This window comes from Plasticicumulans lactativorans, assembly GCF_004341245.1.
Lineage (GTDB): Bacteria > Pseudomonadota > Gammaproteobacteria > Competibacterales > Competibacteraceae > Plasticicumulans_A > Plasticicumulans_A lactativorans.
Map to the genome: position 1 here is coordinate 1 of NZ_SLWY01000016.1, position 54,627 is coordinate 54,627.

Consider the following 54,627-nt stretch of genomic DNA (forward strand, 5'->3'; position numbering starts at 1 on the left):
CAGTAGCTCTCGATGGGGGTGAGGGTGGCCAGCGTCTCGCGCACGCGGGCGTGGCGCTGGGTGTACTCGTCGCTGTCGGGGGCGAGTTCGAGCAGGCGCCCGAGATCGTCGGTGAGGTGGATCCAGCCGTCCGAGCGCATCTCCCAGACGCTGCGATAGCGGTTCAACGAAACGCCTTTCTTTGCCACTGCGCGTTTGGCCATGTCTGCTCCGGATATTCGGCGGTTTATGTCCGACCGCCATGCGGTTTCAATGCCGGCGCGGCATTCCGCGCGGCATGGTTTGTAAGGCTATCGAATCGATCGGTGCGGCCATTGCCCGGCGCGGCAAGGTGCCGTCCGGGCGGTTACCGTGTCGACCGCGTCTTGATCATTGCCGGCGCGGTCTTTAAGCATTTGCCATGCCATTTTCAATGGCGAGTCACGAAATGACTGGCCGGAAACGGCGATGATGTCTTTTGCGGCATAACGGCGGAATCCCGATATGGCCGAAGCGAATGCTCCAGGGTGGAGCCGGTGCAGCCCATTTTTAGTGCGATGGGGTGCTGGAAAGTGCTGCACATATTCAACGGACCCTGCCCTGCACCTGTCGCCATGGAGAAGCTGCACACGGATGAAGAACCAAACGTCGAGGGCATCGGCACGCGGGCGGCCGACGTCGACGAGGTTGGTGTGAAGGTTAATTTATGTGTTAGCGTGGCCTCGGTATGAGAGCCAATGCGGGACTTTTGCGTGGAACCAATCGGCCCGGCGAGGCCGCCGAGTGAGTAAGCCCATGTCGACCGGAGCGCCCCTTGCCTGCCGTCGGGCCGCGGTGCTTTCGGACCTGCTGCAGCAGAAGTTCGACCCCGACACTGCGGAAGCCAACCATCGGCAGCTCTACCGCATCCTGCAGCAGGCGATCCTGAGCGGGGAGCTCCCCGCGGGCACGCAACTGCCGCCGACGCGGCTCCTGGCCTGCGATCTCGGCATCGCGCGCAACACGGTGATCCAGGTCTACGAGCAACTGGGGATCGAAGGCTACGTGCACACCGGCGTCGGCCGCGGCACCTTCGTCGCCGATACCGCGCCGGACCGGATCGCCGGGTTCGACCTCATCACGGCGCCGGCGCGCCGCGGCAACGACGGGGGCTCGCTGTCGTGCCGCGGCAAGGTGCTGCTGGAGAACGCCGGTGCGGGCAAGCGGCAGTGGGGGGGCTTCGTCCCCGGCGTTCCCGATGTCACGCAATTCCCCGCGCGGGTCTGGAGCCGCATCGAAAGCCGCCTGTGGCGTCGCCTGTCCCCGGAGATGATGTCCTACGCCAGCGGCGGGGGGTACGCGCCGCTGCGCGAGGTGCTCGTCGATTACCTGCGCACCGCCCGTGGCGTGCGCTGCGATCCGCGCCAGGTGCTGATCACCACCGGCACCCACCATTCGCTGCACCTGCTGACGCACCTGCTGGCCGATTTCGGCGACGGCGTCTGGCTGGAGGAACCGGGTTACTGGGGCGCGCGCAGCCTGCTGCAGATCGCCGGGCTCGACATCACCGCGGTGCCGGTGGACGAGCAGGGCATGAATCCGGGCGAACTGCCGTTGCGGCGGGTGCCGCGATTCATCTTCGTGTCGCCCTCGCATCAATTCCCGCTGGGGTCGGTGATGAGTCTGGCGCGGCGCCGCGAATTGCTGGAATACGCGAAATCGACCAACGCCTGGATCATCGAGGACGATTACGACAGCGAATTCCGTTACGGCTGCCGGCCCCTGCCTTCGTTGCAGGGCCTGGACGACGGCGGCCGCGTGATCTACCTCGGTACGCTTTCCAAGATCATGTTCCCCGGCCTGCGCCTGGCTTATATGGTGGTGCCGGAAAACCTGGTCGACGGTTTCGCGCTGGGGCTGATGGAACTGTATCGCGAGGGCCATCTGGCGCCGCAGGCGGTACTGGCCGAGTTCATCCGCGAAGGTCATTTCGCCTCGCACATCCGGCGCATGCGCACGATCTACAGTGAGCGCCGCGTCACCCTGATCGAGGCCATCCACGAGCACTTCGGCGATGCGCTGCCGGTGATCGGCAGCGCCGCGGGCCTGCACCTGGTGCTGGGCCTGCCGGGGGACGTCGACGACCAGGCGCTGAGTGCGCGCGCGCTCGCGCACGGCATCGTCGCCCGCCCCCTGTCGCTGTATTACTGCGACAAGCGCCAGGCGCGGCGCGGCCTGGTGCTCGGCTACGGCTGCGTGGCGCGCGACGAGATCCCCCGCGAGTTCGCGCGCCTGGCGACGGTGATCCGCGAGTGCCTGTGACCGGGCGGCGCCCCGGGCGGGCGCCGCGGCGGCTCACGGCTGCTGCGGCTTGACGGCGTAGGGGTTGCCGTCGAGGGCGTTCGAGATGTCGGCGATCGCCTTCTGCGCACGCACGCTGTTGCCGGCGGCGTCGAGCGGCGGCGAGATCACCGCGATGCCGAACTTGCCCGGCGACACCGCGAGGATGCCGCCCCCCACCCCGCTCTTGGCCGGCAGGCCGGTCAGGTACAGCCACTTGCCGGAGTCGTCGTAGAGGCCGGCGGTGGCCATCACCGCGAGCACCTCGGGCACGTAGTCCGGCTTCAGCACCTGCCTGCCGGTCAGCGGGTTGCGGCCGCCGTTGGCGAGCGTGGCGGCCATCGTCGCGAGGTCCCGGGCATTGACGCCGACCGCGCACTGGCGGGTGTAGATGTCGGTGGCGCGGTCCGGGTTGTCCTTGATGCGGCCGTAGGCGTACATCAGGCGACCGATGGCCTGGTTGCGCTGGTTGGTGGCGGCTTCGGACTGGTAGACGTCTTCGAGCACCGCCAGCTTGCGGCCGGCGAACTCGCCGTAGTAATCGAGGATCCTGCCCCAGATCTCGTCGTAGTTCGTGCCGCCGACCATGCTGGTGGCGGTGATCGCGCCCGGGTTGACCATCGCGTTCATCTCGGCGCCCTTGTACTGCTCGATCGCGACGATCGAGTTGAACACCTGGCCGGTGGCGTCGACGCCGGGGTTGTTGAAGATCGCCTGCGGCCCCGACTCCTCGATCACCTTGGCCATTGTGAAGACCTTGGAGATCGACTGGATCGACACCTCCGAGCGGATGTCGCCCGCGGTGTAGACCTTGCCGTCCACCGTTACCAGCGCGATGCCGTAGAGCTCGGGGTCGACCTGCGCCAGCGCCGGGATGTAGTCGGCGTTCTTGCCCTCGTGCAGCGTCCTGTACTTCTCGTAGGCCGCGTTCACCGCGGTTTCGACCGCCTGCGGTTCCGGCGGCGCGGCGCTGACCTGGACGGCGGCGGCGAGGCCGAGCGTCAGCGCGGTCGCGATCACGGCGTGCTTCATTCGCATGACAAGGATCTCTCTCGAAGGGATGGCGCCCCCGCTCGGGCTTGGCGACGCAGGGCGTCGGCGTGCAGCGCGGGGCCTCTGCAGCGCCGCGCAGCCTACGGAAGGCGCGCGGGCGGCCGTGAGAGACAATCGTCGAGACTTCGGGGGAACCAATCCGCGGCGGCGGCGGGACCGCACCGGCCGTCGCCGACGACCGGTGCGGGGAAGATGGGCGCCGACGCGAACGCCGGCGGGGAGCGGGGCGCCGCTCAGGCGCCGGCGGCGTCGACCAGGTCGGCGGTGGCGGCGACGGGGACGATGGCGCCGGGGTGGCGGATCACCCGCCCGGCGACGCGGTGGCCGAGCGCGGCGGCGGCGGCGGGCGGCAGGCCGCGCGCGATGCCGGTGAGGAAGCCGGCGTTGAAGCTGTCGCCGGCGGCGGTGGTGTCGACCGGGGTGACCGCCTCGGTCGGGACCGTCACCGGCGGCGCGCCGGCGTCGGCGGCGAGCAGGCAGCCGGCGGCACCGTGCTTGACCACCACCGTGCCCACGCCGGCGGCGCGCGCGCGCGCCAGCACGGTGGCGGGGTCGGTGTCGCCGTGCAGCGCGGCCTCGTCGTCGAAGGTCAGCAGCGCGATGTCGGTCAGCGCGAGCGCCGCGGCGTTCCAGCGGCGCGCGCTGGCGACGTCCTCCCACAGCCGCGGCCGGTAGTTGCTGTCGAAGGCGACGCGCGCGCCCGCGGCGCGCTTGCGCGCGGCGAGGCCGAGCAGGCGCTCGCGCCGCGCGTCGTCGAGGATCGCCAGGCTCACCCCCGAAAAGTACACGAGCTCGCAGGCCGCGGCATCGAGCGTCGCGCCCTGCGCTGCGCCGAGCATGTGCCGGGCGGCGGCGGCACTGCGCCAGTAATGGAAGCGGCGCTCGCCGGCGGCGTCGGTCTCGATCAGGTACAGGCCGGGCAGGCGCTCCGGGTCGCGCGCGATCAGCGCGGTGTCGACACCCTGCGTGGCGATGAAGGCGAGCAGTTCGGCGCTGAGCGGGTCGGTGCCGACGGCGCTGACGTAGCGCACCTGCGCCTGCGGCAGCAGGCGCGCCAGGTAGACGGCGGTGTTCAGGGTGTCGCCGCCGAAGGTCTGCGCGAGGCTGCCCGGCGCGGCGTGCCGCAGCTCGACCATCGCCTCGCCGATGCTCCAGATCGTGTGCATGGGCACGCGTCCTCCAAAGGGTTGGGCTGCGCCCGGGGGCTCAGGCCTGCGGCCGGCAGGCGATCGCTTCGATCTCGATCTTGGCGTCGACCATCAGCCGCGCCTGCGTGGTCGAGCGCGCCGGCTTGTCGCCGGGGAAGAACTCGGCGTAGACGCGGTTGAAGGTCCAGAAGTCGCGCGGGTCGTCGAGCCACACGGTGACCTTGCAGACGTCGGCCAGCGTGCAGCCGGCGAGCGCCAGCGCCTGCGCGACGTTGTGCAGCGTGCGCCGCGTCTGCGCCTCGATGCTGCCGGGGACGATCTCGCCGTTGTCGCCCATCGCGACCTGGCCGGAGACGAAGACCAGATCGCCGACGCGCACGGCCGGAGAGAAGGGCAGCGGCTGGCCGCCGGCGCCGGTGCGGGTGTTGCCGAGGAATTCGATGCTCATCGGAGGGGCTTCCAGGGTGGTGGTGGCTAGGGCGACGCGAGGCCTTGTTCGCGTCGATGAATGTAATTTTATTTCTTTCGCGGCGTTTGGCAAGCCCTGCCCGATGCGTGCGGCCAAGCCTGCCCATTTGTGCAAAAGCAGCAAAAAAAATGATCGCGCAGGGGAGGTTGACGCGGGTCGGCTTGGTCGATATGGTGAGTGAAATTTAATTACATTACATCGCCACCGAGGAGGTCGATCCATGAAGCACCCCGTACTCACCGCGCTCCGTCGCACCGTGCTCGCCGCTGCCGTCGGCAGCCTGCTGTTCGCCCCGGGTTTCGCCGCCGAGCGCGGTGGTGCCGCCAACCTGGCGATGGTCGGCGAACCGCCGACGCTCGACCCGATGGCCTCGGCCGCCGACCTGGTCGGCACGCTGATGCAGCACGTCTACGAGCCGCTGTACACCTTCGACGCGCAGTGGAACCTGGCGCCGATGCTGGCCGAGCGCCTGCCCGAGGTGTCCGCCGACGGGCTCGTCTACACCATCCCGCTGCGCAAGGGCGTCAAGTTCCACAACGGCCGCGAGATGAACGCCGACGACGTGGTCGCGTCGCTGAAGCGCTGGGCCGATCTGGCGCCGCGCGGCAAGGCCACCGCCAAGGAAGTGAAGAGCATCGAGGCACGCGACCCGGCGACGGTGGTGGTCACGCTGAACCGCCCCTACGCGCCGCTCGTCGCGCAGTTCGCGCTGCCGACCGGCTTCGCCGCGATCATGCCGAAGGAGACGATCGCCAACCCGCTCACCGAGTTCGTCGGCACCGGGCCGTACCGGCTGAAGGAGCGCAAGCCCGACCAGTACGTGCTGATGACGCGCTTCGACGAATACACCCCGCGCACCGATGCCGCCAGCGGCTACGCCGGCAAGCGCGAGGCGCTGCTCGACGAGCTGCGCTTCGTGCCGGTGCCGAACGCCAACACCCGCGTCGAAGGCTCGCTGTCGGGGCAGTACCAGTTCGCCGACCTGCTGCCGGTGGAGAGCAAGAAGCGCCTCGACAACCAGCCGAAGATCAAGCCGCTGCTGACCAAGCCGTTCGGTTTCCCCTACCTGGTGCTGAACACCAGGCAGGGCGTGCTCGCCAACGCCGCGCTGCGCCAGGCGGTGCAGACCGCGGTCAACCCCACCGAGATGCTGCTCGCCGGCTTCGGCGACCCGCAGTTCTTCGAGGCCACGGGGGCGCACTTCCCGGCGGGCTCGGCCTTCCACAGCGATGCCGGCACCGCGCGCTACGGCGTCGCCGATGCGGCCAAGGCCAGGACCGAGGCCGCCGCGGCGAAGTACGACGGCGCGCCGCTGCGCATCCTCGCCAGCCAGCAGTACGAGTTCCATTACCGCATCGCGCTGGTGCTCGCCGAGAACCTGAAGGCCGCCGGCTTCAAGGTCGACCTGCAACTGGTCGACTGGGCGACGCTGGTGCAGCGGCGCAACGACCCGGCGCTGTGGGACGTCTACGTCACCCACTCGGCCTTCCTGCCCGAACCGATGCTGTCGCCGCCGCAACTCGGTGACGACGCCCCCGGCTGGTGGAAGACCCCGGCCAAGGACGCCGCGCTCACCGCCTTCAACGGCGAGACCGACCCGGCCAGGCGCGGCGCGCTGTGGGCGAAGGTGCAGGAGACCGTCTACGCCGAGGTGCCGTACATCCGCGTCGGCAACTTCAACGCCCTGACCGCGGTGTCGCCGCGGCTCGAAGGCTACGACCCGCGCCCCTGGCCGTACTTCTGGAACGTCGGCCTGAAGCAGAAGTGATCCACCACACGCGGGCACGGCGCACGGCGCCGGGCACGCGGCGGGGCGCGGCCGCCAGGCCGCTCCCCTGCACCGCTGCCCGCGCCGCGCGCCCGAGCCCGCCTGCCACCGGAGGCACACCATGTTCCGATATCTGATGTCCCGCTTCGCCGGGATGCTCGCCGTGATGCTGATCGTCGCGGTGCTGGTGTTCCTGCTGACGCGCCTCGCGCCCGGCGACCCGGCCGCGCTGATGCTCGGCGACCAGGCCACCGCCGAGGACGTCGCCCGGCTGCGCGCGCAGTACGGCCTCGACCAGCCGCTGCCGCTGCAGTTCGTGTACTGGCTCGGCGAAGTGCTGCAGGGCAACCTCGGCCAGTCGATCTTCCTGCAGCAGCCGGTCACCGCGGCGCTCGCCGAGCGCGCCGAGCCGACCTTCTTCCTGACGCTCTTCTCGGTGGCCATCGCGAGCCTGATCGGCATCCCCTGCGGGGTGGTGTCGGCGGTGTGGCGCGGGCGGGCGCTCGACCAGGCCTTCACCGGCGTGGCGATGCTCGGCGCGAGCATCCCGAGCTTCTGGTTCGGCCTGATCCTGATCCAGTTCTTCTCGGTCAAGCTCGGCTGGTTCCCGGTGGCCGGCTACGGCGACCCGGACGTGCCGCTGGCCGAGCGCCTGTGGCACCTGGTGCTGCCGGCCTGCGTGCTCGGCATCCTCAACTCGGCGCTGATCATCCGCTTCACCCGCGCCAGCATGCTCGACGTGCTCGGCGAGGACTACGTGCGCACCGCGCGGGCGATGGGCCATGCCGAGCGCGTCGTGGTGCTGCGCCACGCGCTGCGCAACGCGCTGATCCCGATCATCACCGTGATCGGCCTGACCGCGGCGCTGCTGATCGGCGGCGCGGTGGTCACCGAGACCGTGTTCGGCCTGCCCGGCGTCGGCAACCTGGTGGTGTCGGCGGTGCTGCGCCGCGACTACCCGGTGATCCAGGGCGCGCTGCTCGCGATCGCCGCCGTCTACGTGCTGATCAACCTGCTGATCGACCTGCTCTACCGCGTGGCCGATCCGCGCGTGAGGTTCTGACCATGGCCGCTGCCGCTTCCGCTTCCGTTTCGTCCCCCGGCCTGGGCCTGGCCCTGCGCAAGCTGTTCCGCCGCAAGGTGGTGCTGGCGGGCGCCGTGGCGCTGGTCGTGCTGGTGCTGCTCGCGCTGTTCGCGCCGTTCGCCTCGCCCTACGACCCCTCGGCGCTGAAGGTGCTCGAACGCCTCAGGGGCCCGTCGGCGCTGCACTGGTTCGGCACCGACGAGTTCGGCCGCGACATCTTCACCCGCGTCGTCGTCGGCGCGCGCTACTCGCTCACCATCGGCGCGCTGACGGTGCTGATCGCGACCGTCGCCGGCACGCTGCTCGGGCTGTGTGCGGGCTACTTCCGCCGCCTCGACACGCCGATCATGCGCGTGGTCGACGCGATGATGGCCTTCCCCGACATCCTGCTCGCGATCGCGCTGATGGCGATGCTCGGCGCCTCGCTGTTCAACGTGGTGCTGGCGCTGGCGATCGTCTACACGCCGCGCATCGCCCGCATCGTGCGGGCGTCGACGCTGGTGGTGCGCGAGCTGCTGTTCGTCGAGGCCGCGCGGGCGCTCGGCGTGTCGACCGCGCGCATCCTGTTCCGCCACATCCTGCTCAACACCCTGAGTCCGATCCTGGTGCAGGCGACCTTCATCTTCGCCTACGCGATCCTCGCCGAGGCGGGCCTGTCGTTCCTCGGCGTCGGCGTGCCGCCGGAGATCCCGACCTGGGGGACGATGGTCGCCGCCGGCCAGCAGTTCGCCGACCAGGCCTTCTGGGTGGTGCTGTACCCCGGCCTCGCGATCGTGATCGCCGCCCTGTCGCTGCAGATGGTCGGCGACGGCCTGCGCGACATGCTCGATCCGCGCCTGCGCAAATCGCTGTGAGGAGCTGACATCATGACCGTTTCCACTCTCCAGAAGACGGTGGCGCGGCCCGCGCCGCAGGCCGAGGCCGCCACCGCCCTGCTCGACGTGCGCGGGCTGCGCACCGAGTTCCGCACCGACGGCGGCGTGGTCACGCCGCTGCTCGGGGTCGACTTCAGCGTCGCCCCCGGCGAGACGCTCGCCCTGGTCGGCGAGTCGGGCTCCGGCAAGTCGGTGACCAGCCTGTCGATCATGGGGCTGCTGGCGCGCCCGGCCGGGCGCATCGCCGCGGGTTCGGCGCTGTTCCGCACCCGCGACGGCGCCAGCGTCGACCTCGCCCGGGCCGATGACGCCACGCTGCGGCGCCTGCGCGGGCGCGAGCTGGCGATGATCTTCCAGGAGCCGATGACCAGCCTGAACCCGGTGCTGCCGGTCGGCGAGCAGATCGCCGACGCCGTGCGCCTGCACCTCGGGCTCGACCGCCAGGCGGCACTCGCGCACGCGCTCAGGATGCTCGAACTGGTCGAGATCCCGGCCGCCAGGCAGCGCCTGCGCGAGTACCCGCACCAGATGTCGGGCGGCATGCGCCAGCGCGTGATGATCGCGCTCGCGCTGTCCTGCGAGCCGCGCCTGCTGATCGCCGACGAGCCGACCACCGCGCTCGACGTGACCATCCAGGCGCAGATCCTGGTGCTGATGCGCAAGCTGCAGCACGAGCTCGGCATGGGCATCCTGTTCATCACCCACAACCTCGGCGTGGTCGCCGAGACCGCGCAGCGCGTGGCGGTGATGTACGCCGGGCGCATCGTCGAGACCGGCACGGTGCGCGAGGTGTTCAAGGCGCCCAAGCACCCGTACACGCGCGGGCTGATGGAGTGCCTGCCGGCCAACGCCCACCGCGACGAACGCGGCCAGCCGGTGCGCCTGAAGGCGATCCCCGGCCAGGTCGCCGCGCCGGGCCGCCAGCCGCCGGGCTGCGCCTTCGCCCCGCGCTGCGCGTTCGCCGAGCCGCGCTGCGAGAGCGCGGTGCCCGCGCTCGCCGCCGTCGCCCCCGACCACCAGAGCCGCTGCCTGCGCTGGAGTGCCCTGTGATGAATGCCGTCGCCGAGAACATCCCGATGTCCCGAGAAGAAACCGCCGAGGCGCTGATCCGCGTGCGCGGCCTGCACAAGCATTTCGGCACCGGCGAGCGGCCGGTGCGCGCGGTCGAGGACGTCAGCTTCGACATCCGCCCCGGCGAGGTGCTGGGCCTGGTCGGCGAGTCCGGCTCGGGCAAGAGCACCATCGGCCGCTGCGTGCTGCGCCTGCTCGACCCGACCCGCGGCGAGGTGCACTACGGCGGGCAGGACCTGGCCCGCCTGCCGCCGCGCGCGCTGCGGCCGCTGCGCCGCGAGCTGCAGATCGTGTTCCAGGACCCCTACGCGAGCCTCAACCCGCGCCTGCGCATCCGCGACATCATCGGCGAGGCGCTCGACACCCACGGGCTGCACCGCGGCGAGGCGCGCGCGGCGCGCATCGCCGAGCTGCTCAGCCTGGTCGGCCTGCCCGTCGACTACGCCGACCGCTACCCGCACGAGTTCTCCGGCGGCCAGCGCCAGCGCATCGGCATCGCCCGCGCGCTGGCGGTCGAGCCGCGCTTCATCGTCGCCGACGAGCCGGTCGCCGCGCTCGACGTGTCGATCCAGGCGCAGGTGCTCAACCTGCTGCAGGAGCTGCGCGAGCGCCTCGGACTGACGATGCTGTTCATCTCGCACGACCTCGACGTGGTGGAATACCTCTGCGACCGCGTGGTGGTGCTCTACCTCGGCCGCGTGATGGAGATCGCGCCGGCCGAGGCGCTCTACCGCAACCCGCGCCACCCGTACACCGAGGCCCTGCTCGCCGCCTCGCCGCGCCCCGACCCCGACCAGGTCAAGGCGCGCAAGCCGCTGCAGGGCGAGGTGCCGAGCCCGGTCAACCCGCCCTCGGGCTGCGTGTTCCGCACCCGCTGCCCCTACGTGCAGGACGCCTGCGCGAGCACGGTGCCGCGCCTGAAGGAGGTCGCACCCGGCCACTTCAAGGCCTGCCTGCGCGACGACGTACCGCTGGCCGCGCCCTGAGCGCGCCCCTTCACCATGCCGCCGGGTACTGCCCGGCGTGCCAGGAGACCTGACCATGCTCGACCTGAGCGAGATCGAAAACGAAGTGCTCGATGCCCGCACCAAGGGCTACCCCGGCGCCGCGCTGCCGCGCCGGCTCGGCACGCTCGGCACCAGCGGCTGGAACCTGCTCGCCGGCGACCTGCCGTTGCCGGTCGCGGTGCTGAAGCGCGAGGCGCTCGCGCACAACCACGCCTGGATGCGCGACTTCTGCACGCTGACCGGGGTCGGCCTGGCCCCGCACGGCAAGACCACGATGGCGCCGCAGCTCTTCGCGCAGCAGCTCGAAGCCGGCGCCTGGGGCATGACCTTCGCCACCGTGCACCAGATCGGCATCGCGGTGCGCTTCGGCGTGCGCCGCATCATCCTCGCCAACCAGCTGCTCGGGCGGGCCGAGGTGGCCACGGTGTGCGCGCTGCTCGCCGCGCACCCCGAGCTCGAACTGCACGTGCTGATCGACTCCGAGGCCCAGCGCGCGCAGCTCGAGGCGCTCGCCGCGCAGGCCGGCGCGCTGCGCCCGCTGTTCGCGCTGCTCGAGGTCGGCTACGACGGCGGCCGCACCGGCTGCCGCGAGCCCGGTGCGGCACTCGCGCTGGCGCGCGCGATCGCCGCCTCGCCGCACCTGCGCCTGTCCGGCATCGAGTGCTACGAGGGCGGCTTCGCCACCGGCGACGCCGCGGCCGACGCCGTGCGCGCCGCGCCGCTGCTGGCGCAGGTGCGCGAGCTGGCGATCGCCTGCGCCAGCGAGAACCTGTTCGACACCGACGAGGTGATCCTCTCGGCCGGCGGCTCGGCGCTGTTCGACCTGGTGGCGCGCGAACTGCCGACCCGCCTCGGCCGCCCGTCGCGCACGCTGCTGCGCAGCGGCTGCTACCTCACCCACGACTCCGGCCTCTATGCGCGCATGCTGCGGGCGGTGCAGACCCGCGAGCCGACGCTGCCGCGGCCGGGGCTGCTGCCGGCGCTGGAGGTGTGGGCGCAGGTGCAGTCCTGCCCCGAGCCGGGGCTCGCGATCCTCACGCTGGGCCGGCGCGACGCCTCCTACGACCAGGAGCTGCCGATCCCGCAGCACTGGTACCGGCCGGGCGCGACCGAGGCGCCGCAGCCGCTGCCGGCCGGGGCGCACATCAGCGCGCTGAACGACCAGCACGCCTACCTGCGCCTGCCCGAGGGCTGCACGCTCGCGGTCGGCGACCTGGTCGGCTGCGGCATCTCGCACCCGTGCACCACCTTCGACCGTTGGCAGCTGCTGTACCTGGTCGACGACGAGTACACGGTGCGTGGCGGCATCCGCACCTTCTTCTGACGCCACGCGGGGCCGGCGCGCCGGCCCGCCGCGCTCACCCGGGAGCCCACGAAAGCCCATGGACACCCTGACGCCCGACATGGGCGCCCGTATCCGCGCCCGCCTCGAAACGCTCGCGCCGGCGCAGCAGCGCGTCGCGCAGCTGCTGCTCGACGAGCCCGACTGGGCGCTGCGCGCCAACGTCGAGGAGATCGCCGCGCGCGCCGAGGTCAGCGCGCCGACCATCGTGCGCACCTGCCGTGCGCTCGGCTACTCGGGGCTGCGCGAGTTCAAGCTCGAACTGGCGCGCGAGCTCGCGCTCGGCACGCCCTACCTGCACCGCGCCGTCGGCATCGACGACAGCAGCGGCGAGACGCTGCGCAAGATCCTGTTCGGCGCCGCCGCGGCGCTGACCGACCTCGAACGCCAGATCGACCTCGGCGTGCTCGAAGGCGCGCTCGGGCGCCTCGCCCAGGCGCGGCGCGTCGACTGCTACGGCGTCGGCACCACCTCGAACTACCTCGCCACCGATGCGCAGTCGCGCTTCTTCCGCCTCGGCCTGAACGCGCACGTCTACCTCGACGCGCACATGCAGCTGATGGCGGCGACCACGCTCGGGGCGCACGACGCGGTGTTCGTCGCCTCGCACGTCGGGCGCATGCCGACGCTGCTCGAGGCGGTGCGCGTGGCGCGCGAGCAGGGCGCCACGGTGGTCGCGCTGACGCAGCCCGGCACCCCGCTCGCCGCGCTCGCCGATTACCCGCTGACGCTGACCGCGCCCGACGACACCACGCTGCGCGTCGGCACCGAGGCGGTGATCGCGCACCTCGCGCTGCTCGAGATCCTCACCGTCGGCGTCGGCCAGCGCCGCGGCCCGCTGGTCATCGCCCAGTTCAAGCGCTTCCGGGACGTGCTGCGCACGCGCTCGGTCGATCGCCCCAACCAGGACAACCCCCATGAAGACTGAACACTGGCTGCTGCGCGGCGGTGACCTCATCGACGGCAGCGGCAGCGCACGCGTGCGCGCCGACCTGCGCGTGCGCAACGGGCGCATCGACGCGATCGGCACCGACCTGCCGGCCGACGGCGCCGAGGTGATCGACGTCGCCGGGCGCATCGTCAGCCCCGGCTTCATCGACGTGCACACCCACGACGACCGCTACCTGCTCGACCAGCCGGCGGCGCTGCCCAAGCTGAGCCAGGGCGTGACCACCGTGGTCACCGGCAACTGCGGCATCAGCCTCGCGCCGCTGCTGCACGCCGACGCCCCGCCGCCGCTCAACCTGCTCGGCGGCGGCGACAAGTACACGTTCGCGACCATGCGCGACTACGCCCGCGCGCTCGACGCCGCCCGCCCGGCGGTCAACGTCGCCGCGCTGGTCGGGCACTCGACGCTGCGCGTCGCGGCGATGGACGACCCCTACCGCGCCGCCCGCCCCGAGGAGATCACGCGCATGGTCGAGGGGGTGCGCGAGGCGATGGCGGCCGGCGCCTTCGGCCTGTCGAGCGGGGTGTTCTACCCGACCGGCGCTGCCGCCGACATCCCCGAGCTGGTGGAGCTCGCCAGGGTCGTCGCCGCGGCCGGCGGCGTCTACACCACGCACATCCGCACCGAACTCGACGGCATCCTCGAGGCGCTCGACGAGGCCTGCACCACCGCGCGCCTCGCCGGCGTGCGCGTGATCCTGTCGCACCACAAGTGCGCCGGGCCGGCCAACTGGGGCCGCACCGTCGAGACGCTCGCCTACATCGACCGCATGCGCGCGCAGCAGCCGCTCGGCCTCGACGCCTACCCCTACGTGGCCGGCTCGACGGTGCTGCGCGAGGACCTGGTCGACGGCGTCATCGACATCCTCGTCACCTGGTCGGACACCCACCCGGAGATGGCCGGGCGCTGGCTCGCCGACGTCGCCGCCGCCTGGGGCGTCAGCCAGGTCGAGGCCTGCACGCGCCTGCAGCCGGGCGGCGCCTGCTACTTCCAGATGCACGAGGACGACGTGCGCCGCGTGCTCGCGCACCCCGAGACGATGATCGGCTCCGATGGCCTGCCGCACGACAGCCACCCGCACCCGCGCCTGTGGGGCACCTTCCCGCGCGTGCTCGGGCACTACAGCCGCGATCTCGGCCTGTTCCCGCTGGAGCAGGCGGTGCGCAAGATGACCGGGCTGTCCGCCGCGCAGTTCGGCATCCCCGGCCGCGGCCTGCTGCGCCCCGGCTACCACGCCGACGTGGTGGTGTTCGACTCCGCCCGCGTGCTCGACCGCGCCGACTTCGTCGCCCCGGCGACGCCGGCGCAGGGCATCGAGCTGGTGATGGTCGCCGGCCGGGTGAGCTGGCGCGACGGCGGCCCGACCGGCGAGCGCGCCGGGCGCTTCCTGCGCCGCGGCGAGGCCTGAGCGCGCGCGTCGCGCCGCCGCCCGCGGCGTCAGGCCGACGGCGGCGCGACGAGGGTCTCGTAGTGCGCCGAGTGCGCGTCGAAGCGCGTCAGCAGCGCACGCGCCTGCGCCGGCACCACGGCGACCGTGTAGTCCTCGCCGGCGAACGCGCGCACCGCGGCGAGCGAGTCGAACCACATGATCGTCACGAACTCGACCTCGTCCTCGTGATCGCGCCGCAGCAGCGAGAGGCCGCGGTAGCCCGGCACCCGCCGCGCCGCGATGCCCGGGAAGATCTCGGTGCGCAGCAGTTGTTCGTACGCCGCGGCGTAGTCGGGCGTGGTCCAGCCGTGCCAGATGCGGGTGATCATCGTCTGCTGCCTCCCCTCGGGCCGGCGGGCCGGCCTACCGTGATGCGCGTCACGTCGAGCATGGCTGATGCCGCCGGCGCCTGCACGGGGGCCCGTGGCGCTGCGGCCGGCGCGGATCATGCGATGGAAATCGATATGCTGGCCGCCTGACGATCGGCGAACCCCGAGGAATGCCCGCATGCTGAGCCCCGCCACCAACCCCGCGCTGCTGTCGCCGTTCCACCTCGCCTTTCCGGTGCACGACCTCGCCGCGGCGCGCGCGTTCTACGGCGAACTCCTCGGCTGCCCCGAGGGCCGCAGTTCCGAGGACTGGGTCGATTTCAACTTCTACGGCCACCAGATCGTCGCGCACCTGGCACCGGGCGAAACCGGCCCCGCGCAGCGCAACGCCGTCGACGGTCACGGCGTGCCGGTGCGCCACTTCGGCATCGTGCTGCCGATGCCCGAATGGGAGGCGCTCGCCGAGCGGCTGAAGGCCCGGGGCATCGCGTTCGTGATCGAGCCGTACACCCGCTTCAAGGGGCAGCCCGGCGAGCAGGCGACGATGTTCTTCCTCGATCCGTCGGGCAACGCGCTGGAGATCAAGGCCTTCGCCGACATCACGCGGCTCTTCGCCAGGTGAGGGCGCACCGGCGCGCGGTTACCGCAGCCTGAAGCAGCGGGCCGGCCGGCACGGGTGCGCCGCTGCGGGTTCCGGCATCGGTGCGTTCCGCTGCGGGGCCGGGAGCGATGGCCGGACGGACGGGCGCGCTAGAGCAGGCGGGCTTCCTGCTCGTCCCAGAGCCTGAGCAGCGTCTGCAGCCCGGCGCCGGTGTAGGCGCCGACCACGCCGACCTTCTGGTGGACGAGCTGCACGCCGACGATGACGCGGACGAAGGCCTCATCGACGCGCAGCCGTGCCAGCGTGTCGCGCCCGCCCCTGACGAGCACGAAGCCTTCCAGGTCGCCGCCGTGGGGTTCGAGCAGCACGACGTCGACGCTGTCGACGCTGCCGTCGTCCTGCAGTTGCTGCAGGTAGCGCAGCGCCGCATCGAGCACGCCGGCGGCGGCCTTCTCGCGCCCGGCGATGATCGCCCCCCAGCCGACGAACAATGCCCCCTGGTCCATGCCCCGCCCTCCGGATGCCCGTGCCGTGCGCCGTCTCTCACTCCGCCAGGGTCGGGTACAGCCTCACGGCGAGCGCCAGCAGCGCGCAAAATACCGCGGCCAGCACCGCGAAATCGACCGCGTAGCCGTGCACGCTCTCGCCGCCGGGGATCATCAGCCCGCGCAGCGCGTCGACCAGGTAGGTGAGGGGGTTCAGCCGCGCGATCGTGCGCAGCCACTCGGGCATCAGGTCGAGCGGGTAGATCGCGTTGCTGGCGAAGAACATCGGCATCGTCAGCAACTGCCCGATGCCCATGAAGCGCTCGCGCGTCTTCACGATGCAGGCGACGATCAGCGAGAAGGTCGAGAAGATCGCCGAGCCCAGCAGCACGCCGCCCAGCACGCCGAGCATCGCCTGCGGATCGAGGCGGATCGCGATGTGCAGCGCGAAGGCGATCAGGTAGATCACCAGCGCCTGCACCAGCCCGCGGAAGCCGGCCGCGACCGCCTTGCCGAACACCAGCGAACTGCGCAGCGCCGGGCTCACCAGCAGCTTGTGCACGACGCCGAGGTCGCGCTCCCAGATCACCGCGATGCCGTAGAAGATCGCGCTGAACAGCACGCTCTGCGCGAGGATGCCCGGCGTGATGAAGGCGAGGTAGCCGATCTCGCCGGTGTAGATGCCGTGCACGTGCGCCAGCACCTGGCCGAACACCACCAGCCACAGCACCGGCTGGACCGCCCGCGAGACGATCTCGGTGGGGTCGCGGGTGAGCTTGATCAGCTCGATCTGCGCCACGGCGGCGCTTTCGCGGATGAAGCGCAGCATCGCAGCCCTCCCTCAGCCGAGGCGGTTGGCGGTCTTGCGGGTGCGCACCGCGCCGGCGAAATCCCCGCCGTCGGCGATCCCGCCGCCGGCATGGCGCGCGAACACGTCGTCCATCGTCGCCGCCGGGCCGATGTCGCGCTGCAGGTCGCCGGGCGTGCCGACGACGGCGATGCGCCCGGCGTGCAGGATCGCGAGCGCCTCGCAGAGCGTCTCGGCTTCCTCCATGTCGTGCGTGGTGATCAGTACCGTCATGCCGTAGTCGCGCCTGAGGTCGTGCAGGCGGTCCCACACCGAGTGCCGCGCCATCGGGTCCAGGCCGATCGTCGGCTCGTCGAGGAACAGCACGCGCGGGCGGTGCAGCATCGCCTGCGCGAGTTCGAGCCGGCGCACCATGCCGCCCGAGTAGGTCCGCACCAGCTTGTGCGCCGCATCGGTGAGCCCCATGAACGCCAGCGCCTCGGCGATGCGCGCGCCGCGCTGCGCACGCGGCAGCGCGTAGAGCTGCGCCGACAGGCGCAGGTTCTCGTAGCCGGTGAGGGTGCCGTCGGCCGACAGCAGTTGCGGCACGTAGCCGATGCGCCGGCGCACCTGCGCCGGCGCCTGGACGATGTCGCAGCCGTCCACCTCGGCGCTGCCCGAGGTCGGCCGCAGCAGCGTCGTCAGCATCTTCATCAGCGTGCTCTTGCCCGCGCCGTTGGCGCCGAGCAGCCCGAAGATCGCCCCGCGCGGGACCTGCAGCTCGACGTGGTCGACGGCGGTCAGCGGGCCGAAGCGGCGCGTCAGCCCGTGCGTGCGGATCGCGAAGCCGTCGGGTACGGAGGTGAGGTTCATGGGGGCACCGGAGTGGCGCGGACGAGCCGACGTGGTCGCGGCATACGATACGCCTGCCGCCGGCCGCGGACTTCGGCGCTGCGGATGCCGGCTGCTCCGCGTTTCGTGCAGGGGGATGTCCGGTCCGCCATCACGGCGCGGTGGCACGGCGGCGGAGCATGGCCCTGATCATCAGCGCGACGACCGCGAGGTTCAGTACCAGCAGCGCGAAGCCGTGCCAGCTCGCTTCGTGCACCAGGCCGACCAGCTCGAACGGCACGTAGACGGCACCGCTCAGCGCCGCCAGCACCTCGGCCCAGGCGCGCTCGCGGTACAGCCCGTAGGCTTCGACGAAGCGCAGCAGCGAATACAGCGCCGCGCCCGCCGCGAGCATCAGCAGCCGCGAGTCCTGCAGGTTGGCGGCGGCATCGAGAAAGATCTGCGGGTACTTCGACGCCGGGTTGAGATGGGCGTGTTCGATCAGCATCGCGGCGAACGCGTACACGTCCTTGTGGATCAGCGACAGCAGGCCGGTCGCCGCCGCCAGCACGACGACGCCCTTGGTCGCCTCCAGATAGGCGACGGCGCGGACGGCCTTGTCGCTAGCCATGCTGCGAGGCTTCGAGGCGCGCGGGCGATGCGCCGCACGGCGCCCCGACGTGCGGGCGCCCGCGGGGGCGGTGGCGGGGTGCGATCGGCATGGCTCCAGCGTAGCGCGAACCCCGCGATCAGCGCATGGGCGACCGTCGACGCCGCCACGGCAACGCGGCGGGACCTGAATGCGGTGTCGCCGCATGCCACCGCATGGCCTGGGGAGATGCCCCGTCGGAGGAGGGGGGCAATCAGTAGAACGAACCGGCGTATTGCGTTGCGGGCAGTGCCTGGACGCATCCGCGGTGCAAGGGCCGATGATCCGATTTGGGCGGTCGCTCGCGAACCCGGGCGACCGCCCTGTTTTTGCCGCCGGTTCCGACGGGAGCGCGAGACGCTGCCGCGATGTGGCGCCTCTCCTGCGGTGGGCGGGGCGGGGACGTTTTCCCGGTGTACGTGGTCGAGGTCATGAAAAGAACCCTCATCCCCACCCTTCTCCAAGGGGGAGAAGGGCCTTGGGTGTGCCGTGCAGGGGCCTGGTCGCCTCACTGGGGAGAAGGCTTCCAGGAACGTGCGCCCGTCACGCCTCTTCGGTCAGCCGGCTGAACAGGCTCTCGGCGCTCTGCGGGCGTGCCAGGCCGAAGCCCTGGCCGTAGCGGCAGCCGCGGGCGCGCAGCAGGTCGGCCTGGGCGAGGGTTTCGACGCCCTGCGCGATCACCGTGAGGCCGAGCGCGCCGCCGAGGGCGAGCAGGGCGTCGAGCAGGCGGCGGCCGACGGCGTCGGCGGCGGCCTCGTCGATCACCGCGCGGTCGATCTTGAGTTCGTCGACCGGGGCGCGGCGCAGTCCGGCGAGGGGGGCGGGGCCGGTGCCGACGCCGTCGATGGCGATCCACGCGCCGCTCGCGTGCAGCGCTTCGAGCTGCGCCTGCACGCGGTCGTCGGCGGTGAGCAGGGCGCGTTCGGGGATCTCGAAGCTCAGGTGGCGGGCGAGCGCCTCGCGGCCGGCGAGCAGCCGCGCCGGCAGGCGCGCGGCCTCGCCGTGCTCGAACAGCACCGGCGACAGGTTGACGCTCAGGCGGAAGTCGGCCGGCAGGTGCGCGCGCCAGCGTTCGAGCAGCGCGAGCGCGCGCGACAGCACGGCTTCGGTGAGCGGCTGGATCAGGCCGCTGGTTTCGGCGATGGCGACGAAGCGCCCCGGCGACACCGCGCGGCCGTTGGCGCGGGTCCAGCGGGCGAGCGCCTCGGCGCCGCGCAGGCTGCCGTCGTCGAGGTCGATGACCGGCTGCAGCGCGAGCTGCAGCGCGTCGTCGCGCAGCGCCTCGCGCAGTTCGGCTTCGAGCGTGGCGCGCAGGCGCGCCTCGCGCCCCATCGCCGCGGTGTAGAAGGCGTAGCCGCCGCGGCCTTCCTGCTTGACGCGGTACAGCGCGGTGTCGGCGTGGCGCAGCAGGGCTTCCTCGTCGTCGCCGTCGTCGGGGAACTGGGCGATGCCGAGGCTCGCACCGATGCGCACGCGGTGGCCGTCGAGCTCGAACGGCGCGGCGAGGCTCGCGACCAGCTTGGCGGCGACCGATTCGGCGTCGCGGCTGGTCTCGATCTCGCGCAGCAGCACGTTGAACTCGTCGCCGCCCATGCGGCAGACGGTGTCGGTGGTGCGCACGCAGGCGGCGAGGCGGGCGGCGACCTCGATCAGCAGGTGGTCGCCGGCCTCGTGGCCGAGGGTGTCGTTGACGCGCTTGAAGCCGTCGAGATCGAGCCCGATCAGCGCGAAGCGGCGGCCGTCGCGGCGCGCGGCGCGGACGTTCTGCACCAGGCGGTCGTGGAACAGCTTGCGGTTGGGCAGGCCGGTGAGGGCGTCGTGCAGCGCCTGGTAGCGCAGCGCCTCGGCCTGCTGCTTGCGCTCGGTGACGTCGGCGATCAGCGCGAGGTAGCGCATGCGGCTGTCGACGTGGCCGGGCACCACGCTGACGGTCATGTGCTGGGCGTAGCGCTCGCCGTTCTTGCGCCGGTTCCACAGCTCGCCGCTCCAGCTGCCGTCGCGGTGCAGCGCCGACCACATGCCGGCGTAGAAGGCGGCGTCGTGGGTGCCGGAGCGCAGCAGGCTGGGCGGGCGGCCGAGCACCTCGTCGGCGCGGTAGCCGGTGATGGCCTCGAAGGCGGGGTTGACGTAGCGGATGCGGTTGTCGGCGTCGGTGGCCATGATGCCTTCGGCGGCGTGGTCGAACACCACCTGCGCGACCCGCAGCCTCTCCTCGGCGGCGACGCGCTCGCTGATGTCGACGGTGAAGCCGAGCACGCGCGTGGGCCGGCCGTCGGCGTCGCGCAGCACGCGGTAGTGATCCTTCCACCACACCACGTCGCCGTCGGCGCGCACGACGCGGTATTCGAGCGCGCCGTCGGTGGAATCGCTGGGGGCGAGGCGGGCGTGGGTGGCGGCGACGACGCGCGCGCGGTCGTCGGGGTGCACGCGCGAGATCCAGAAGGCGTTGTCCTGCCAGGCGGCGGCGGGGAAGCCGGTGGCCTGCTCGATCTGCGGCGAGACGTAGCCGATGCGGTGCGAGGGCAGTTCGAGCTCCCAGATCACCGCGGCGACGCCTTCGAGCAGCGCGCGCAGGCGCGCCTCGCTGGCGGCGAGTTCGCCGCGCGCGAGGTGCAGCTCGTGGGTGTCCTGCGCGCTCACCAGCACCGCGCGGGCGCCGCTCACCGGATCGACGGCGGCGTCGGCCTTGACCCGGTGCCAGCGCGGGCCGTCGAGCGTGTGCAGCGGCAGTTCGGCGCAGAAGTGCTCGCCGTCGGCGACGCTCGCGAGCAGCCGGGCGGCGTCGTGCGGGCGCGCGCAGCGCGCGGCGAGCTGCCCGGGCACGTGTTCGGGGACGACGCCGAAGGCCTGCTGCGCGGCGGCGTTCTGCATCAGCAGGTGGCCGTCGGCGTCGAACATCGCGATCACCACCGGGGTGTGGCGCAGCGCCTCGACGCTGCGCAGCGTGAGCGGCTGCGCGGCCTCGCCGGCGACCGGGCGGGCCTCGTGCAGCACGCCGAGGCGGCCGTCGACGAGCACCACGCCGGTCAGGTTGGCGACGACGTGGAGCGGCTGGCCGTCGCGGTAGAAGGTCCACGGCTCGGCGCAGCTGCGCCCGGCGCGGATCTCCGCCATCGCGCGGTCGAGGCGCAGGCGCGTGGCCGCGTCGGGCGCGGAGACGTCGCGCGCGCGCAGTGCGTCGAGGTGGGGGGCGCCCCAGAGTTCGAGGGCGGCGGGGTTGGCCCAGACGATGCCGGGGGCATCGGGGTCGAGCAGCCACACCGGCGTCAGCATCCACGCGAAGGCGTCGAGCGCCGCGAGGGTGTAATGCCCTTCGGGGGTACGTAAGACGTGCGCGTTCACCACGGTTCTCCCGGCTGCCCGGTTCCGTGGGTAGCGATACCGGGCCGCGCGGACCGCGGCGCCTTGAGCTGCGGCAGCTTAGCCGATGCGCGCGGGCCCCCGGCAAACGTTGGTGACGTTCACGGCGGCGCGAGGTCGAGCCGCGCGGCGGCGGCCGGGGCGAGCAGCACGACGTTGCGGCTCGCCGGGTAGAGGCGCCCGGCGCGGCGCAGCGGCTCGATGCGCCCGGCGTCGTCCGCGGCGGCGAGCACGACGAAGTCGACGCCCTCGCGCAGGCCGGGCAGTGCCGCCTTGAAGGCGCGGAAGGCGCTGCCCTTGGGCCGGCCGTGACGCTGGTCGAGTTCGCGCAGCGTCAGCCAGTCGGCGTCGTTCAATCGCGGCGGTCCGCGACCTGCGCGCTGAGGCGTTCGTGGCGCTCCTGTGCCTCCACCGTCAGCGTGGCGATCGGGCGCGCTTCGAGCCGGGCCAGGCCGATCTCGTCGCCGGTCTCCTCGCAGTAGCCGTAGGAGCCGTCGCCGATGCGCTTGAGCGCGGCGTCGATCTTCGACTGCAGCTTGCGGTAGCGGTCGCGGGTGCGCAGCTCCAGGCTGGTGTCGCTCTCGCGAGTGGCGCGGTCGGCCTCGTCGGCGACGTCGCTCGGCGCTTCGCGCATCGCGTCGAGCGTGGCCTGGGCTTCCTCCAGCAGTTCCTGGCGCCAGGCGAGCAGCTTCTCGCGGAAGTAGGCGAGCTGGCGCGGGTTCATGTAGGGCTCGTCGGCGCTGGGGCGGTAGCCGGGCGGAAGGTCGGTGCTCATGCGTGACTCCAGGCGGTGGCACGGGCGCGGGCGCCCGCGTGGGAGCGCAATATGCCTGCGGTTGCAGCTTTTTCAAGGATGCGCGAGTCTAGCCGGCTCCGGTGCCCGTGGGGCGCCGGCCCGATCCACCCCTTCCGGCGCGCGTGTCCGGCGCGCGCGTCCGGCGCACCGCGGCGGTGCGTGGAGAGCGTATGTCCGAGTCCTGGAGTCCGAACGGCTGGCGCCGTTTCCCGGTGCAGCAGATGCCCGTCTACCCCGATGCGGACGCCCTGGCGGCGGCCGAGGGCCAGCTCGCGAAGTATCCGCCGCTGGTGTTCGCGGGCGAGGCGCGCACGCTGCGCAAGGCGCTCGCCGAGGTCGCCGAGGGCCGCGCCTTCATCCTGCAGGGCGGCGACTGCGCCGAGAGCTTCGCCGAGTTCCACGCCTTCAACATCCGCGACACCTTCCGCGTGCTGATGCAGATGGCGGTGGTGCTCACCTACGGCGCCGGTTGCCCGGTGGTGAAGATCGGGCGCATGGCCGGGCAGTTCGCCAAGCCGCGCAGCGCCCCCACCGAGACCCGCGGCGGCGTGACGCTGCCGAGCTACCGCGGCGACAACGTCAACAGCCTCGAATTCACGCTGGAGGCGCGCACGCCCGACCCGCAGCGGCAGGTCCAGGCCTACTTCCAGGCGGCGGCGACGCTGAACCTGCTGCGCGCCTTCGCCCAGGGCGGCTACGCCGACCTGCACCAGGTGCACCGCTGGACCGCCGACTTCCTCGACGCCAGCCCGCAGGGAGAGCGCTACCGCGAGCTCGCCGACCACATCGCGCAGGCGCTGGCCTTCATGGAGGCCTGCGGGCTGTCGAGCGACACCGTGCCGCAGGTGCGCGAGACCGCCTTCTACACCTCGCACGAGGCGCTGCTGCTCGGCTACGAGCAGGCGCTGACGCGCCGCGACCACCTCACCGGGCTGTGGTACGACTGCTCGGCGCACTTCGTGTGGATCGGCGAGCGCACGCGCCAGCTCGACGGCGCCCACGTCGAGTTCTTCCGCGGCATCGGCAACCCGATCGGCGTCAAGATCGGCCCCGGCATGCAGCCCGACGAGCTGATCCGCCTGATCGACGCGCTCGACCCCGGCAACGAGCCCGGCCGCCTGACGCTGATCACGCGCATGGGCGCCGGCACCGTCGAGGACAAGCTGCCGGCGCTGGTGCGCCGCGTGCGCGCCGAGGGGCGCAAGGTGGTGTGGTCGTGCGACCCGATGCACGGCAACACCATCACCTCCAGCACCGGCTACAAGACGCGCCCGTTCGAGCGCATCCTCGCCGAGGTGCGCGGCTTCTTCGCGGTGCACCGCGCCGAGGGCAGCCACGCCGGCGGCGTGCACTTCGAGCTGACCGGGCAGGACGTCACCGAGTGCACCGGCGGCGCCCAGGCGCTCGACGACGCCGCGCTCGCCGCCTGCTACACCACCCACTGCGACCCGCGCCTGAACGCCTCGCAGTCGCTCGAACTCGCCTTCCTGGTGGCCGAGATGCTCAAGGCCGAACGGGCCGCGCGCGCCGCCGAGGCGGTACAACCCGACTGACGGCCGCGACCGGACGGATGGCGACGAGATGGTGAGTGTGTCGACCTTTTCGCGCGGCTGCGGCGCGGCGCTGTGCATGGTGGTGCTCGGCGCCTGCAGCAGCGGCGGCAAGGAGCCGGTGTACCAGCAGGAGCAGTTCACCGCGGGGAGCAACTACTCGCGCAAGTTCGCCGCGTCGCCGCAGGCCACCTGCGAGGCGGCGCGGCGCACGCTGCTGAGCCAGGGCTACGTGATCGGCGAGGCGCGTGCCGATGCCGTGGAGGCGAAGAAGACCTTCCAGCCGGAGAAGGAGCTCCACGTCGAGCTCAACTTCCGCGTGACCTGCGCGCCCGATCGCGACGGCTCGGTGGCCTTCGCCAACGCCGAGCAGAACCGCTACACGATCAAGAAGACCAACTCGGCGGCGAGCGTCGGCGTCGGCATGATGGGCTCGATCTCGCTGCCGCTCGCCGGCAGCGACGATTCGCTGGTCAAGGTCGGCGCCGAGACCATCCCGCCGGGGTCGTTCTACGACCGCTTCTTCGCGCTGCTGCAGCACCAGCTCGACCAGGTGCCGCGCACGCCGCTGGTGACGCCGGCCACCCCGCCGACGCCGCTGCCATCGGCGCCCGCGGTGCCGGGCACGGTACCGGTGACGGTGCCGCTCACGCCGTCGACGCCCGCGCCGGCGGATCGGCCGGTCAGCACCATCGTGCCGGGTTGAGCACAGCGGCCGGACCGGGTGGTGCGGCCATCGACGCGCTCCGTGCCGAAGCCCTTGCCGAGCGCCCGCTCACCGCGCTGAAGAGCGTCGGGCCGCGCCAGGCCGAGCGCCTCGCCCGCCTCGGCCTGCACACGGTCGGCGACCTGCTGTTCCACCTGCCGCTGCGTTACCAGGACCGCACCCGCGTGGTGCCGATCGGCTCGCTCACGCCGTACACCGAGGCGGTGATCGAAGGCGAGGTGCTGCTCGCCGAGGTGGTGGTGCGCAAGCGCCGCGCGCTGCTGGTGCGCCTCGGCGACGGCACCGGCAGCCTGACGCTGCGTTTCTTCTTCTTCAACGCGGCGCAGCAGGCGGCGCTCGCGCGCGGCGAGCGCCTGCGCGTGTTCGGCGAGGTGCGCGGCGGGCCGACCGGGCTCGAGATCGTGCACCCGGAGTGGCGCAGGGTCGATGCCGCCGCCGCGGTCGAGGAGCACCTGACGCCGATCTACCCGACCACCGAGGGCCTGCACCAGTTGAGCCTGCGCGCGCTCACCGCGCAGGCGCTGGCGCTGCTCGACGCCGAGGGGCTGGCCGAGGTGCTGCCCGCGCCGCTGCTCGCGCGCCTCGGGCTGCCGCCGCTCGCGCCGGCGCTGCACCTGCTGCACCGGCCGCCGCCCGAGGTGTCGCTGGCGATGCTCGAGGCCGGGCGCCACCCGGCGCAGCGTCGGCTCGCCTTCGAGGAACTGCTCGCGCACCAGTTGAGCCTGCGCGCGCTGCGCCGCCGCACCCGCGCGCAGCAGGCGCCGCCGCTGCCCGAGGCCGCGGAGCTGAGCGCGCGCTTCCTCGCCGCGCTGCCGTTCGCGCTGACCCCGGCGCAGGCGCGCGTGTTCGCCGAGATCGGCGCCGACCTCGCCGCGCCGCGGCCGATGCTGCGCCTGCTGCAGGGCGACGTCGGCTCCGGCAAGACCGTGGTCGCCGCGCTCGCGGCGCTGCGCGCGGTCGCCGCCGGCTGCCAGGCCGCGGTGATGGCGCCGACCGAGCTGCTCGCCGAGCAGCACTTCCGCAGCTTCGACGCCTGGCTCGCGCCGCTCGGCATCGAGCTCGCGTGGCTCGCCGGGCGCCTCAAGGGCCGCGCGCGCGCGGCGACGCTCGCGGCCATCGCCGACGGCCGCGCGCAGGTGGTGATCGGCACCCACGCGCTGTTCCAGGCGGAGGTGACGTTCGCCGACCTCGGCCTCGCGATCATCGACGAGCAGCACCGCTTCGGCGTGCACCAGCGTCTGGCGCTGCGCGAGAAGGGCCGTGCCGGCGCGCGCTGCCCGCACCAGCTGGTGATGACCGCGACGCCGATCCCGCGCACGCTGGCGATGAGCGCCTATGCCGACCTCGACACCTCGGTGATCGATGCGCTGCCGCCGGGGCGCAGCCCGGTGACGACGGTGGTGGTGGCCGACACGCGCCGCGGCGAGGTGGTCGAGCGGGTGCGCGCGGCCTGCCTGCAGGGGCGCCAGGCGTACTGGGTGTGCACGCTGATCGACGAGTCCGAGGCGCTCGCCGCGCAGGCGGCCACCGATACCGCGGCGAGCCTCGTGCAGGCGCTGCCCGAACTGCGCGTCGGGCTGGTGCACGGGCGGCTGCGCCCGGCCGACAAGGAGGCAGTGATGCGCGCGTTCAAGGCCGGCACGCTCGACCTGCTGGTGGCGACCACGGTGATCGAGGTCGGCGTCGACGTGCCCAACGCGAGCCTGATGGTGATCGACAACGCCGAGCGCCTCGGCCTCGCGCAGCTGCACCAGCTGCGCGGGCGGGTGGGGCGGGGCAGCGCGCAGTCGGCCTGCGTGCTGCTCTACCACCCGCCGCTCGGCGAGCAGGGGCGGGCGCGGCTGGCGATCCTGCGCGAGACCACCGACGGCTTCGCGATCGCCCGCCGCGACCTCGAACTGCGCGGCCCCGGCGAGGTGCTCGGCACCCGCCAGACCGGCGAGCTCGGCCTGCGCGTCGCCGACCTGCTGCGCGACGAGGACCTGCTCGACGAGGTCCAGCGCAGCGCCGACGAACTGCTCGCCGACTGGCCGCAGCACGCCGCCGCGGTGGTGCGCCGCTGGATCGGCCGCGGGCAGCGCTACGGCGACGTCTGAAGGCGCCGGCGGGCGGGCCGCGCGGGCGGCTTTCGTGCTAGTTTGCGCAGCCTTTCCGCAGCCCCGCCGACTGGAGGCGCCGCCATGCCATTGGTCGCCCATTCTCCGCTGCCGAGCTTCATGCGCCTCGCCGACGAGGGCGAGGAGATCCTCGGCCTGGAGCGAGCCCATCAGCAGGACATCCGCGACCTGCACATCGGCCTGCTCAACATGATGCCCGACGCCGCGCTGGCGGCGACCGAGCGCCAGTTCCTGCGCCTGATCGGCTCGTGCAACCGCATCACGCAGTTCTACGTGCACCCGTTCACCGTCGGCGGCATCGAGCGCGGCGCCGAGGCGCGGGCCTACATCGACGCCTACTACGAGCCGTTCGAGACGATCCAGCGCGACGGCCTCGATGCGCTGATCATCACCGGCGCCAACATCTCCAACCCCGACTTCACCCGCGAGCCGTTCTGGGAGCCGCTGCGCGAGGTGGTCGACTGGGCCTGCGATCACGTCACCACCACGCTGTTCGCCTGCCTCGCCGCGCACGCCACGCTGCGCATGCGCTACGGCATCGTGCGCCGGCGCCTGCCCGACAAGGTCTGGGGCGTGTACCCGCACCGCGTGGTCGCGCGTTCGCACCCGCTGGTGCGCAACGTCAACACGCGCTTCGACGTGCCGCATTCGCGCTGGAACGAGGTCTCGCGCGATCAGCTCGACGACGCCGGGCTGATCACGCTGGTGGAGAGCGCCGAGGTCGGCCCGCACCTGGCGGTGAGCGGCGACGGCTTCCGCCTGGTGTTCTTCCAGGGCCACCCCGAGTACGACACCGACAGCCTGCTGAAGGAGTACAAGCGCGAGGTCATGCGCTTCATCGACGGCAGCCGCGAGGACTACCCGCCGCTGCTCGACCACTATTTCAACGAAGCCGCCGAGGCGCTGCTCTACGAGTACCGCACGCACGTGCTGGCGAACCGCGCCCACGGCGTGCCGGTGCCGCCCTTCCCCGAGGCCGAGGTGCGCGCGCAGCTCGACAACACCTGGGCCGACAGCGCCAAGGCGGTGTTCAACAACTGGCTCGGGCTGATGTACCAGATCACCCACGCCGACCGCCGGCTGCCGTTCATGGACGGCGTCGATCCCGCCGATCCGCTGCGCGGGCTGTGAGGCCGCCCGCCCGGCGGCGGGCGAGCGGTGCCATAATCCGCCGCCCCTGCCGCCGCCTGCCGACCATCGCCCGCCGCCGTGCCCGACCGTCCGTTCCGACACCTCGTGCTGCAAGCCCGCTGGCGCCCGGCCGGACACGGCGCGCCCGGCCATCCGCCGCCGGCGCTCGCCGCCTGGCTGTTCGACACCGGCTCGCTGACGCGCCGGCTGCGCGCCGCCTGCGCCGAGCGCGGCCAGGCCTTCGCGGTGGAGGTGCTGCGCACCGGGCGGGCGCGCCTGCTCAACGACGAGGCCGCCGCGCTCGGCTGCCGACGCAGCGGTTACGCCTGGGTGCGCGAGGTGCTGCTGCGCGCCGGCGGCGAACCCTGGGTGTTCGCGCGCACCGTGGTGCCGCTGCGCAGCCTGCGCGGCGCCGGCCGTAGCCTCACCCGCCTCGGCGCCCGCCCGCTCGGCGAGCTGCTGTTCGCCGACCCCCAGGTGCGGCGCGGGCCGCTGCAGGTGGCGCGGCTCGACCTGCGCCGGCCGCTCTACCGGCACGCCTGCGCGCCCTGCGCCGACGCGGCCGTGGCGCTGTGGGCGCGGCGTTCGGTCTTCCATATCGGTGGCCGGCCGCTGCTGGTGTGCGAACTCTTCCTGCCCGCCCATCCCGCGGTGCGGGCCCATGCCCTTGCCAACGTCCCCGAACGATGAGCCCGACACGACTCTACGACCGCCTCACCGAGTACGCCCTGCTGATGCGCCTCGACCGCCCCATCGGCAGCTTCCTGCTGCTGTGGCCGACGCTGTGGGCACTGTGGATCGCCGGCCACGGCCAGCCGGCGCAGGGCACCACGCTGGTGTTCGTGCTCGGCGTGCTGCTGATGCGCTCGGCCGGCTGCGTCGCCAACGACATCGCCGACCGGCGCTTCGATCCGCACGTCGCACGCACCCGCAGCCGCCCGCTCGCCGCCGGCCGGGTGAGCGTGCGCGAGGCGCTGTGGCTGTTCATCGCGCTGGTGACGCTCGCCTTCCTGCTGGTGCTGACGCAGAACGCGCTGACCGTGTGGCTGTCGGTGATCGGCGTCGTGCTGGCGGCGTGCTACCCGTTGATGAAGCGCCTGCACCACCTGCCGCAGGTGGTGCTCGGCATGGCCTTCGGCTGGGGCGTGCCGATGGCCTTCGCCGCGCTCACCGGCGAGGTGCCCGTGGTGGCGTGGCTGCTGTGGGCGGCGAACATCGCCTGGAGCGTGGTCTACGACACCATGTACGCGATGACCGACCGCGACGACGACCTGAAGATCGGCCTGAAGTCCACGGCGATCCTGTTCGGCGAACGCGACCTCGCGATCATCGCCCGCCTGCAACTGCTGCTGCTGGCGCTGCTGGTGGTGGTCGGCGTGAGCGCCGGGCTCGGCCCGCTCTACTACCTCGGCCTGTTCGCCGCGCTGTGGTTCGCGCTCTGGCAGCGCTACCTGATCCGCGCGCGCGAGCCGGCCGCGTGCTTCCGCGCCTTCCTCAACAACAACTGGTTCGGCCTCGTGGTGTTCGCCGGCCTGCTGCTCGACGCCCTGCCCTGAGCGGCGCCGCGCTCAGCCGTCGGGCGGCGGCGTGCGCGCCGGCGCCCACACCTCGATGCGCTCGACGCCGGCCTGCAGGCGCAGCGTGCGCGCGGCCGCGTCCACCGTGTGTCCGGTGGTGACGACGTCGTCGACCAGCGCGACGTGGCGCGCCCGCACGTGCTCGTGCAGCACGAAGGCACGCGCGACGTTGGCGGCGCGCTCGGCGAACGGCAGTGTGCTCTGCGCGCGGGTGTGCCGCGCGCGCTGCATCGCGTGCTCGGCGAGCGCGACGCCGCTGCGCCGGGCCAGCGTGCGGGCGATCTCGGCGGCCTGGTTGAAGCCGCGCTCGCGCAGCCGCCGCGGGTGCAGCGGGATCGGGATCAGCAGCTCCGGCAGCGGGCCGGGGCGGCCGTCGAGGGCGTCGGCGAGCAGTTCGCCGAGGAGCCGCGCGACGGCGATGCGGTGGCCGAACTTGAGCTGCAGCACCAGCGCGTCGACCGGGTAGGCGTAGCGCAGCGGCGCCAGCGCGGCGTCGAAGTGCGGTGGCCGGCGCTGGCAGCGGCCGCAGACCGCGCCGGCGGCGCCGGCCGGCAGCGCTTCGGCGCAGCGCGCGCAGGCGTGCCGGTTGCGCGGCAGCTCCGCGGCGCAGCCTTCGCAGAGGTCGCGGCCGCCGTTGCCGGGGGCGCCGCAGAGCAGGCAGACCGGCGGCAGCAGGGTGTTTCGTATAATTTCTGCCCATCTGTAAACCATGTGCCTGCCCTTGCGGTTGACGACGCGATGCCGTTACCATCGCCGGGTCGATGCGGCCGGGCCGCGCCGGAGCCACTCTCCACCATGACGGAACCCCAGTCCCCCCGCATCGCCACCGCCGAATCCGCCCGCCGCGCGGCGCGGATGATGAACCTCGGCAACATCGTGGCCATGGTGCTGCCCTTCCCGCTGCTGATCTTCTGGTTCGGTGCCTCGATGTTCGTCTACGCGATGAACCGCCACCACCCCAACCCCAAGGTCGGGCACTACACGCAGCAGGCGGCCTACCGGCTCTACGCGGTCACCGGCGCACTGATCGTGATGTTCACCGCCGCGCCGCGGGACAACGTCTGGGTGTGGGTGCTGGGCTGGGTGGCCGCGGCCGCCGCGCTGGTGCCGCTGTCGGTGCGCGACCTGCGCCGCATCCAGCAGGACGACTGGCAGGACACGCCGATCGTCGATGATCACCACCATCCCTGAACCCCTGACCTGAACGGGACGCCCGATGACCGCCACCCACGCCCCCCTGCGCCACGACTGGACCCACGCCGAAGTCGAGGCGCTGTTCGCGCTCCCGTTCAATGACCTGCTGTTCCAGGCGCACACGCTGCACCGCGCGCACTTCGATCCCAACGCCGTGCAGGTCAGCACCCTGCTCAGCATCAAGACCGGCGCCTGCCCCGAGGACTGCGCCTACTGCCCGCAGAGCGCGCGCTACGCCACCGGCGTCGAGCGCGAGGCGCTGCTGCCGCTCGCCCAGGTGCTCGACGCCGCGCGCACCGCCAAAGCCGCCGGCGCCAGCCGCTTCTGCATGGGCGCGGCCTGGCGCAACCCGAAGGACCGCGATCTCGACCAGGTCGCGGCGATGGTCGAGGGCGTCAAGGCGCTCGGCCTGGAGACCTGCGTCACGCTCGGCATGCTCAGGCGCGAGCAGGCGCAGCGGCTGAAGGATGCCGGGCTCGACTACTACAACCACAACCTCGACACCTCGCCCGAGTTCTACGGCTCGATCATCACCACGCGCACCTACGAGGACCGCCTGCGCACGCTGCAACACGTGCGCGAGGCCGGCATCAACGTCTGCGCCGGCGGCATCGTCGGCATGGGCGAGGGCGTGCGCGACCGTGCCGGCCTGCTGATCGAGCTCGCCAACCTGCCGCAGCACCCGGAGAGCGTGCCGATCAACCTGCTGGTGCAGGTCGAGGGCACGCCGCTGTTCGGCACCGAGGCGCTCGATCCGCTGGCGTTCGTGCGCACCATCGCGGTCGCCCGCATCCTGATGCCGCGTTCCTACGTGCGCCTGTCCGCCGGGCGCTCCGGCATGAGCGACGAGACCCAGGCGCTGGCCTACTTCGCCGGCGCCAACTCGATCTTCTACGGCGAGAAGCTGCTGACCACCGGCAACCCCGAGGTCGACCGCGACCGCGCGCTGTTCGCGCGGCTCGGCATCCACGCGCTGGAGCGCACCGGGTCCCTGCCCGAAACCGGGGACGTCGAGCCGAGCGCGGGCTGCGGCTGCGGCGCCGCCAAGCTGTGCGCCGGCGCCTGAGCGGCGCCACGCAGCGGCACCACGGGCACGGGAGGCAGGCGCGTGCGTGATCTCGCCGCCGAACTCGCGGCGCTGCGCGCGCAGCACCTCTACCGTGCGCGCCGCGTCGTCAGCTCGCCGCAGGGGCCGCGGCTGCGCGTGGACGGGCGCGAACTGCTCGCCTTCTGCAGCAACGACTACCTCGGCCTCGCCGCCGATCCGCGCGTGCAGGCGGCGCTGGTCGCCGGCGCGGCGCGCTGGGGCAGCGGCGGCGGCGCGGCGCATCTCGTCTGCGGGCACAGCGCCGAGCACCACGCGCTCGAAGAGGAACTCGCCGAGTTCACCGGCCGCCCGCGCGCGCTGCTGTTCTCCACCGGCTACATGGCCAACCTCGGCGTGATCACCGCGCTCGCCGGGCGCGGTGACACGGTGCTGCAGGATCGCCTGAACCACGCCTCGCTGCTCGACGGCGGCCTGCTGTCGGGGGCGCGCTTCGCGCGCTACGCGCACGCCGATGCCGGGGCCGCCGCCGCCAGGCTCGCCACGGCGGGCGGCGAGCGGGTGCTGGTCACCGACGGCGTCTTCAGCATGGACGGCGACCTCGCGCCGCTGCCCGCGCTCGCCGCCGCCTGCCGCGCGCACGGCGCCTGGCTGGTCGTCGACGACGCCCACGGCTTCGGCGTGCTCGGCCGCGAGGGCCGCGGCAGCGCCGAGCACTTTGGCCTCGGCGTGGCCGACGTGCCGGTGCTGATCGGCACGCTGGGCAAGGCCTTCGGCACCTCGGGCGCCTTCGTCGCCGGCAGCGAGGACCTGATCGAGTACCTGATCCAGAAGGCACGCACCTACATCTTCACCACGGCGACGCCGCCGGCGGTCGCCGCGGCGACGCGGGCCGCGCTCGCGATCCTGCGCCGCGAGGACGAGCGGCGCGCGCGGCTGGGCGCGCTGATCGCGCAGTTCCGTGCCGGCTGCGGGCAACTGGGGCTGACGTTGATGCCGTCGGCGACGCCGATCCAACCGGTCGTGGTCGGCAGCGCCGAGCGCGCGCTGGCATGGTCGGCGGCGCTGCGCGAGCGCGGCCTGCTGGTCGCGGCGATCCGCCCCCCGACCGTGCCCGCCGGCAGCGCGCGCCTGCGAGTGACGCTGTCGGCCGCGCACACCGAGGCCGAGGTCGCGCGCCTGCTCGACGCACTCGCCGCGATCGCCGCCGCCGAGGTGCCCGCATGAGCGGCCCGCTGTACGTGCGCCACTACGGCGCCGGCCCCGACCTCGTGCTGCTGCACGGCTGGGGCATGCACGCCGGCGTGTGGGAGGACGTCATCGAGGGGCTGGTGGATGACTGGCGCGTGACGGTGCTCGACCTGCCCGGCCACGGCCGCTCGCGCGGCCTGCCCCTCGGCGACCTCGCCACGCTGGCGGCGACCGTGGCCGCGCACGCACCGCGGCACGCGAGCTGGATCGGCTGGTCGCTCGGCGGGCTGGTGGCGCAGCGCATCGCGCTCGACCACCCGGCACGCGTGCGCCGGCTGGTGCTGGTCGGTGCCAATGCCTGCTTCGGCGCGCGGCCCGACTGGCCGCACGGCATGGCGGCCGAGACGCTCGAGCAGTTCGCCGCGAACCTCGCGCAGGACTACCGCGCCACGCTGAAGCGCTTCATCGCGCTGGAGGTGCTCGACAGCGACAACGCCGCCGAGCAGCTGCGGCGCCTGCGCGAGATCGTCTTCGAGCACGGCGCGCCCGATCCGGCGGCGCTCGCCGACGGCCTCGCCATCCTCGGCGCCGCCGACCTGCGCCACGAATGGCCGCGCCTCGCGCTGCCGGTGCGCCTGCTCGCCGGGCGGCGCGACAAGCTGGTGCCGGCCGCCGCCGCCGCCGCGCTCGCGCAGCTCGCCCCCGATGCCCGCGCGCACGTGTTCGAGCGTGCCGGCCATGCGCCGTTCTTCTCCCATCCCGAGGCCTTCCTCGCCGCGCTGCGGAGCGCCCTGCATGACTGAGCCCCGCGCCCCCCGCCGCCCGCCGGGGCCGCCCGCGCCGCGGGCCGACGCGCCGGAGCGCCGCCATGCGTGAGGACGAGGCCTTCGATCTCGACCCGCGCGCGGTGGCGGCCTCGTTCCACGCCGCGGCGGCGCGCTACGACGAGGTCGCGGTGCTGCAGCGCGAGGTCGGCACGCGCCTGCTCGAACGCCTGGACCTGATCAAGCTGACGCCGCAGACCGTGCTCGACATCGGCTGCGGCACCGGGCAGGTGACGCGCGGGCTGATGGAGCGCTACCGCAAGGCGCGCGTGCTCGGGCTCGACCTCGCCCCCGGCATGCTGCTGCGCGCGCGCAAGCGGGCGCCGTGGCTGCGCACCCTGCACGTCGTCTGCGCCGATGCGGCGAGCCTGCCGCTCGCCTCGGGAAGCTGCGACCTGCTGTTCTCGAACTTCACGCTGCAGTGGTGCCGCGACCTCGGCCGCGTGTTCGCGGAGGCCCGCCGCGTGCTGCGCCCCGGCGGGCTGTTCCTGTTCAGCACGCTCGGGCCGGACACGCTGCGCGAGCTGCGCGAGGCCTGGGCGCACGCCGACGGCTACAACCACGTCAACGCCTTCACCGACATGCACGACGTCGGCGATGCGCTGCTGCGGGCGCGCTTCGCCGACCCGGTGATGGACGTCGAGCGCTTCACGCTGACCTACGCCGACGTCTACACGCTGATGCGCGAGCTGAAGGTGCTCGGCGCGCACAACGTCAGCCGCGGGCGGGCGCCGGGCCTCACCGGCCGGCGGCGGCTGCAGGCGATGGCGGCGGCCTACGAGCGCCAGCGCCGCGACGGCGTGCTGCCGGCGACCTACGAGGTCGTCTACGGTCACGCCTGGACGCCGACGCAGGAGCTGGCGACATCGCACGGCGACGGCGTGGCGACCTTCCCGCTGGCACGGCTGCGGCGGCGCTGATGGCCCTGCACGGCTGCTTCGTCACCGGCACCGACACCGGCGTCGGCAAGACCGTGGTCAGCGCCGGCCTGCTGCGGGCGCTGGCGGCGCAGGGGCTGCGCGCCTTCGGCATGAAGCCGGTCGCGAGCGGCTGCGACGCCACGCCCGCGGGCCTGCGCAACGCCGATGCGCTGGCGTTGTGCGCGGCCGGTGCGGCACCCGTGCCCTACGCGCTGGTCAACCCGTATGCCTTCGCGCCGCCGATCGCGCCGCACCTCGCCGCCGCGCAGGTCGGCGTGACGATCGACTTCGCGCACATCGAGGCCTGCGCGGCCGAGCTCGGGGCGCACGGCGAACGACTGGTGGTCGAGGGCGTGGGTGGCTGGCGCGTGCCGCTGGGCCCGCACGGCGACGTCGTCGCGCTCGCGCGGCGCCTCGGCCTGCCGGTGGTGCTGGTGGTCGGCCTGCGGCTCGGCTGCATCAACCATGCGCTGCTGAGCATCGAGGCGATCGCCGCAAGCGGCCTGCGCTGCGCCGGCTGGGTCGGCAGCGTCGTCGACCCGGCGATGGCGGCGCTCGACGACAACCTCGCCACGCTGCGCGCGACGCTCGCCGCGCCCTGCCTCGGCGTGGTGCCCTTCCTCGCCGGAGCCGACGCCGATCGGGTGGCGCCGTACCTGCGCCTGCCGGCGGGGTTCTAGCGCACCGGGGTCGCCGGCAGCGCGGCCGACCCCGGCCACGCCATCAGCGGGACCGCGGTCACCGAGTTCTTCGGCGAGCCCTCGACCAGCTTGTCGCTGTAGACCAGGTAGACCAGGGTCTTGCGCTTCTCGTCGAGGAAGCGCACCACGCGCAGCTTCTTGAACAGCAGCGAGCGGCGTTCGGTGAACACCTCCTCGCCGTTCTTGAAGCTTTCGCGGAAGACGATCGGGCCGACCTGGCGGCAGGCGATGCTGGCGTCGGAGGTATCCTCGGCGAGGCCCAGGCTGCCCTTGATGCCGCCGGTCTGCGCCTTCGAGACGTGGCAGGCGACGCCGTCGACCTTGGGGTCGTCGAAGGCCTCGATGACGATCTTGTGGTTGGCGCCCAGCCACTGGAAGGCGGTGTCGACGCTGCCGATCTGCTCGGCCTGCGCGGCGCTGCAGGCCCCGCCGAGGGTGAGGAGGGCGAGCAGGAGCGGATGGCGCATGGGATCTCCTCGGAGCCTTCGGGGCGCGACCGCCGGCCGCGCCGTAACAGTCCTTTACACTATGTGAAATGCCACAGGCCCGACTTCTGGCCGGAGCCTCTTTCTATAATGCCCTGAAGTGTCTTCAGGAGAAGCGCATGGATTCCGATTCCCGGCCCGCCTTGGCGATGCCGGAACTCATGTCGCATGACGATGACGGTGCCGAGTCGGCCGAACTGGCGGGCGAGCTCGATCAGCACTGGGCGCGCGTGCACGCCCGCGAGTTCGCGCTCGCCGAGCTGAAGGACTTCTGCTGCTTCACGACGGCGCTGCTCGACCTGTGCCGGCAGGGCAGTGCCGCAGCGGCCGCCGACCACGTCGCCGAGGTCGACCGCGTGTTGCGCGAGATCATCCAGGGCGCACGCGTGCCCGACGACGCGGTGCGCGCGCAGCTCGAAACCCTGATCGCCGGGGTGCGCGAGGCCTTCGCCACGGCCGCGGGCGGGGTGGCGCCGGCACCGCCGCCCGAGCGTAGCGCTGCCCGGCGCGCGGCGCCGCCGGTCGGCCGGGTGGCCGAGGCGCTGCGGCGCATCCACGTCATCGACACCGATCCGGCACAGAGCAAGTTCCTGGCCCTGCAGCTCGCCGGGCACGGCTTCGACACCGAGTCCTTCTCCGACTGGGCCGCGCTCGCGCAGGCGGTCGCGGTGGCGCCGCCGGCGGCGCTGGTGGCCGATCTCGATTCCGTTTCCGGCACGTTCACCGGTGCCGATCGTTTCGCCGAACTGCGCCGCAGCGGGCAGGCGCCGTTCCCGGTGGTGTTCCTGTCGGCGAGCCAGGAGGGCAAGGCGAAGCTGATCGCGCTGCGCGCCGGCGGCGCGGCGTACTTCGTCAAGCCGGTGAGCGTCGCCGACCTCGCCGCGCGCCTGCTCGAACTGCTCGATGCCTCCGAGCCCGAGCCCTACCGCGTGCTGATGGTCGACGACGACAAGGTGTTCCTCGAGCTGCAGTCGAGCCGCCTGCGTGCTGCCGGCTTCGCGGTGCGCACGCTCGCCGACCCGATGGAGATCCTCGAAGCCGCGCAGGACTTCAACCCCGACGTGCTGATCGTCGACCTGTACATGCCGGAGGCCGACGGCAGCGAGGTCACCCGCCTGCTGCACGACGAGCGCGCGTTCATGAACCTGCCGATCATCCTGCTGTCGGGCGAGAGCGACCCGGAGGCCCAGGCGCGGGTGATCATGGCCGGGGCGGTCGACGTGATGGTCAAGCCGGCCGACCCTGCGCGCCTGCTCGAACGCGTACGCGCGCGCGCCGCGCAGTACCGGCGCCTGTCCACCCGCGTGCGCCGCACCGACCGCATCGATCCGGTCACCGGCATGCCGACCATCGCCCAGTTCACCGAGGCGCTGGAGGCGCGGCTCGCGCACCCGGACGATGCCGGCGGCGTGCTGAGCGCGCTGCTCTACGTGATCCTCGACGGCTACCTCGACTGGCGCCGGCGCCTCGATGCGGGACAGCTCGACGAGCTGCGCCTGCGCATCGCGCGGGGCGTCGCCGGCCACCTGCGGGCGCACGACATCGTCGGCTGGGACAATGCCGGGCGCCTGGTGATCGGCACGCACCAGCCCGACCTGGCGCAGCTGCAGGCGTTCGCGCGGGTGCTGGTGAGCGCGGTGGCGGGGCTCGACGTCACCGACCTCGGCGACGGTCCGGCGATCACCGCGAGCATCGGCGTATGCCGGGCCGACGTCGGCCCGGTGCACGGCCTGATCGGCGACGCCGCGCAGCTCGCCTCGGCGCAGCAGCGCGAGGGCGGCAACGGCGTGCGCCTGCAGCCGCAGCTGCTGGCGGCGCAGTCCTCGAACGCCGACGAGCAGCGGCGCTGGGTGCAGACCATCAACGACGCGGTGAAGGAGGGGCGGCTGTTCCTGGTGTTCCAGCCGATCAGCAACCTCGTCGCCGAACGTTGCCAGCTGTTCGAGGTACTGCTGCGCATGCGCGACCCGGGCGGGCAGACGCTGCTGCCCGGCCAGTTCATGCCGATCGCGGCGCGCCTCGGCCTCGACCGCCTGCTCGACCGCTGGGTGGTCAGCCGGGCCCTGCGCGGGCTCGATGCGCGCCAGCGCGACAACCCCGACACGGGCTTCTTCATCAAGCTGTCGGCGACCTCGGTGGCCGACCCGGCGTTTCCCGACTGGCTGCAGCAGATGCTCGCCAAGGTCGAGGTGCGCGCCGAAAGCTGCGTGTTCCAGATCACCGAGAGCACCCTGCTGGCGCAGCCGCGACGCGCGCGCGCGCTGCTGGAGGCGGTGCACGAGCGCCGGCAGCTCGGCGGCCTCGAACACTTCGGCGGTCGCCCGGAGGCCATGAGCCTGCTCGACGAGCTGCCGGTGGACTACGTCAAGCTGGATCGCTCGCTCACCCAGGGGCTGGGCGCCGACCCCGAACGCCAGGCGCGGGTGCGCGACGTCGCGCGGCAGATGCAGCAGCGCGGGATCAAGCTGATCGCGTCCTTCATCGAGGACGCCCAGTCGCTCGGCCTGCTCTGGCAGGCGGAGATCGACCTCGTCCAGGGCAACTTCGTGCAGCAGCCCGACGAGTTCATCCACTACGACCTGTCGCTGTGACGCCGCGGGCGTCGCCCGCCCGGCGGTTCAGGATGTGGCGAGGCCGGCGAGCAGGTCGTCGAGCGTGGCGTCGAGCAGGGCGAGGTCGGATTCGCGCGCCAGGCGATGGTCGCCGTCCTTGATCAGCGTGAGGCGCACGTCGGCATCGCCAAGGCGTTCGAGCAGCCGCAGGCTGGTCTGCCAGGGCACGTCGGCGTCGGCCATGCCGTGCAGCAGCCGCACCGGGATGCCGAGCGTCAGCGGTGCGCGCAGCAGCAGGTGCCGGCGCCCTTCCGCGAGCAGCGTGCGGGTGATGCGGTACGGTCCGTCGTCATAGGCGGACGGCCGCTCGATCACGCCTTCCGCCAGCAGGCGCGCGCGCTCGGCGTCGCTGAGCCCGGCCTGGATCAGGTCCTCGACGAAATCGGGCGCGGCGGCGATGCCGACCAGGCCGACGATGCGCGCGGCGCGCGCGCGCGCCGCCAGCAGCGCCAGCCAGCCGCCCATCGACGACCCCACGAGGACCTGCGGCCCCGTCGTCAGCGCATCGATGACGGCGACCGCGTCGGCCGCCCAGCGGCCGATGGTGCCGTCCTCGAAGCGCCCGCTCGAGGCGCCGTGCCCGCGGTAGTCGAAGCGCAGGAACGCCCGGCCGGCGGCGCGGCAGCGGGCTTCCAGGTGGCACGCCTTGGTGCCGCCCATGTCGGAGTGGAAGCCGCCGAGAAACACCACGCCCGGCGCGCGACCGGGGCTGCGGTGGTAGGCGAGCCACTGGTCATCGGCCAGCGGCAGGCGATCCGGGGTTTCCACGGACTCAGGTGCCGGTGAGGTCGGCGAGCAGCTGCGCCTGCCGCTCCGGCTGCGCCGTGCGCAGGATGCGGTCAACCTGCTCGGCCAGCCGGGCCGCATCGGCGTCGAGCACCATGCGCTTGACCTCCAGCACGCTGTTGGGGTGCATGCTGAAGTGCGCGAGGCCGAGCCCGAGCAGCAGGCGCGTGTAGCGCGGATCGCCGGCCATCTCGCCGCACAGCGTGACCGGGATGCCGGCCTTGCGCCCGGCGCGGATCACCATGCTGATCAGCTGCAGCACGGCGGGGTGCAGGGGGTCGTAGAGGTAGTTGACCTCGTCGTCGATGCGGTCGATCGCCAGCGAGTACTGGATCAGGTCGTTGGTGCCGATCGAGAAGAAGTCGAGCTGGCGCGCGAACTGGCCGGCGCACACCGCGGCGGCCGGGACCTCGATCATGCCGCCGACCGGCAGGTGTTCGTCGAAGGCCTGGCCGCGCGCGCGCAGCTCGCGCTTGGTCTCGTCCACCAGGCGCAGCACCTGGGCCACCTCGTGCGTGGTGGAGAGCATCGGGATCATCATCCGCACCTGGCCGAAGTGCGAGGCGCGCAGGATCGCCCGCAGTTGCGGGCGGAACAGGTCCTGGTCCTTCAGGCACAGCCGGATGCCGCGCAGGCCCAGCGCCGGGTTGGTCGCCACCGGCCCGCGGCGACCGCCGTCGACCTGCTTGTCGGCGCCGAGGTCGGCGGTGCGGATGGTGATCGGTCGCTCGCCGAGGGTGTTGATGACGTGCAGGTAGGAGGCGAGGTGCTCCTCTTCATCAGGCACGTCGGGGCGGTTCATGAACAGGAACTCGGTGCGGTACAGCCCGACGCCGTCGACGGCGACTTCCTTGGCCGCCGGGGCGTCCTCGGGGAGTTCGATGTTCGCGTGCAGGCCGATGCTGACGGCGTCGCGCGTCACCGCGGACTGGCGCTTGAGCTTGACGAGTTCGTGGCGGCTGCGCTGCTCGTCCTTCTGCCGCCGGCGGTAGTGGGCGAGGACACCGTCGTCGAGTTCGGCGAGCACCACGCCGAACTGGCCGTCGACGATGATCGGCTCGTCCTCGGCGAGCAGGCGGCGCGCGTGGCGCACGCCGACCACCGCCGGAATGCCGAGGTTGCGCGCGAGGATCGCGGTGTGCGACAGCGGGCCGCCGTACTCGGTGACGAAGGCGGCGACACCCTGGTGCTGCATCACCAGGGTGTCGGCCGGGGTCAGGTCGTCGGCGACGATCACCCGTCCTTCGAGCCGGCTCGCCATCATGTCGACGTTGGGCTCGTCGGCGAGCAGGATGCCCTGGACGCGGCGTACCACGTGGTCGACGTCGTCCTTGCGCGCGCGCAGGTAGGGGTCGTCCATTTCCTCGAACACCTGGACGACGAGGTCGCGCTGCAGCTTCAGCGCCCACTCGGCGTTGCAGCCCTGCAGCTGGATGGTGCGGATCGGGGCGTCGACCAGGGTGGGGTCGTCGAGCATCAGCAGGTGCGCGTCGATGAACGACGTGACCTCGGCCGGGACGCCGTGTGCGACGCGTTCGCGGATGTCGCGCAACTGCTGGCGTGCCTGCGCGAGTGCGGCCTCGAAGCGCGTGACTTCGTCGTCGATGAGCTTCGGCGGGATCGCGTACTCGGTCACCTCGGGCTGGTTGCGCACCAAATGGTAGGTGTTGCCGATCGCGCAACCGCGGGAGACGCCGATGCCATGCAGGCACGCTGGCATGGGGTCAGGTGTCCTCGCCGAAGCGCTGCGCCACCAGTTCCTCGAGCCGGTCGAGGGCGGTCTCGGCGTCGGGACCTTCGGCGCACAACTGCAACTGCGAGCCCTTGGCCGCGGCGAGCATCATCACGCCCATGATGCTCTTGCCGTTGACCACGCGTTCGCCCTTCTTGATCTGGATGCGTGCGGCGAAGCTCGCTGCGAGGGTGACGAACTTGGCCGCGGCCCGGGCGTGCAGCCCCAGCTTGTTGATGATGGTGACTTCACGGGTAAGCAACGCTGCAGCCTCTAGTCGGAATGGTCGGGTGTTTCGGCCTCGTGGCCGAACATGAAGATGTTCTCCCGGCCGCCACTGACGGCCTTCTGGGCCAGTTCGATCAGGCTGAGCTGACAGTAGTTCAGCGCGCGGATCATCATCGGCAGGTTGACGCCGGCGACCACGATCGTCTGGGGGGTGCCGAGCAGGCGGCTGGCGATGTTGCTCGGCGTCGAGCCGAAGACGTCGGTGAGGACCAGCACGCCGTCGCCGCTGTCGACTTCCGCGCGCTTGCGGCTGGCCTCGGCGAACATCGCGTCGGGGTCGCAGGAGTCGCTCACGCGCACCACCGCCGCGTTCAGCGGGCAGTGCGCGAAGGTCGTGGTGGCGGTGCCGAGCAGCTCGTCGCCGAGCCGGTTGTGGGTGATCAACAGTAAACCGACGCTCATGACAACAGCTCGCTCATGGCAACTAAGGTGTTCACGGCAACTCCCGGTGGCGCGTGGCGACGTGACGCCGGCCGTCGCGGAAGTGGCGGGTGAGCCGCTCGACGAGGTACACCGAGCGGTGCTGGCCGCCGGTGCAGCCGACGGCCACCGTCAGATAGCTGCGGTTGCCGGCCTCGAAGGCCGGGATCCAGGTTTCGAGGAAGCGCACCAGGTCGTTCAGCAGGCGCTCGACTGCGGCGTGCGCTTCGAGATAGGCGATCACGGCGGCGTCGCGGCCGGTGAGCTGGCGCAGCTCGGTCTGCCAGTGCGGGTTCGGCAGATGGCGCACGTCGAACACGAAGTCGGCGTCGTCCGGCAGCCCGTGCTTGAAGCCGAAGGATTCGAACATCAGCGACATGCCGCCGCTGGCGTCGCCGTGCAGGCGCACCCGCACCAGCTCGCGCAACTCGTGGACGTTGGTGTGGCTGGTGTCGATCACCGTATCGGCGAGCGCGGCGATCGGTTCGAGCAGCGCGCGTTCGCGGTGGATGGCCTCGAGCAGCGGCATGCCGCTGTCGGCGCTCAGCGGGTGGCGGCGGCGGGTGTCGCTGAAGCGCTTGATCAGGGTGTCGTCATCGGCCAGCAGGAAGACGATCTCGATGTCGACGCCGTCCGCCCGCAGCGCGTCGATCACTTCCGGGAAGTGCGCCAGCTCGTCGCGGAAGTTGCGCGAGTCGATGCCGACCGCGGCGGTGTGGAAGCCCGGATGGGTGCGTCCGTGGATTTCGGCGACGAAGGGGTTCAGCAGCGCGAGCGGCAGGTTGTCGACGCAGTAGTCGTTGAGATCCTCGAGCGTGGCGAGCGCCACGCTCTTGCCCGAGCCGGACAGGCCGCTGACGATGATCAACTTCATGACGGTCGGCCCGACATCTCGGCCTGCAGACGCTCCATCAGATCGTGATCGGCATTGTAGCCACCGAGGCGCAGGATGTGGTCGCGCACCGCGCACTCCACCAGCACCGCCAGGTTGCGCCCGGGGGCGATCGGCAGGGTGATCTCGGGGATCGGCACGTCGAGGATGTGGCGGTTCTTGCGCGCGCCGTGCAGGCGCACCTCGGGCGCCAGCGCGGCGTCCTCCAGGCGCACCAGGTGCACGATCAGGCGCAGGCGCTTGTTCCGCTTGATCGCGCTGTCGCCGAACATGCGCCGGACGTTGAGGATGCCGAGGCCGCGGACCTCGAGGAAATTGCGCAGCGAATCCGGGCAGGTGCCCTCGATGACCTGCGGCGCCACGCGGGTCAGGCGCGGCGCGTCGTCGGCGATCAGCCGGTGGCCGCGGCTGATGAGTTCGAGCGCGAGTTCGCTTTTGCCGGTGCTCGAGTCGCCGGTGAGCATCACGCCGAGGCCGTAGACCTCCAGGAACACCCCGTGCAGCAGCGTCGAGCTCGCGTCGAGGCTGTGCTGGTAGTCGCTCAGGCAGTCGAGGACTTCGCTCGGGCTGGTCGCGGTGTGCCACAGCGGCGCGTGGCAGCTGTCGGCACACGCCTGCAGGTCGTTCAGCAGCGGGGTGTCGCCGCAGACGATGGTCGCGCCGAGCTCGGCGGCGAGCATGCGACCGATCAGGGCCCGGCGGGCGATCGGCTCGACTTCGGCGAGGAAACCCAGCTCCTCGCTGCCGAGCACCTGTACGCGCGGCGGCGTGACGAGGTTCATCAGCCCGCCGAGCGAGCGCGGCGGGATGTATTCCCCGGCCTGGCACACCAGCCGCGAGGCGCCGTCGCGTCCGCCCACCCAGTACAGCTGCAGCGGCCCCTGCAGGGCCTGGAACATCTCATCGGCCCGCAGCGCGGTGATCATGACGTGGTGGCGCGGGAGACCGCCGACCAGGCGGCGAGGCGCTGGTAGAGCGTGGCGTCGTCGGCGGCTTCGCGCAGCGACTGGCAGAAGGCGCGGTCGCTGAACATCTCCGCGAGGTGGGCGAGGATCTTCAGGTGCTCGTCGGTGAAATGCTCGGGCACCAGCAGCGCGAAGACGAGATCGACCGGCTGCTGGTCGATGGCGTCGAAGTCGACGCCGCGCGCGAGTTTGACGAAGGCGCCGAGCGCCTGCTCGGCGCCGGGGATGCGGCCATGGGGCAGCGCCACCCCATGGCCGAGTCCGGTGCTGCCCAGCCGTTCCCGACCCACGAGGCTGTCGAAGATCTCGCGCGATCCGCAGCCCGAGCCTCCACTGGCGATCAGCTCGCTGACCAGGTCGAGCACGCGCTTCTTGCTCGCCACATCGGAACGGCAGACCACGCGCGCGGGGGCAATCAGGTCGGTGATGTTCATGGGCCTGCTCAGGTGAACGAGCGCACCTTGTCGCTGCGGTGATGGTCGGTCAGCTTTTCCTTGTACTTCTTGATCTGCCGGTCGAGTTTGTCGGCCAGCACGTCGATGGCGGCATACATGTCGGCCTCGGTGGCATAGGCGTGGATGTCGCCGCCCGCGACGTGCACGGTCGCCTCCGCCTTCTGATCGAGCTTCTCGATGCTGAGGATCACGTGCGCGCTGGTGACGTTGTCGTAGTGGCGCTCGATGCGCCCGATCTTGTCCTGCACGTAATCGCGCAGTGGCTGCGTGATCTCAACGTGATGCCCGGTGAGGTTCATTTGCATGATTCGCTCCTCGAAGGAAAGATGGCCGGGGTCGCCGGGGACGGCGGCTCGGCCGCTGTCGGGGTCGTGCGACCCCGAGGTGAAGCTCCGCGCCGCGCATCGGCAGGCTCAGCCGATGCGCTTGCGGTCGGTGGAAGAGGGAATGGCCATCGCTTCACGATATTTTGCCACCGTTCTGCGCGCCACCTGAATGCCCTCCCGATCGAGCATTTCCGCGAGCTTGCTGTCGCTCAGCGGCTTCTGCGGATTCTCGGCGGCGATCAGCTTCTTCAGCATCGCCTGGATCGCGATCGACGAGGCCTCGCCGCCGTCGTGCGTGGCCACGTGGCTCGAAAAGAAGTACTTGAACTCGAAGATGCCGCGCGGCGTGTGCATGTACTTCTGCGAGGTCACGCGCGAGATCGTCGATTCGTGCATTTCGACCGCCTCGGCGATGTCGCGCAGCACCAGCGGGCGCATGTGTTCGGGGCCGTGCTCGAAGAAACCGCGCTGGCGCTCGACGATGCAGCGCGCCACCTTGAGCAGGGTCTCGTGGCGGTTCTTCAGGCTCTTCAGGAACCAGCGCGCTTCCTGCAGGTGGTTCTTCAGGTAGGTGTTGTCGGCGCTGGAGTCGGCCCGCCGCACCAGGCGCGCGTACTCGCTGTTGATGCGCAGGCGCGGGGCGCAGTCGGGGTTGAGGTCCACGCGCCACTGGTCGCGGTGGCGGAACACGAACACGTCGGGGACGACGTAGGCCGCCTGGCTGTCGGAGAGCGCCGTCCCCGGGTGCGGGTTGAGGCTCTGGATCAGCGTGATCACCGCCTGCAACTGCTCGCGCGTCAGCCGCATGCGCCGCATCAGCGTGTTGAAGTCGCGCCCGGCGAGCAGGTCGAGGTGATGACGCACCAGTTCGCGCGCCTGCGCGAGCCAGGGCGTCGCCGGCGGCAGTGCGTCGAGCTGCAGCAGCAGGCACTCGGCGGCGTTGCGCGCACACACCCCGGGCGGATCGAAGCGCTGCAGGCGGTGCAGCACGATTTCGAGATCCTCGGGCTCGATCTGCGGGAATTCGTCCTTGAGGCCCCCGTAGATCTCCTCGAGCGGCGAGCCGAGGTAGCCCGATTCGTCGGTCGCATCGATGATCGCCGTGGCGATGATCTGGTCGGTCTCGCTGAACGGCGTCAGGCGCATCTGCCACAGCAGGTGGTCGCGCAGGCTTTCGCTGGCGCCGCCGTGGGTCTCGAAGGGGTCGCGGTCCTCGTCGCTGTCGCCCCGCGAGTAGGCGGTCGAACCGTCGTAGCCGTCGTAGTGATCGTCCCAGCTGGTGTCGGCCGGCAGTTCGTCGCGGCTGGCCTCGGCCGCGACGACGGGCTCGGCATCGGGCGTCGACGGCGCGGAGAACTCGAGGGCGGCCTCGGTGGCCGGCGCGGGCTCGTCGCCACCCTCGTCGGCGCGCTCGAGCATGAGGTTCGAATCGAGCACGGTCTGGATCTCGGCCTGCAGATCGAGGCTCGACAGTTGCAGCAGGCGGATCGCCTGTTGCAGCTGGGGCGTCATCGTCAGGTGCTGGCCGAGGCGGAGCTGGAGCGACTGTCTCATGGTGCCGAATCGGGAAACACGTCCGGTGGCGGGAGTACCTGTGTTGGTTATAGCACGGCGTATGCCAGAGCCGTTGCGTGGCGTCAGGGTTACAGCCGGAATCCTTCGCCGAGGTAGACCTCGCGCACGCGCTGGTTGGCCAGGATCTCCTGCGGCGAGCCCATGGCGATCACCTGGCCCTCGCTCATGATGCAGGCGCGGTCGCAGATGCCGAGCGTTTCGCGCACGTTGTGGTCGGTGATCAGCACGCCGATGCCACGGTCGCACAGGTGCTCGATGATGCGCTGGATGTCGCTGACCGACAGCGGGTCGACACCGGCGAAGGGCTCGTCGAGCAGCATGAAGCGCGGATCGGCGGCCAGGGCGCGGGCGATTTCCACGCGCCGGCGCTCGCCCCCCGACAGGCTGATGCCGAGGCTGTCGCGCAGGTGGCCGACGTGCAGTTCGTGCAGCAGCTCCTCGGCGCGTGCCACGCGTGCGCGCCGATCGAGGCCGCGGCGGGTTTCGAGGATCGCGAGCACGTTCTCCAGCACCGTCATGCGCCGGAACACCGAGGCTTCCTGCGGCAGATAGCCGATGCCGAGGCGCGCGCGCGCGTGCATCGGCAGGCGCGTGATCTCACGTTCGTCGAGGAACACGTGCCCGCCGTCGCAGCCGATCAGGCCGACGATCATGTAGAAACTCGTGGTCTTGCCGGCACCGTTCGGGCCGAGCAGGCCGACGACTTCGCCGCTGTCGACGTGCACGCTGGCGCCGTCGACGACGCTGCGGCCGCGGTAGGTCTTGACCAGATCCCGGGCTTCGAGGCGCGCCATCGGTCACTTCTTCGGCTGGGCGGGCGTGCCCGCCTGGGGTTTTGCGGGGGCCGCCGGGGCGGTGCCGCCCTCGGGGCGCGGCTGCAGGATGATCTGCACGCGCTCGTTCGGCTTGCCCTGGGCGCGGACGATGTCCTTGTTCACGTCGTACTCGATGCGGTCGCCGGTGAAGACGTCCTTGGCCTGGGTCACCTTCGCCTTGGTGGTCGCCACGACGACGCCGGTGGTGGCGCTGTAGTCGAGGCGCAGGGCCTCGCCGAACATCTCCTCCTTGTCGGCGGCGGGCTTCTGCTTGAACGTGGTGGGCTTGCCGAAGCTCTCCATGCGCTCGAACTCGCCGTTCTTGGTGTAGACGATCACCTTGTCGCCGGTGAGGCGCATCGTGCCCTGGGTGACCACGACGTTGCCCTCGTACACCGCGACGCCGGTGTTCTGGTTCAGCTCGGCGCGGTCGGCGACGAGGTTGACGGGCTGCTGGCGGTCCTCCGGCAGCGCGCGGGCGCTCGCCGCGGCGAACAGGCCGGCGCACAGCGCCAGGCCGGCGGCGGGCAGCGCAAGGCTAGCGTTTCGGGGGGTCATAGGTTCCTCGTACCTGCGAGAGCAGTTCGATGCGGTTCTCGTCGAGCCAGACGCGGAAGCCGACGGTGGTGGCCACGCCGCCGGGGCTGTCGATGCGCGCGAACTCCGCGCCCTCGCCGTAGCGGCGTTCCGGGATCAGGCGCACGTTGCGCGTCGTCAGCAGCAGCGGCATGGCGCCGGTCTCGGCCGGGCGCTCGGCGCGCACCGCCTCGCGCAGCTCGATCACCGAGTTGTCGGCCGCCACCCAGCCGGTGTCCGCGTGCACCTCCCACTCCGGGCGGCGATCGGTGAAGGTGTGCATCACCGGCTGGTCGATCAGGGTGCCCTGCTGGCCGGGGCGGCGTTCGAGGTGCGGGCCGGTGAGCGTGTACTGGATGTCGCCGGCGGCGTTCATCTGCCTGCCGCTGTAGTGGTCGGCGGTGAGCGTGGGCGTGGTGTCGTCCTCGGGCTCGACGTCTTCGAGGGTGTGGCGCAGGTCGCGCAGGAACCAGGCGCTGCCGGCCGCGAGCAGCAGCAGCGCGAGCAGCGCGAGGCCGCCGCCGCCGATGGCCTCGGCCACGCGCGCGAGGCGGCGGATCATGACAGGTGGCGCGCCCGCTCGGCGTCGAGCCGGCCCTGCGCGGCGAGGATGAACTCGGCGACCTCGCGCACCGCGCCGCGCCCGCCGGCGGTGCGCGTCTGCCAGTGCGCGTGGCGGGCGACGAAGGGGTCGGCGTCGGCGACCGCCACGGCGAAGCCGACGCGGGTCATCACCGGCAGGTCGATGACGTCGTCGCCGACGAAGGCGACGGCCTCGGCGGGCAGGTCCAGCCGGGCGCGCAGCTCCTCGAAGGCCTGGCCCTTGTCGTGCACGCCCTGCTGGACGTGGCTGACGCCGAGGTCGGCCATGCGCCGCGTCACCGAGACCGCCTGGCGCCCCGAGATGACCGCGGTCTCGATGCCCTGGTTCATCAGCATGCGGATGCCGTGGCCGTCGCGGACGTGGAAGGCCTTGGTCTCGTTGCCGTCGTTGCCGAAGTACAGGCGCCCGTCGGTGAGCACGCCGTCGACGTCGAAGATCACCAGCCGGATGCGGCTGGCGCGCAGCAGAAGGTCCTGCATGGGCGGGTTCCTTGCGGGAAGGGCACTAGAGCACGCCGGCGCGCAGCAGGTCGTGCATGTTCAGGGCGCCGGCCAGGCGGCCGTCGGCGTCGACCACGGGCAGGGCGTTGATCTTGTGGTGCTCCATCATCTCCAGCGCCTCGGCCGCGAGCATGCCGGTGCGGGCGGTGCGGCAGGGGCTGGTCATCACCTCGGCGAGCGTGGTGCTGCGCACGTCGAGCGCACGGTCCAGCGTGCGGCGCAGGTCGCCGTCGGTGAACACGCCGAGCACGCGCCCGTCGGCGTCGGCCGCGATCGCGAGGCCGAGCCCCTTGCGGCTCATCTCCACCAGCACCTGGCGCAGCGGCGCGTCGGGGCTCAGCTGCGGCAGGCGCTCGCCGGTGTGCATGACGTCGTCGATCAGCAGCAGCAGGCGGCGGCCGAGGCGCCCGCCGGGATGGGAGCGCGCGAAGTCCTCGGCGGTGAAGCCGCGCGCCTCCAGCAGCGCGATCGCGAGCGCATCGCCCATCGCCAGCGCGGCGGTGGTGCTCGCGGTGGGGGCGAGGCCGAGCGGGCAGGCCTCCTGCGCGACCGACACGTCGATGTGCACGGTGGCGGCGCGCGCGAGCGCCGACTGCGGGTTGCCGGTGAGGGCGATCAGCGGCACCCCGAGGCGCTTGATCAGCGGCAGGATGATCAGCAGTTCGTCGGTCTCGCCGGAGTTCGACAGCGCGACCACGGTGTCCTGCGCGGTGATCATGCCGAGGTCGCCGTGGCTCGCCTCGGCCGGGTGCACGAAGAACGCCGGGCTGCCGGTGCTCGCCAGCGTCGCGGCGATCTTGCTGCCGATGTGCCCCGACTTGCCCATGCCGGTGACGATGATGCGGCCGCGGGTCGCCAGCAGGTACTCGCAGGCGCGCCCGAAATCGGCGTCGACACGGGGAATCAGGCTTTCGAGCGCTGCGGCCTCGATGCGCAGCACGGCCTGGCCGAGGTGCTGGAATCTGTCGGTGCTCATGCGCGGTCCGGTGCGAAGGGCGGGGTCGGGGCATGATACACGCCCGCCCCGCGGTTTGACTCGCCGGGGGCTTGCACCGACACTACCGGCCCCGTGCCGTTGCCCAGACCGGGGGCGCCACCCGCTCCTTCCGGCCCGACCGTTTCCTCCGATGCCCGATTCCGCCTCCCCCCGTTTCGCCGAAGTGCTGGTCCGCGTGCGTGGACTGCGGTTCAGCCGCGGCACGCGGGTGATCTTCGACGGCATCGATCTCGACATCCCGCGCGGCCGGGTGACGGCGATCATGGGCCCCAGCGGCACCGGCAAGACCACGCTGCTGAAGCTGATCGGCGGCCAGCTGCGCCCGCAGGCGGGCAGCGTCGAGATCGGCGGCACGGCGATCCACGCGCTGTCGCGTTCCGAGCTGTTCGAGCTGCGCAAGGGCATCGGCATGCTGTTCCAGAGCGGCGCGCTGTTCACCGGCCTCAGCGTGTTCGAGAACGTCGCCTTCCCGCTGCGCGAGCACACCCGCCTGCCGGAGTCGCTGATCCGCACCCTGGTGCTGATGAAGCTCGAATCGGTGGGGCTGCGCGGCGCGCGCCAGCTGATGCCGAGCGAGCTGTCGGGCGGGATGGCGCGGCGGGTGGCGCTGGCGCGCGCGATCGCGCTCGATCCGGCGCTGATCATGTACGACGAGCCCTTCACCGGGCAGGACCCGATCTCGATGGGCGTGCTGGTCAAGCTGATCCGCCTGCTCAACGACGCGCTCGGCATGACCAGCATCGTGGTGTCGCACGACGTCAAGGAGGCGGCCTCGATCGCCGACTACCTGTACCTGATCTCCGGCGGTCAGGTCGTCGCCCACGGCACGCCGGCCGAACTCGAACGTGCCGACTCCGACTGGGTGGACCAGTTCATGCACGGCCTGCCCGACGGACCGGTGCCGTTCCATTACCCGGCGCCGGCCTACGCCGACGACCTGCTCGGTGGCGCAGGATGAACGCGCTCGCCGCTCTCGGCCGCTGGACGCTAGAGCACGTGGCGCGGCTCGGGCGCGGCAGCGCCTTTCTGCTGCCGCTGCTGGTCGGCGTCTGCGCGGTGCTGCTGCGCCCGCGGCTGGTGATCCGGCAGCTGTTCTCGGTGGGGGTGCTGTCGCTGCCGATCGTGCTGGTGTCGGGGCTGTTCGTCGGCATGGTGCTCGCGCTGCAGGGCTACAACACGCTGGTCGACTTCGGCGCCGCCGAGTCCCTCGGCACCGTGGTGGCGCTGACCCTGGTGCGCGAGCTCGGCCCGGTGGTGGCGGCGCTGCTCTACGCCGGGCGCGCCGGCTCGGCACTGACCGCCGAGATCGGCCTGATGAAGGCGACCGAGCAGCTGTCGAGCATGGAGATGATGGCGGTCGACCCGATCAGCCGCGTGATCGCGCCGCGCTTCCTGGCCGGCTTCCTGGCGCTGCCGCTGCTCGCCGCGATCTTCACCGCGGTCGGCATCCTCGGCGGGCATCTGGTCGGCGTCGGCATGCTCGGCGTCGACGACGGCGCCTACTGGTCGCAGATGCAGGCGAAGGTGCAGTTCGGCCGCGACATCCTCAACGGCGTCGTGGTGAAGAGCCTGGTGTTCGGGCTGGTCGCCAACTGGATCGCGGTATTCGAGGGCTACGATGCGGTGCCCACGGCCGAGGGCATCGGCCGTTCGACCACGCGCACCGTGGTCAACACCTCGCTCGCGGTGCTCGGGCTCGATTTCGTGCTGACCGCCCTGATGTTCGGAGGAGTCTGAATCATGCCCGCGTCCAAGACGGTCGAGATCGCCGTCGGAGTGTTCGTCGCCCTCGGCTTCGCCGCGCTGTTCATGCTGGCGCTGAAAGTGAGCGGCATCAGCCATGAGGGCGGCGAGGGTTACCGCGTGCGCGCGCATTTCGAGAACGTCGGCGGCCTCAAGGTGCGCTCGCCGGTGTCGATGGCCGGGGTGCGCATCGGCCGGGTCACCGCGATCAGCGTCGATCCGCAGCGCTTCGACGCACTGGTCGAGATGACCATCGAGCGTCGCTATGACAACCTGCCGGTCGACACCAGCGCCAAGATCCTCACCTCCGGCCTGCTCGGCGAGCAGTACGTGGGGCTCGAGGCCGGCGGCGCCGACGCCGTGCTGCAGGACGGCTCGACGCTCAAGCTCACGCAGTCGGCGCTGGTGCTCGAAAACATCATCGGCCAGTTCCTGTTCAGCAAGGCGGCCGAGGGCGGCGGCAGCGCCGCGCCCGCCAAACCCTGACGCGGCCCCGCGGGCCGCGGCGCAGACCATCGAGGAGTTCCATGTTCAAGCGAATGCTGGCTTTGCTGTTATGGACGGCGCTGTGCGGCTGGGCTGGCGCCGGCGCGCTGGCGCGTGCCGACGACGCGCCGCAGGCGGTGATCGAAACCACGGCCAACCGCATGCTCGAGGCCCTGAGGCGCGAGCAGGCGCGGCTCAGGCAGGACCCGCGGCTGATCTACGGCCTGGTCGAGCAGATCGCCGTGCCGCGCTTCGACTTCGAGGCGATCTCGCAGTGGGCGCTGGGGCGCAACTGGCGCGTCGCCACGCCCGAGCAGCAGCGCGCCTTTACCGAGCAGTTCCGCATGCTGCTGGTGCGTACCTACGGCAACGCGCTGCTGGAGTACAGCGACGAGGCGGTGCGCTTCCTGCCGACCTCCGCCCCCAACGCCGACGGCGACGTGCTGGTGCGCTCGGAGTTCCAGCCGAAGGCGGGGCCGGCGGTGCCGATCAACTACAGCCTGCACCAGAAGGCCGGGCGCTGGCTGGTCTACGACGTGACCGTGGACGGCGTCAGCCTGGTCAGCAGCTACCGCAGCACCTTCGCCAACCAGGTGCGCGACGGCGGCGTCGACAAGGTGATCGGCTCGCTCGCCGACCTGAACGCGCGCGGCTCGACCACGCGCGGGGCGGCGCAGTGAGCGAGGCGCCGCCGCGCCTCGACGTGCTCGGACCGGACCGCTACGGCCTGCGCGGCGGACTCTGTCGCCAGCACGTCGCGGCGCTGTTCGACGCCGGGCGCGGGGCGGTCGGCAGCGGCGCGCGGATCGAGATCGACGTCGCCGGCGTGAGCCGCGCCGACAGCGCCGGCATGGCGCTGCTGGTCGAATGGCTGCGCGTGGCGCGGCAGGCGGGGGGCGACATCCGCTACACGGGGATGTCCCAGGCGATGCTCGCGCTGCTCAGGGTGGCCGACCTCGACGACGTGCTCGACGTCGTCCCCGCACCCGCCGCGGACTGAGCCGGCGCCGTGCGCTCCCCCAGGCCGGGGCGTTTCGGCTATGCTCAGCGCCCTCGCGGTTCGTCCACGCTGCGCCGTCGGCGCGCCGGCAGCGCGATCCCCCGTTCCTTCCCCAGGTGTCCGCGGACCCGTCCCATGCAAGCATCCGATATCCAGCGTTTGATCGAGACCGCCATGCCCGACGCCGAGGTGATCGTGCGCGGCGATGACGGCGTGCATTTCGAGGCGGTGGTGGTCAGCCCCGCGTTCGCCGGCAAGACCCCGGTCGCGCAGCACAAGATGGTCTACGCGGCGCTCGGCGACCGTCTGCAGCGCGAGGAGGTCCACGCGCTCGGCCTGAAGACCTACACCCCTGAAGCCTGGGCTGCCCGCCAGGCCTGATCCCGTCCTCCGAGCCAGCGCATGAGCAAACTCATCATCACCGGCGGCGAGCCGCTGCAAGGCGAACTGCGGGCATCGGGCGCGAAGAACGCCGTGCTGCCGATCCTCGCCGCGACCCTGCTCGCCGACTCGCCGGTCACCATCGGCAACGTCCCGCACCTGCAGGACGTGACCACCACCATGGAACTGCTCGGCCGCATGGGCGTGCAGCTCGTCGTCGACGAGCGCATGAACATCGAGGTCGACCCGCGCACCATCGACAGCTTCACCGCGCCCTACGAGCTGGTGCGGCAGATGCGCGCCTCGATCCTCGTGCTCGGGCCGCTGCTCGCGCGCTTCGGCCGCGCCGAGGTGAGCCTGCCGGGCGGCTGCGCGATCGGCTCGCGGCCGGTGAACCTGCACATCAAGGGCCTCGCCGCGATGGGCGCCGACATCCGCGTCGAGGAGGGCTACATCCGCGCCCGCTGCGACCGCCTGCGCGGGGCGCGCATCGTCCTCGACCTGGTCACCGTCACCGGCACCGAGAACCTGATGATGGCCGCGGCGCTGGCGCGTGGCACCACGGTGATCGAGAACGCCGCGCGCGAACCGGAGGTGGTCGACCTCGCCGAGTGCCTCAACGCGATGGGCGCGCAGGTCTCCGGCGCGGGCACCGACACCCTGGTGATCGACGGCGTCGACAGCCTGCGCGGGGCGCACTACCGCGTGCTGCCCGACCGCATCGAGACCGGCACCTACCTCGCCGCCGCCGCCATCACCGGTGGCTGCGTGCGCGTCAAGGACACCCGCCCGGACACCCTCGAGGCGGTGCTGGTGAAGTTCGAGGAGGGCGGCGCGGTGATCGACACCGGCCCCGACTGGATCGAACTCGACATGCAGGGGCGGCGCGGCAAGGCCGTGCACATCCGCACCGCCCCGTACCCGGCCTTCCCGACCGACATGCAGGCGCAGTTCTGCGCGCTGAACGCGGTCGCCGAGGGGGTCGGCACGATCACCGAGACGGTGTTCGAGAACCGCTTCATGCACGTCAACGAACTGCTGCGCATGGGCGCGCAGTTCCAGCTCGAAGGCAACACGGTGATCTCGACCGGCGTCGGCCAGCTGTCGGCGGCGCCGATCATGGCGACCGACCTGCGCGCCTCGGCGAGCCTGGTGCTGGCGGCGCTGGTGGCCCAGGGCGATACCGTGGTCGACCGCGTCTACCACATCGACCGCGGCTACGACTGCATCGAGGAAAAGCTCGGCAGCCTCGGCGCGCTCATCCGCCGCGTACCCTGAGCGCCACCCGGCCATGACCGCCCTGACCATCGCGCTCTCGAAGGGGCGCATCTTCCGCGAGACCCTGCCGCTGCTGGCCGCGGCGGGCATCACGCCCGCCGAGGACCCGGAGACCAGCCGCAAGCTGATCCTCGACACCAACCTGGCCGAGGTGAAGCTCGTCATCGTGCGCGCCACCGACGTGCCGACCTACGTGCAGTACGGCGCGGCCGATCTCGGCGTGGCCGGCAAGGACGTGCTGATGGAGCACGGCGGCGACGGGCTCTACGAGCCGCTCGACCTGCGCATCGCGCGCTGCCGGCTGATGGTGGCCGGCGACCCCGACGCGCCGCCGCCGCGCGGGCGGCTGCGCGTCGCCACCAAGTACGTCAACGCCGCGCGCCGGCACTACGCCGCGCAGGGC

At 72.0% G+C, this 54,627-nt stretch carries 59 protein-coding genes (1 of these 59 only partly in view); 31 read left to right on the plus strand and 28 right to left on the minus strand.

Going from position 1 to position 54,627, the window contains the following annotated elements; translation table 11 throughout:
* Positions 1–203: hypothetical protein (locus EV699_RS14550; protein ID WP_132544043.1), on the minus strand; the 203-nt coding region annotated here is incomplete at its 3' end.
* 571 nt (positions 204–774) lie between these two features.
* Between EV699_RS14550 and pdxR the strand changes: the two genes are divergently transcribed.
* A complete protein-coding gene (gene pdxR / locus EV699_RS14555) occupies positions 775–2,280 on the plus strand; it encodes a MocR-like pyridoxine biosynthesis transcription factor PdxR (RefSeq protein WP_132544045.1) in 1,506 nt (501 codons plus the stop codon).
* Between the two features lie 33 nt (positions 2,281–2,313).
* Here pdxR and glsA read toward each other — a convergent pair whose 3' ends face one another.
* From glsA to EV699_RS14570, 3 genes are all read right to left on the minus strand, one after another.
* Positions 2,314–3,330, minus strand: coding sequence for a glutaminase A (gene glsA / locus EV699_RS14560; RefSeq protein WP_132544274.1), 1,017 nt, complete (start codon positions 3,328–3,330; stop codon positions 2,314–2,316).
* Between the two features lie 254 nt (positions 3,331–3,584).
* Complete coding sequence (locus EV699_RS14565) at positions 3,585–4,523, minus strand: sugar kinase (RefSeq protein ID WP_424450040.1); 939 nt, start codon at positions 4,521–4,523, stop codon at positions 3,585–3,587.
* Between the two features lie 34 nt (positions 4,524–4,557).
* On the minus strand, positions 4,558–4,947 hold the full coding sequence (locus tag EV699_RS14570) for a RidA family protein (protein WP_132544049.1): 390 nt from the start codon (positions 4,945–4,947) through the stop codon (positions 4,558–4,560).
* Positions 4,948–5,188: 241 nt separating this feature from the next.
* On the opposite strand from EV699_RS14570, the gene EV699_RS14575 reads away from it, so the two are divergent.
* The 8 genes from EV699_RS14575 to EV699_RS14610 all read left to right on the plus strand — a co-directional run bounded on the left by EV699_RS14575 (position 5,189) and on the right by EV699_RS14610 (position 14,472).
* The gene (locus EV699_RS14575) at positions 5,189–6,736 is read left to right on the plus strand and encodes an ABC transporter substrate-binding protein (protein ID WP_132544051.1); all 1,548 of its coding nucleotides are present in this window, start codon (positions 5,189–5,191) and stop codon (positions 6,734–6,736) included.
* Between the two features lie 121 nt (positions 6,737–6,857).
* On the plus strand, positions 6,858–7,799 hold the full coding sequence (locus tag EV699_RS14580; RefSeq protein ID WP_132544053.1) for an ABC transporter permease: 942 nt from the start codon (positions 6,858–6,860) through the stop codon (positions 7,797–7,799).
* Between the two features lie 2 nt (positions 7,800–7,801).
* A complete protein-coding gene (locus tag EV699_RS14585; protein WP_132544055.1) occupies positions 7,802–8,674 on the plus strand; it encodes an ABC transporter permease in 873 nt (290 codons plus the stop codon).
* 12 nt (positions 8,675–8,686) lie between these two features.
* The gene (locus tag EV699_RS14590; RefSeq protein ID WP_132544057.1) at positions 8,687–9,745 is read left to right on the plus strand and encodes an ABC transporter ATP-binding protein; all 1,059 of its coding nucleotides are present in this window, start codon (positions 8,687–8,689) and stop codon (positions 9,743–9,745) included.
* On the plus strand, positions 9,745–10,752 hold the full coding sequence (locus EV699_RS14595) for an ABC transporter ATP-binding protein (RefSeq protein WP_243662688.1): 1,008 nt from the start codon (positions 9,745–9,747) through the stop codon (positions 10,750–10,752). Before EV699_RS14590 ends, EV699_RS14595 begins: the two co-directional genes overlap by 1 nt.
* A 55-nt stretch (positions 10,753–10,807) precedes the next feature.
* Complete coding sequence (locus EV699_RS14600) at positions 10,808–12,097, plus strand: amino acid deaminase (RefSeq protein WP_132544059.1); 1,290 nt, start codon at positions 10,808–10,810, stop codon at positions 12,095–12,097.
* A 58-nt stretch (positions 12,098–12,155) separates the two neighbouring features.
* Entirely contained in the window at positions 12,156–13,043 is an 888-nt protein-coding gene (locus EV699_RS14605; RefSeq protein ID WP_132544061.1) for a MurR/RpiR family transcriptional regulator, read from the plus strand.
* Positions 13,033–14,472 (plus strand): N-acyl-D-amino-acid deacylase family protein, encoded by a 1,440-nt coding sequence (locus EV699_RS14610; protein WP_132544063.1) that lies wholly within the window; start codon positions 13,033–13,035, stop codon positions 14,470–14,472. The genes EV699_RS14605 and EV699_RS14610 overlap by 11 nt, the downstream gene beginning before the upstream one ends.
* 29 nt (positions 14,473–14,501) lie before the next feature.
* On the opposite strand, the gene EV699_RS14615 is transcribed toward EV699_RS14610, so the two are convergent.
* Positions 14,502–14,822 carry an antibiotic biosynthesis monooxygenase family protein gene (locus EV699_RS14615; RefSeq protein ID WP_132544065.1) on the minus strand — a complete coding sequence of 107 codons (321 nt, stop codon included), beginning with the start codon at positions 14,820–14,822 and terminating at the stop codon, positions 14,502–14,504.
* Positions 14,823–15,000: 178 nt separating this feature from the next.
* Between EV699_RS14615 and EV699_RS14620 the strand changes: the two genes are divergently transcribed.
* A complete protein-coding gene (locus EV699_RS14620) occupies positions 15,001–15,444 on the plus strand; it encodes a VOC family protein (protein ID WP_132544067.1) in 444 nt (147 codons plus the stop codon).
* A 128-nt stretch (positions 15,445–15,572) separates the two neighbouring features.
* Here EV699_RS14620 and EV699_RS14625 read toward each other — a convergent pair whose 3' ends face one another.
* From EV699_RS14625 to dksA, 7 genes are all read right to left on the minus strand, one after another.
* The gene (locus EV699_RS14625; RefSeq protein WP_132544069.1) at positions 15,573–15,929 is read right to left on the minus strand and encodes a hypothetical protein; all 357 of its coding nucleotides are present in this window, start codon (positions 15,927–15,929) and stop codon (positions 15,573–15,575) included.
* A 37-nt stretch (positions 15,930–15,966) separates the two neighbouring features.
* A complete protein-coding gene (locus EV699_RS14630) occupies positions 15,967–16,737 on the minus strand; it encodes an ABC transporter permease (protein WP_132544072.1) in 771 nt (256 codons plus the stop codon).
* A gap of 12 nt (positions 16,738–16,749) precedes the next feature.
* The gene (locus EV699_RS14635; RefSeq protein ID WP_132544074.1) at positions 16,750–17,568 is read right to left on the minus strand and encodes an ABC transporter ATP-binding protein; all 819 of its coding nucleotides are present in this window, start codon (positions 17,566–17,568) and stop codon (positions 16,750–16,752) included.
* Positions 17,569–17,698: 130 nt separating this feature from the next.
* A complete protein-coding gene (locus tag EV699_RS14640; RefSeq protein ID WP_132544076.1) occupies positions 17,699–18,157 on the minus strand; it encodes a DUF2127 domain-containing protein in 459 nt (152 codons plus the stop codon).
* Positions 18,158–18,718: 561 nt separating this feature from the next.
* Complete coding sequence (locus EV699_RS14645) at positions 18,719–21,517, minus strand: EAL domain-containing protein (protein ID WP_132544078.1); 2,799 nt, start codon at positions 21,515–21,517, stop codon at positions 18,719–18,721.
* A 119-nt stretch (positions 21,518–21,636) separates the two neighbouring features.
* Entirely contained in the window at positions 21,637–21,891 is a 255-nt protein-coding gene (locus tag EV699_RS14650) for a hypothetical protein (protein WP_132544081.1), read from the minus strand.
* Complete coding sequence (dksA, locus tag EV699_RS14655; RefSeq protein ID WP_132544083.1) at positions 21,888–22,310, minus strand: RNA polymerase-binding protein DksA; 423 nt, start codon at positions 22,308–22,310, stop codon at positions 21,888–21,890. The genes EV699_RS14650 and dksA overlap by 4 nt, the downstream gene beginning before the upstream one ends.
* A gap of 191 nt (positions 22,311–22,501) precedes the next feature.
* Here dksA and EV699_RS14660 point away from each other — a divergent pair, with 191 nt between their 5' ends.
* From EV699_RS14660 to ubiA, 6 genes are all read left to right on the plus strand, one after another.
* Positions 22,502–23,884, plus strand: coding sequence for a class II 3-deoxy-7-phosphoheptulonate synthase (locus EV699_RS14660; RefSeq protein ID WP_132544085.1), 1,383 nt, complete (start codon positions 22,502–22,504; stop codon positions 23,882–23,884).
* A gap of 37 nt (positions 23,885–23,921) precedes the next feature.
* Positions 23,922–24,587 (plus strand): DUF2242 domain-containing protein, encoded by a 666-nt coding sequence (locus EV699_RS14665; RefSeq protein WP_165904159.1) that lies wholly within the window; start codon positions 23,922–23,924, stop codon positions 24,585–24,587.
* 29 nt (positions 24,588–24,616) lie between these two features.
* The gene (gene recG / locus EV699_RS14670) at positions 24,617–26,704 is read left to right on the plus strand and encodes an ATP-dependent DNA helicase RecG (protein WP_132544278.1); all 2,088 of its coding nucleotides are present in this window, start codon (positions 24,617–24,619) and stop codon (positions 26,702–26,704) included.
* 84 nt (positions 26,705–26,788) lie between these two features.
* Positions 26,789–27,856: a homoserine O-succinyltransferase MetA gene (metA, locus tag EV699_RS14675; protein WP_132544089.1), complete on the plus strand. Its 1,068-nt coding sequence runs from the start codon at positions 26,789–26,791 to the stop codon at positions 27,854–27,856.
* 105 nt (positions 27,857–27,961) lie between these two features.
* Positions 27,962–28,546 (plus strand): chorismate--pyruvate lyase family protein, encoded by a 585-nt coding sequence (locus tag EV699_RS14680; protein WP_207923017.1) that lies wholly within the window; start codon positions 27,962–27,964, stop codon positions 28,544–28,546.
* Positions 28,543–29,412, plus strand: a complete 870-nt coding sequence (ubiA, locus tag EV699_RS14685; RefSeq protein ID WP_132544091.1) for a 4-hydroxybenzoate octaprenyltransferase — start codon at positions 28,543–28,545, stop codon at positions 29,410–29,412. The genes EV699_RS14680 and ubiA overlap by 4 nt, the downstream gene beginning before the upstream one ends.
* 12 nt (positions 29,413–29,424) lie before the next feature.
* Here ubiA and EV699_RS14690 read toward each other — a convergent pair whose 3' ends face one another.
* Complete coding sequence (locus tag EV699_RS14690; protein ID WP_132544093.1) at positions 29,425–30,144, minus strand: ComF family protein; 720 nt, start codon at positions 30,142–30,144, stop codon at positions 29,425–29,427.
* Positions 30,145–30,228: 84 nt separating this feature from the next.
* Here EV699_RS14690 and EV699_RS14695 point away from each other — a divergent pair, with 84 nt between their 5' ends.
* The 6 genes from EV699_RS14695 to bioD all read left to right on the plus strand — a co-directional run bounded on the left by EV699_RS14695 (position 30,229) and on the right by bioD (position 35,287).
* Positions 30,229–30,624 (plus strand): hypothetical protein, encoded by a 396-nt coding sequence (locus EV699_RS14695; RefSeq protein ID WP_132544095.1) that lies wholly within the window; start codon positions 30,229–30,231, stop codon positions 30,622–30,624.
* A gap of 25 nt (positions 30,625–30,649) precedes the next feature.
* Positions 30,650–31,693 (plus strand): biotin synthase BioB, encoded by a 1,044-nt coding sequence (gene bioB / locus EV699_RS14700; protein ID WP_132544097.1) that lies wholly within the window; start codon positions 30,650–30,652, stop codon positions 31,691–31,693.
* A 42-nt stretch (positions 31,694–31,735) separates the two neighbouring features.
* On the plus strand, positions 31,736–32,899 hold the full coding sequence (gene bioF / locus EV699_RS14705; RefSeq protein WP_132544099.1) for an 8-amino-7-oxononanoate synthase: 1,164 nt from the start codon (positions 31,736–31,738) through the stop codon (positions 32,897–32,899).
* On the plus strand, positions 32,896–33,666 hold the full coding sequence (gene bioH / locus EV699_RS14710) for a pimeloyl-ACP methyl ester esterase BioH (protein ID WP_132544101.1): 771 nt from the start codon (positions 32,896–32,898) through the stop codon (positions 33,664–33,666). The genes bioF and bioH overlap by 4 nt, the downstream gene beginning before the upstream one ends.
* Positions 33,667–33,731: 65 nt before the next feature.
* Complete coding sequence (gene bioC, locus EV699_RS14715) at positions 33,732–34,607, plus strand: malonyl-ACP O-methyltransferase BioC (RefSeq protein WP_132544103.1); 876 nt, start codon at positions 33,732–33,734, stop codon at positions 34,605–34,607.
* Positions 34,607–35,287: a dethiobiotin synthase gene (gene bioD / locus EV699_RS14720; protein WP_132544105.1), complete on the plus strand. Its 681-nt coding sequence runs from the start codon at positions 34,607–34,609 to the stop codon at positions 35,285–35,287. The genes bioC and bioD overlap by 1 nt, the downstream gene beginning before the upstream one ends.
* Here bioD and EV699_RS14725 read toward each other — a convergent pair.
* Positions 35,284–35,775 carry a CreA family protein gene (locus EV699_RS14725; protein ID WP_132544107.1) on the minus strand — a complete coding sequence of 164 codons (492 nt, stop codon included), beginning with the start codon at positions 35,773–35,775 and terminating at the stop codon, positions 35,284–35,286. The two genes, bioD and EV699_RS14725, sit on opposite strands and share 4 nt — an antisense overlap.
* A gap of 137 nt (positions 35,776–35,912) precedes the next feature.
* Between EV699_RS14725 and EV699_RS14730 the strand changes: the two genes are divergently transcribed.
* Positions 35,913–38,384 (plus strand): GGDEF/EAL domain-containing response regulator, encoded by a 2,472-nt coding sequence (locus tag EV699_RS14730; RefSeq protein WP_165904161.1) that lies wholly within the window; start codon positions 35,913–35,915, stop codon positions 38,382–38,384.
* A 27-nt stretch (positions 38,385–38,411) separates the two neighbouring features.
* Here EV699_RS14730 and EV699_RS14735 read toward each other — a convergent pair whose 3' ends face one another.
* The 14 genes from EV699_RS14735 to EV699_RS14800 form a co-directional block, all read right to left on the minus strand.
* Positions 38,412–39,173 carry an alpha/beta fold hydrolase gene (locus tag EV699_RS14735; RefSeq protein ID WP_243662689.1) on the minus strand — a complete coding sequence of 254 codons (762 nt, stop codon included), beginning with the start codon at positions 39,171–39,173 and terminating at the stop codon, positions 38,412–38,414.
* A gap of 4 nt (positions 39,174–39,177) precedes the next feature.
* A complete protein-coding gene (gene ptsP / locus EV699_RS14740; protein ID WP_132544113.1) occupies positions 39,178–40,911 on the minus strand; it encodes a phosphoenolpyruvate--protein phosphotransferase in 1,734 nt (577 codons plus the stop codon).
* Between the two features lie 4 nt (positions 40,912–40,915).
* Complete coding sequence (locus EV699_RS14745; RefSeq protein ID WP_132544115.1) at positions 40,916–41,185, minus strand: HPr family phosphocarrier protein; 270 nt, start codon at positions 41,183–41,185, stop codon at positions 40,916–40,918.
* 11 nt (positions 41,186–41,196) lie between these two features.
* The gene (locus tag EV699_RS14750; protein ID WP_132544117.1) at positions 41,197–41,613 is read right to left on the minus strand and encodes a PTS sugar transporter subunit IIA; all 417 of its coding nucleotides are present in this window, start codon (positions 41,611–41,613) and stop codon (positions 41,197–41,199) included.
* A gap of 31 nt (positions 41,614–41,644) precedes the next feature.
* A complete protein-coding gene (gene rapZ / locus EV699_RS14755) occupies positions 41,645–42,505 on the minus strand; it encodes an RNase adapter RapZ (protein WP_132544119.1) in 861 nt (286 codons plus the stop codon).
* Positions 42,502–43,449, minus strand: a complete 948-nt coding sequence (gene hprK, locus EV699_RS14760) for an HPr(Ser) kinase/phosphatase (protein WP_132544121.1) — start codon at positions 43,447–43,449, stop codon at positions 42,502–42,504. The genes rapZ and hprK overlap by 4 nt, the downstream gene beginning before the upstream one ends.
* On the minus strand, positions 43,446–43,922 hold the full coding sequence (locus EV699_RS14765) for a PTS sugar transporter subunit IIA (protein ID WP_132544124.1): 477 nt from the start codon (positions 43,920–43,922) through the stop codon (positions 43,446–43,448). Before EV699_RS14765 ends, hprK begins: the two co-directional genes overlap by 4 nt.
* 8 nt (positions 43,923–43,930) lie before the next feature.
* The gene (gene hpf, locus EV699_RS14770; protein WP_132544126.1) at positions 43,931–44,248 is read right to left on the minus strand and encodes a ribosome hibernation-promoting factor, HPF/YfiA family; all 318 of its coding nucleotides are present in this window, start codon (positions 44,246–44,248) and stop codon (positions 43,931–43,933) included.
* Positions 44,249–44,356: 108 nt separating this feature from the next.
* Entirely contained in the window at positions 44,357–45,823 is a 1,467-nt protein-coding gene (locus EV699_RS14775; protein ID WP_132544128.1) for an RNA polymerase factor sigma-54, read from the minus strand.
* An 89-nt stretch (positions 45,824–45,912) separates the two neighbouring features.
* Entirely contained in the window at positions 45,913–46,638 is a 726-nt protein-coding gene (gene lptB / locus EV699_RS14780) for an LPS export ABC transporter ATP-binding protein (protein ID WP_132544130.1), read from the minus strand.
* A 3-nt stretch (positions 46,639–46,641) separates the two neighbouring features.
* A complete protein-coding gene (lptA, locus tag EV699_RS14785) occupies positions 46,642–47,217 on the minus strand; it encodes a lipopolysaccharide transport periplasmic protein LptA (RefSeq protein ID WP_132544132.1) in 576 nt (191 codons plus the stop codon).
* Entirely contained in the window at positions 47,198–47,797 is a 600-nt protein-coding gene (gene lptC, locus EV699_RS14790; protein ID WP_132544134.1) for an LPS export ABC transporter periplasmic protein LptC, read from the minus strand. The genes lptA and lptC overlap by 20 nt, the downstream gene beginning before the upstream one ends.
* A complete protein-coding gene (gene kdsC, locus EV699_RS14795) occupies positions 47,794–48,318 on the minus strand; it encodes a 3-deoxy-manno-octulosonate-8-phosphatase KdsC (protein ID WP_132544136.1) in 525 nt (174 codons plus the stop codon). The genes lptC and kdsC overlap by 4 nt, the downstream gene beginning before the upstream one ends.
* A gap of 25 nt (positions 48,319–48,343) precedes the next feature.
* Entirely contained in the window at positions 48,344–49,315 is a 972-nt protein-coding gene (locus EV699_RS14800; RefSeq protein WP_132544138.1) for a KpsF/GutQ family sugar-phosphate isomerase, read from the minus strand.
* A gap of 151 nt (positions 49,316–49,466) precedes the next feature.
* Here EV699_RS14800 and EV699_RS14805 point away from each other — a divergent pair, with 151 nt between their 5' ends.
* The 8 genes from EV699_RS14805 to hisG form a co-directional block, all read left to right on the plus strand.
* The gene (locus tag EV699_RS14805; protein ID WP_132544140.1) at positions 49,467–50,294 is read left to right on the plus strand and encodes an ABC transporter ATP-binding protein; all 828 of its coding nucleotides are present in this window, start codon (positions 49,467–49,469) and stop codon (positions 50,292–50,294) included.
* Entirely contained in the window at positions 50,291–51,073 is a 783-nt protein-coding gene (gene mlaE, locus EV699_RS14810) for a lipid asymmetry maintenance ABC transporter permease subunit MlaE (RefSeq protein WP_132544142.1), read from the plus strand. The genes EV699_RS14805 and mlaE overlap by 4 nt, the downstream gene beginning before the upstream one ends.
* Before the next feature lie 3 nt (positions 51,074–51,076).
* Positions 51,077–51,565, plus strand: a complete 489-nt coding sequence (gene mlaD / locus EV699_RS14815; RefSeq protein WP_132544144.1) for an outer membrane lipid asymmetry maintenance protein MlaD — start codon at positions 51,077–51,079, stop codon at positions 51,563–51,565.
* 41 nt (positions 51,566–51,606) lie between these two features.
* Positions 51,607–52,245 carry an MlaC/ttg2D family ABC transporter substrate-binding protein gene (locus EV699_RS14820; protein ID WP_132544146.1) on the plus strand — a complete coding sequence of 213 codons (639 nt, stop codon included), beginning with the start codon at positions 51,607–51,609 and terminating at the stop codon, positions 52,243–52,245.
* Complete coding sequence (locus EV699_RS19985) at positions 52,242–52,565, plus strand: STAS domain-containing protein (protein ID WP_165904162.1); 324 nt, start codon at positions 52,242–52,244, stop codon at positions 52,563–52,565. The genes EV699_RS14820 and EV699_RS19985 overlap by 4 nt, the downstream gene beginning before the upstream one ends.
* A 135-nt stretch (positions 52,566–52,700) precedes the next feature.
* Positions 52,701–52,946, plus strand: coding sequence for a BolA family protein (locus tag EV699_RS14830; RefSeq protein ID WP_132544150.1), 246 nt, complete (start codon positions 52,701–52,703; stop codon positions 52,944–52,946).
* Positions 52,947–52,967: 21 nt separating this feature from the next.
* Complete coding sequence (gene murA, locus EV699_RS14835) at positions 52,968–54,224, plus strand: UDP-N-acetylglucosamine 1-carboxyvinyltransferase (protein WP_132544153.1); 1,257 nt, start codon at positions 52,968–52,970, stop codon at positions 54,222–54,224.
* 13 nt (positions 54,225–54,237) lie between these two features.
* Positions 54,238–54,627, plus strand: the 5' portion of a protein-coding gene (gene hisG / locus EV699_RS14840; RefSeq protein WP_132544155.1) for an ATP phosphoribosyltransferase. The gene runs 240 nt beyond the window's last position; only the first 390 of its 630 coding nucleotides appear in the window; it begins with the start codon at positions 54,238–54,240; the stop codon falls past the right edge of the window.

Excerpts from the sequence above, each read along its gene's own strand:
- pdxR (WP_132544045.1), top strand. The coding sequence starts at position 775 with ATGTCGACCGGAGCGCCCCTTGCCTGCCGTCGGGCCGCGGTGCTTTCG.
- glsA (WP_132544274.1), bottom strand. The coding sequence starts at position 3,330 with ATGAAGCACGCCGTGATCGCGACCGCGCTGACGCTCGGCCTCGCCGCC.
- EV699_RS14570 (WP_132544049.1), bottom strand. The coding sequence starts at position 4,947 with ATGAGCATCGAATTCCTCGGCAACACCCGCACCGGCGCCGGCGGCCAG.
- EV699_RS14575 (WP_132544051.1), top strand. The coding sequence starts at position 5,189 with ATGAAGCACCCCGTACTCACCGCGCTCCGTCGCACCGTGCTCGCCGCT.
- EV699_RS14580 (WP_132544053.1), top strand. The coding sequence starts at position 6,858 with ATGTTCCGATATCTGATGTCCCGCTTCGCCGGGATGCTCGCCGTGATG.
- EV699_RS14585 (WP_132544055.1), top strand. The coding sequence starts at position 7,802 with ATGGCCGCTGCCGCTTCCGCTTCCGTTTCGTCCCCCGGCCTGGGCCTG.
- EV699_RS14590 (WP_132544057.1), top strand. The coding sequence starts at position 8,687 with ATGACCGTTTCCACTCTCCAGAAGACGGTGGCGCGGCCCGCGCCGCAG.
- EV699_RS14595 (WP_243662688.1), top strand. The coding sequence starts at position 9,745 with ATGAATGCCGTCGCCGAGAACATCCCGATGTCCCGAGAAGAAACCGCC.
- EV699_RS14600 (WP_132544059.1), top strand. The coding sequence starts at position 10,808 with ATGCTCGACCTGAGCGAGATCGAAAACGAAGTGCTCGATGCCCGCACC.
- EV699_RS14605 (WP_132544061.1), top strand. The coding sequence starts at position 12,156 with ATGGACACCCTGACGCCCGACATGGGCGCCCGTATCCGCGCCCGCCTC.
- EV699_RS14610 (WP_132544063.1), top strand. The coding sequence starts at position 13,033 with ATGAAGACTGAACACTGGCTGCTGCGCGGCGGTGACCTCATCGACGGC.
- EV699_RS14615 (WP_132544065.1), bottom strand. The coding sequence starts at position 14,822 with ATGATCACCCGCATCTGGCACGGCTGGACCACGCCCGACTACGCCGCG.
- EV699_RS14620 (WP_132544067.1), top strand. The coding sequence starts at position 15,001 with ATGCTGAGCCCCGCCACCAACCCCGCGCTGCTGTCGCCGTTCCACCTC.
- EV699_RS14625 (WP_132544069.1), bottom strand. The coding sequence starts at position 15,929 with ATGGACCAGGGGGCATTGTTCGTCGGCTGGGGGGCGATCATCGCCGGG.
- EV699_RS14630 (WP_132544072.1), bottom strand. The coding sequence starts at position 16,737 with ATGCTGCGCTTCATCCGCGAAAGCGCCGCCGTGGCGCAGATCGAGCTG.
- EV699_RS14635 (WP_132544074.1), bottom strand. The coding sequence starts at position 17,568 with ATGAACCTCACCTCCGTACCCGACGGCTTCGCGATCCGCACGCACGGG.
- EV699_RS14640 (WP_132544076.1), bottom strand. The coding sequence starts at position 18,157 with ATGGCTAGCGACAAGGCCGTCCGCGCCGTCGCCTATCTGGAGGCGACC.
- dksA (WP_132544083.1), bottom strand. The coding sequence starts at position 22,310 with ATGAGCACCGACCTTCCGCCCGGCTACCGCCCCAGCGCCGACGAGCCC.
- EV699_RS14660 (WP_132544085.1), top strand. The coding sequence starts at position 22,502 with ATGTCCGAGTCCTGGAGTCCGAACGGCTGGCGCCGTTTCCCGGTGCAG.
- metA (WP_132544089.1), top strand. The coding sequence starts at position 26,789 with ATGCCATTGGTCGCCCATTCTCCGCTGCCGAGCTTCATGCGCCTCGCC.
- ubiA (WP_132544091.1), top strand. The coding sequence starts at position 28,543 with ATGAGCCCGACACGACTCTACGACCGCCTCACCGAGTACGCCCTGCTG.
- EV699_RS14690 (WP_132544093.1), bottom strand. The coding sequence starts at position 30,144 with ATGGTTTACAGATGGGCAGAAATTATACGAAACACCCTGCTGCCGCCG.
- EV699_RS14695 (WP_132544095.1), top strand. The coding sequence starts at position 30,229 with ATGACGGAACCCCAGTCCCCCCGCATCGCCACCGCCGAATCCGCCCGC.
- bioB (WP_132544097.1), top strand. The coding sequence starts at position 30,650 with ATGACCGCCACCCACGCCCCCCTGCGCCACGACTGGACCCACGCCGAA.
- bioH (WP_132544101.1), top strand. The coding sequence starts at position 32,896 with ATGAGCGGCCCGCTGTACGTGCGCCACTACGGCGCCGGCCCCGACCTC.
- bioC (WP_132544103.1), top strand. The coding sequence starts at position 33,732 with ATGCGTGAGGACGAGGCCTTCGATCTCGACCCGCGCGCGGTGGCGGCC.
- bioD (WP_132544105.1), top strand. The coding sequence starts at position 34,607 with ATGGCCCTGCACGGCTGCTTCGTCACCGGCACCGACACCGGCGTCGGC.
- EV699_RS14725 (WP_132544107.1), bottom strand. The coding sequence starts at position 35,775 with ATGCGCCATCCGCTCCTGCTCGCCCTCCTCACCCTCGGCGGGGCCTGC.
- EV699_RS14730 (WP_165904161.1), top strand. The coding sequence starts at position 35,913 with ATGGATTCCGATTCCCGGCCCGCCTTGGCGATGCCGGAACTCATGTCG.
- ptsP (WP_132544113.1), bottom strand. The coding sequence starts at position 40,911 with ATGCCAGCGTGCCTGCATGGCATCGGCGTCTCCCGCGGTTGCGCGATC.
- EV699_RS14750 (WP_132544117.1), bottom strand. The coding sequence starts at position 41,613 with ATGAGCGTCGGTTTACTGTTGATCACCCACAACCGGCTCGGCGACGAG.
- rapZ (WP_132544119.1), bottom strand. The coding sequence starts at position 42,505 with ATGAAGTTGATCATCGTCAGCGGCCTGTCCGGCTCGGGCAAGAGCGTG.
- hprK (WP_132544121.1), bottom strand. The coding sequence starts at position 43,449 with ATGATCACCGCGCTGCGGGCCGATGAGATGTTCCAGGCCCTGCAGGGG.
- EV699_RS14765 (WP_132544124.1), bottom strand. The coding sequence starts at position 43,922 with ATGAACATCACCGACCTGATTGCCCCCGCGCGCGTGGTCTGCCGTTCC.
- hpf (WP_132544126.1), bottom strand. The coding sequence starts at position 44,248 with ATGCAAATGAACCTCACCGGGCATCACGTTGAGATCACGCAGCCACTG.
- EV699_RS14775 (WP_132544128.1), bottom strand. The coding sequence starts at position 45,823 with ATGAGACAGTCGCTCCAGCTCCGCCTCGGCCAGCACCTGACGATGACG.
- lptB (WP_132544130.1), bottom strand. The coding sequence starts at position 46,638 with ATGGCGCGCCTCGAAGCCCGGGATCTGGTCAAGACCTACCGCGGCCGC.
- lptA (WP_132544132.1), bottom strand. The coding sequence starts at position 47,217 with ATGACCCCCCGAAACGCTAGCCTTGCGCTGCCCGCCGCCGGCCTGGCG.
- lptC (WP_132544134.1), bottom strand. The coding sequence starts at position 47,797 with ATGATCCGCCGCCTCGCGCGCGTGGCCGAGGCCATCGGCGGCGGCGGC.
- kdsC (WP_132544136.1), bottom strand. The coding sequence starts at position 48,318 with ATGCAGGACCTTCTGCTGCGCGCCAGCCGCATCCGGCTGGTGATCTTC.
- EV699_RS14800 (WP_132544138.1), bottom strand. The coding sequence starts at position 49,315 with ATGAGCACCGACAGATTCCAGCACCTCGGCCAGGCCGTGCTGCGCATC.
- EV699_RS14805 (WP_132544140.1), top strand. The coding sequence starts at position 49,467 with ATGCCCGATTCCGCCTCCCCCCGTTTCGCCGAAGTGCTGGTCCGCGTG.
- mlaE (WP_132544142.1), top strand. The coding sequence starts at position 50,291 with ATGAACGCGCTCGCCGCTCTCGGCCGCTGGACGCTAGAGCACGTGGCG.
- mlaD (WP_132544144.1), top strand. The coding sequence starts at position 51,077 with ATGCCCGCGTCCAAGACGGTCGAGATCGCCGTCGGAGTGTTCGTCGCC.
- EV699_RS14820 (WP_132544146.1), top strand. The coding sequence starts at position 51,607 with ATGTTCAAGCGAATGCTGGCTTTGCTGTTATGGACGGCGCTGTGCGGC.
- EV699_RS14830 (WP_132544150.1), top strand. The coding sequence starts at position 52,701 with ATGCAAGCATCCGATATCCAGCGTTTGATCGAGACCGCCATGCCCGAC.
- murA (WP_132544153.1), top strand. The coding sequence starts at position 52,968 with ATGAGCAAACTCATCATCACCGGCGGCGAGCCGCTGCAAGGCGAACTG.